This is a genomic window from Brachybacterium sp. EE-P12, from assembly GCF_003711805.1.
Classification (GTDB): Bacteria; Actinomycetota; Actinomycetes; order Actinomycetales; family Dermabacteraceae; genus Brachybacterium.
Window position 1 is genome coordinate 114,629 of the sequence record NZ_QXCP01000005.1, and the last position, 56,837, is coordinate 171,465.

Annotated in this window: 53 protein-coding genes and 1 tRNA gene (2 of these 54 running past the window's edge); 48 read left to right on the forward strand and 6 right to left on the reverse strand. The window is 72.8% G+C overall.

Translation table 11 applies throughout. The features are described from left to right. The 6 genes from D1648_RS08080 to D1648_RS08105 form a co-directional block, all read left to right on the forward strand. A protein-coding gene (locus D1648_RS08080) for a metalloregulator ArsR/SmtB family transcription factor (protein ID WP_122941080.1) crosses the window boundary here: on the forward strand, window positions 1-504 show its 3' portion. Its footprint begins 237 nt before the window's first position; 504 of the gene's 741 nt are visible here — the last part of the coding sequence; the start codon falls outside the window, past its left edge; the stop codon is at window positions 502-504. Beyond that, entirely contained in the window at window positions 501-1,928 is a 1,428-nt protein-coding gene (gene sufB / locus D1648_RS08085; protein WP_122940524.1) for a Fe-S cluster assembly protein SufB, read from the forward strand. Before D1648_RS08080 ends, sufB begins: the two co-directional genes overlap by 4 nt. Beyond that, a complete protein-coding gene (sufD, locus tag D1648_RS08090; RefSeq protein ID WP_122940527.1) occupies window positions 1,928-3,250 on the forward strand; it encodes a Fe-S cluster assembly protein SufD in 1,323 nt (440 codons plus the stop codon). Before sufB ends, sufD begins: the two co-directional genes overlap by 1 nt. Continuing rightward, a complete protein-coding gene (locus D1648_RS08095) occupies window positions 3,250-3,588 on the forward strand; it encodes a non-heme iron oxygenase ferredoxin subunit (RefSeq protein WP_122940529.1) in 339 nt (112 codons plus the stop codon). Before sufD ends, D1648_RS08095 begins: the two co-directional genes overlap by 1 nt. 75 nt (window positions 3,589-3,663) lie before the next feature. Continuing rightward, the gene (sufC, locus tag D1648_RS08100) at window positions 3,664-4,419 is read left to right on the forward strand and encodes a Fe-S cluster assembly ATPase SufC (protein ID WP_122940531.1); all 756 of its coding nucleotides are present in this window, start codon (window positions 3,664-3,666) and stop codon (window positions 4,417-4,419) included. Window positions 4,420-4,511: 92 nt separating this feature from the next. After that, window positions 4,512-4,844, forward strand: a complete 333-nt coding sequence (locus tag D1648_RS08105; protein ID WP_010550637.1) for a metal-sulfur cluster assembly factor — start codon at window positions 4,512-4,514, stop codon at window positions 4,842-4,844. 108 nt (window positions 4,845-4,952) lie between these two features. On the opposite strand, the gene ald is transcribed toward D1648_RS08105, so the two are convergent. Further along, on the reverse strand, window positions 4,953-6,068 hold the full coding sequence (ald, locus tag D1648_RS08110) for an alanine dehydrogenase (protein ID WP_122940533.1): 1,116 nt from the start codon (window positions 6,066-6,068) through the stop codon (window positions 4,953-4,955). Window positions 6,069-6,266: 198 nt separating this feature from the next. On the opposite strand from ald, the gene D1648_RS08115 reads away from it, so the two are divergent. The 28 genes from D1648_RS08115 (at window position 6,267) to pyk (ending at window position 38,128) form a co-directional block, all read left to right on the forward strand. Next, window positions 6,267-7,871 carry an ABC-F family ATP-binding cassette domain-containing protein gene (locus D1648_RS08115; RefSeq protein WP_122940535.1) on the forward strand — a complete coding sequence of 535 codons (1,605 nt, stop codon included), beginning with the start codon at window positions 6,267-6,269 and terminating at the stop codon, window positions 7,869-7,871. A 137-nt stretch (window positions 7,872-8,008) separates the two neighbouring features. Beyond that, window positions 8,009-8,626 carry a helix-turn-helix domain-containing protein gene (locus tag D1648_RS08120; RefSeq protein ID WP_122940537.1) on the forward strand — a complete coding sequence of 206 codons (618 nt, stop codon included), beginning with the start codon at window positions 8,009-8,011 and terminating at the stop codon, window positions 8,624-8,626. 76 nt (window positions 8,627-8,702) lie between these two features. After that, window positions 8,703-9,263, forward strand: coding sequence for an elongation factor P (gene efp / locus D1648_RS08125; RefSeq protein WP_122940539.1), 561 nt, complete (start codon window positions 8,703-8,705; stop codon window positions 9,261-9,263). After that, window positions 9,260-9,802: a transcription antitermination factor NusB gene (gene nusB, locus D1648_RS08130; RefSeq protein WP_122940541.1), complete on the forward strand. Its 543-nt coding sequence runs from the start codon at window positions 9,260-9,262 to the stop codon at window positions 9,800-9,802. The genes efp and nusB overlap by 4 nt, the downstream gene beginning before the upstream one ends. A 163-nt stretch (window positions 9,803-9,965) precedes the next feature. After that, window positions 9,966-10,574: a bifunctional pyr operon transcriptional regulator/uracil phosphoribosyltransferase PyrR gene (gene pyrR, locus D1648_RS08135; protein ID WP_122940543.1), complete on the forward strand. Its 609-nt coding sequence runs from the start codon at window positions 9,966-9,968 to the stop codon at window positions 10,572-10,574. Beyond that, the gene (locus D1648_RS08140; protein WP_122940545.1) at window positions 10,571-11,533 is read left to right on the forward strand and encodes an aspartate carbamoyltransferase catalytic subunit; all 963 of its coding nucleotides are present in this window, start codon (window positions 10,571-10,573) and stop codon (window positions 11,531-11,533) included. The genes pyrR and D1648_RS08140 overlap by 4 nt, the downstream gene beginning before the upstream one ends. After that, window positions 11,523-12,860, forward strand: a complete 1,338-nt coding sequence (locus tag D1648_RS08145; protein ID WP_122940547.1) for a dihydroorotase — start codon at window positions 11,523-11,525, stop codon at window positions 12,858-12,860. The genes D1648_RS08140 and D1648_RS08145 overlap by 11 nt, the downstream gene beginning before the upstream one ends. Continuing rightward, window positions 12,857-13,441 (forward strand): hypothetical protein, encoded by a 585-nt coding sequence (locus D1648_RS08150; RefSeq protein WP_206424791.1) that lies wholly within the window; start codon window positions 12,857-12,859, stop codon window positions 13,439-13,441. Before D1648_RS08145 ends, D1648_RS08150 begins: the two co-directional genes overlap by 4 nt. After that, window positions 13,438-14,634, forward strand: coding sequence for a glutamine-hydrolyzing carbamoyl-phosphate synthase small subunit (gene carA, locus D1648_RS08155; protein WP_122940550.1), 1,197 nt, complete (start codon window positions 13,438-13,440; stop codon window positions 14,632-14,634). Before D1648_RS08150 ends, carA begins: the two co-directional genes overlap by 4 nt. Further along, a complete protein-coding gene (gene carB / locus D1648_RS08160) occupies window positions 14,634-17,987 on the forward strand; it encodes a carbamoyl-phosphate synthase large subunit (RefSeq protein WP_122940552.1) in 3,354 nt (1,117 codons plus the stop codon). Before carA ends, carB begins: the two co-directional genes overlap by 1 nt. Then, the gene (gene pyrF / locus D1648_RS08165; RefSeq protein WP_122940554.1) at window positions 17,984-18,829 is read left to right on the forward strand and encodes an orotidine-5'-phosphate decarboxylase; all 846 of its coding nucleotides are present in this window, start codon (window positions 17,984-17,986) and stop codon (window positions 18,827-18,829) included. The genes carB and pyrF overlap by 4 nt, the downstream gene beginning before the upstream one ends. 192 nt (window positions 18,830-19,021) lie before the next feature. Beyond that, window positions 19,022-19,348, forward strand: coding sequence for an integration host factor, actinobacterial type (gene mihF, locus D1648_RS08170; protein ID WP_122940556.1), 327 nt, complete (start codon window positions 19,022-19,024; stop codon window positions 19,346-19,348). Next, window positions 19,345-19,947, forward strand: a complete 603-nt coding sequence (gene gmk / locus D1648_RS08175) for a guanylate kinase (RefSeq protein ID WP_122940558.1) — start codon at window positions 19,345-19,347, stop codon at window positions 19,945-19,947. Before mihF ends, gmk begins: the two co-directional genes overlap by 4 nt. Before the next feature lie 82 nt (window positions 19,948-20,029). Then, window positions 20,030-20,392: a DNA-directed RNA polymerase subunit omega gene (gene rpoZ, locus D1648_RS08180; RefSeq protein ID WP_010550656.1), complete on the forward strand. Its 363-nt coding sequence runs from the start codon at window positions 20,030-20,032 to the stop codon at window positions 20,390-20,392. Window positions 20,393-20,426: 34 nt separating this feature from the next. Beyond that, window positions 20,427-21,692 (forward strand): bifunctional phosphopantothenoylcysteine decarboxylase/phosphopantothenate--cysteine ligase CoaBC, encoded by a 1,266-nt coding sequence (gene coaBC, locus D1648_RS08185; RefSeq protein ID WP_122940560.1) that lies wholly within the window; start codon window positions 20,427-20,429, stop codon window positions 21,690-21,692. Between the two features lie 5 nt (window positions 21,693-21,697). Continuing rightward, window positions 21,698-22,906 (forward strand): methionine adenosyltransferase, encoded by a 1,209-nt coding sequence (metK, locus tag D1648_RS08190; RefSeq protein ID WP_122940562.1) that lies wholly within the window; start codon window positions 21,698-21,700, stop codon window positions 22,904-22,906. Next, the gene (hisI, locus tag D1648_RS08195; RefSeq protein WP_164518648.1) at window positions 22,903-23,310 is read left to right on the forward strand and encodes a phosphoribosyl-AMP cyclohydrolase; all 408 of its coding nucleotides are present in this window, start codon (window positions 22,903-22,905) and stop codon (window positions 23,308-23,310) included. The genes metK and hisI overlap by 4 nt, the downstream gene beginning before the upstream one ends. Continuing rightward, a complete protein-coding gene (locus D1648_RS08200; RefSeq protein WP_241155406.1) occupies window positions 23,307-24,887 on the forward strand; it encodes an anthranilate synthase component I in 1,581 nt (526 codons plus the stop codon). The genes hisI and D1648_RS08200 overlap by 4 nt, the downstream gene beginning before the upstream one ends. Continuing rightward, window positions 24,884-25,660, forward strand: coding sequence for a Trp biosynthesis-associated membrane protein (locus D1648_RS08205; RefSeq protein WP_122940565.1), 777 nt, complete (start codon window positions 24,884-24,886; stop codon window positions 25,658-25,660). The genes D1648_RS08200 and D1648_RS08205 overlap by 4 nt, the downstream gene beginning before the upstream one ends. An 80-nt stretch (window positions 25,661-25,740) precedes the next feature. Continuing rightward, complete coding sequence (locus D1648_RS08210) at window positions 25,741-26,055, forward strand: HGxxPAAW family protein (RefSeq protein WP_122940567.1); 315 nt, start codon at window positions 25,741-25,743, stop codon at window positions 26,053-26,055. 8 nt (window positions 26,056-26,063) lie between these two features. Continuing rightward, window positions 26,064-26,519: a DUF2752 domain-containing protein gene (locus D1648_RS08215; protein ID WP_241155407.1), complete on the forward strand. Its 456-nt coding sequence runs from the start codon at window positions 26,064-26,066 to the stop codon at window positions 26,517-26,519. Between the two features lie 63 nt (window positions 26,520-26,582). Next, window positions 26,583-27,416, forward strand: coding sequence for an indole-3-glycerol phosphate synthase TrpC (gene trpC, locus D1648_RS08220; protein WP_122941087.1), 834 nt, complete (start codon window positions 26,583-26,585; stop codon window positions 27,414-27,416). After that, a complete protein-coding gene (gene trpB / locus D1648_RS08225; RefSeq protein WP_122940570.1) occupies window positions 27,413-28,738 on the forward strand; it encodes a tryptophan synthase subunit beta in 1,326 nt (441 codons plus the stop codon). Before trpC ends, trpB begins: the two co-directional genes overlap by 4 nt. Beyond that, window positions 28,735-29,562, forward strand: coding sequence for a tryptophan synthase subunit alpha (gene trpA / locus D1648_RS08230; protein WP_122940571.1), 828 nt, complete (start codon window positions 28,735-28,737; stop codon window positions 29,560-29,562). Before trpB ends, trpA begins: the two co-directional genes overlap by 4 nt. A 40-nt stretch (window positions 29,563-29,602) precedes the next feature. Beyond that, complete coding sequence (gene lgt, locus D1648_RS08235; RefSeq protein ID WP_122940573.1) at window positions 29,603-30,532, forward strand: prolipoprotein diacylglyceryl transferase; 930 nt, start codon at window positions 29,603-29,605, stop codon at window positions 30,530-30,532. Window positions 30,533-30,648: 116 nt separating this feature from the next. Continuing rightward, window positions 30,649-35,094, forward strand: a complete 4,446-nt coding sequence (gltB, locus tag D1648_RS08240; protein WP_122940575.1) for a glutamate synthase large subunit — start codon at window positions 30,649-30,651, stop codon at window positions 35,092-35,094. Further along, a complete protein-coding gene (locus D1648_RS08245) occupies window positions 35,087-36,565 on the forward strand; it encodes a glutamate synthase subunit beta (RefSeq protein ID WP_122940578.1) in 1,479 nt (492 codons plus the stop codon). The genes gltB and D1648_RS08245 overlap by 8 nt, the downstream gene beginning before the upstream one ends. Window positions 36,566-36,664: 99 nt before the next feature. Beyond that, complete coding sequence (pyk, locus tag D1648_RS08250) at window positions 36,665-38,128, forward strand: pyruvate kinase (protein WP_122940580.1); 1,464 nt, start codon at window positions 36,665-36,667, stop codon at window positions 38,126-38,128. Window positions 38,129-38,219: 91 nt separating this feature from the next. On the opposite strand, the gene D1648_RS08255 is transcribed toward pyk, so the two are convergent. Next, window positions 38,220-38,302: transfer RNA gene (locus D1648_RS08255), tRNA-Leu, on the reverse strand. A 107-nt stretch (window positions 38,303-38,409) separates the two neighbouring features. Here D1648_RS08255 and D1648_RS08260 point away from each other — a divergent pair. Beyond that, on the forward strand, window positions 38,410-39,057 hold the full coding sequence (locus D1648_RS08260) for an ANTAR domain-containing response regulator (protein ID WP_122940582.1): 648 nt from the start codon (window positions 38,410-38,412) through the stop codon (window positions 39,055-39,057). 70 nt (window positions 39,058-39,127) lie between these two features. Further along, window positions 39,128-40,501, forward strand: a complete 1,374-nt coding sequence (locus tag D1648_RS08265) for an ABC transporter substrate-binding protein (RefSeq protein ID WP_122940585.1) — start codon at window positions 39,128-39,130, stop codon at window positions 40,499-40,501. Window positions 40,502-40,522: 21 nt separating this feature from the next. Here D1648_RS08265 and D1648_RS08270 read toward each other — a convergent pair whose 3' ends face one another. Then, window positions 40,523-41,011 (reverse strand): hotdog fold thioesterase, encoded by a 489-nt coding sequence (locus D1648_RS08270; protein ID WP_122940587.1) that lies wholly within the window; start codon window positions 41,009-41,011, stop codon window positions 40,523-40,525. Window positions 41,012-41,075: 64 nt separating this feature from the next. Between D1648_RS08270 and polA the strand changes: the two genes are divergently transcribed. The 8 genes from polA (at window position 41,076) to aroD (ending at window position 51,333) form a co-directional block, all read left to right on the forward strand. Then, entirely contained in the window at window positions 41,076-43,787 is a 2,712-nt protein-coding gene (polA, locus tag D1648_RS08275) for a DNA polymerase I (protein WP_122940589.1), read from the forward strand. A gap of 229 nt (window positions 43,788-44,016) precedes the next feature. Then, window positions 44,017-45,495 carry a 30S ribosomal protein S1 gene (gene rpsA, locus D1648_RS08280; RefSeq protein ID WP_122940591.1) on the forward strand — a complete coding sequence of 493 codons (1,479 nt, stop codon included), beginning with the start codon at window positions 44,017-44,019 and terminating at the stop codon, window positions 45,493-45,495. Window positions 45,496-45,651: 156 nt separating this feature from the next. Further along, window positions 45,652-46,482, forward strand: a complete 831-nt coding sequence (locus D1648_RS08285; RefSeq protein ID WP_122940593.1) for an HAD-IIA family hydrolase — start codon at window positions 45,652-45,654, stop codon at window positions 46,480-46,482. Between the two features lie 213 nt (window positions 46,483-46,695). Further along, complete coding sequence (locus D1648_RS08290) at window positions 46,696-47,499, forward strand: hypothetical protein (protein ID WP_122940595.1); 804 nt, start codon at window positions 46,696-46,698, stop codon at window positions 47,497-47,499. A gap of 115 nt (window positions 47,500-47,614) precedes the next feature. Beyond that, window positions 47,615-48,868, forward strand: a complete 1,254-nt coding sequence (gene aroC / locus D1648_RS08295; protein ID WP_122941089.1) for a chorismate synthase — start codon at window positions 47,615-47,617, stop codon at window positions 48,866-48,868. After that, entirely contained in the window at window positions 48,865-49,407 is a 543-nt protein-coding gene (locus tag D1648_RS08300; RefSeq protein WP_122940598.1) for a shikimate kinase, read from the forward strand. Before aroC ends, D1648_RS08300 begins: the two co-directional genes overlap by 4 nt. Further along, window positions 49,404-50,486 (forward strand): 3-dehydroquinate synthase, encoded by a 1,083-nt coding sequence (gene aroB, locus D1648_RS08305; RefSeq protein ID WP_122940600.1) that lies wholly within the window; start codon window positions 49,404-49,406, stop codon window positions 50,484-50,486. The genes D1648_RS08300 and aroB overlap by 4 nt, the downstream gene beginning before the upstream one ends. A 25-nt stretch (window positions 50,487-50,511) precedes the next feature. After that, window positions 50,512-51,333 (forward strand): type I 3-dehydroquinate dehydratase, encoded by an 822-nt coding sequence (gene aroD / locus D1648_RS08310; RefSeq protein WP_164518649.1) that lies wholly within the window; start codon window positions 50,512-50,514, stop codon window positions 51,331-51,333. A gap of 10 nt (window positions 51,334-51,343) precedes the next feature. On the opposite strand, the gene D1648_RS08315 is transcribed toward aroD, so the two are convergent. After that, entirely contained in the window at window positions 51,344-52,231 is an 888-nt protein-coding gene (locus tag D1648_RS08315; protein ID WP_122940603.1) for a trimeric intracellular cation channel family protein, read from the reverse strand. A 73-nt stretch (window positions 52,232-52,304) separates the two neighbouring features. Here D1648_RS08315 and coaE point away from each other — a divergent pair, with 73 nt between their 5' ends. The 3 genes from coaE (at window position 52,305) to D1648_RS08330 (ending at window position 55,710) form a co-directional block, all read left to right on the forward strand. Further along, window positions 52,305-52,934, forward strand: coding sequence for a dephospho-CoA kinase (gene coaE, locus D1648_RS08320; protein WP_122940605.1), 630 nt, complete (start codon window positions 52,305-52,307; stop codon window positions 52,932-52,934). A gap of 126 nt (window positions 52,935-53,060) precedes the next feature. Next, window positions 53,061-55,163: an excinuclease ABC subunit UvrB gene (gene uvrB / locus D1648_RS08325; RefSeq protein ID WP_122940607.1), complete on the forward strand. Its 2,103-nt coding sequence runs from the start codon at window positions 53,061-53,063 to the stop codon at window positions 55,161-55,163. 4 nt (window positions 55,164-55,167) lie between these two features. Then, window positions 55,168-55,710, forward strand: coding sequence for an NUDIX domain-containing protein (locus D1648_RS08330; protein WP_122940610.1), 543 nt, complete (start codon window positions 55,168-55,170; stop codon window positions 55,708-55,710). Window positions 55,711-55,743: 33 nt separating this feature from the next. On the opposite strand, the gene D1648_RS08335 is transcribed toward D1648_RS08330, so the two are convergent. Further along, entirely contained in the window at window positions 55,744-55,959 is a 216-nt protein-coding gene (locus tag D1648_RS08335) for a helix-turn-helix domain-containing protein (protein WP_241155408.1), read from the reverse strand. A gap of 116 nt (window positions 55,960-56,075) precedes the next feature. Further along, window positions 56,076-56,555 carry a pyrimidine dimer DNA glycosylase/endonuclease V gene (locus D1648_RS08340; RefSeq protein WP_122940612.1) on the reverse strand — a complete coding sequence of 160 codons (480 nt, stop codon included), beginning with the start codon at window positions 56,553-56,555 and terminating at the stop codon, window positions 56,076-56,078. A 154-nt stretch (window positions 56,556-56,709) separates the two neighbouring features. Between D1648_RS08340 and D1648_RS08345 the strand changes: the two genes are divergently transcribed. Then, window positions 56,710-56,837, forward strand: partial view of a hypothetical protein gene (locus D1648_RS08345; protein ID WP_122940614.1) — the start only. 574 nt of this gene lie beyond the right edge of the window; 128 of the gene's 702 nt are visible here — the first part of the coding sequence; its start codon is at window positions 56,710-56,712; its stop codon lies off the right edge, out of view.

A 56,837-nucleotide genomic window follows, 5' to 3' on the forward strand; every position in this document is an offset into this window, starting at 1 on the left:
CCGTCGGCGCACGAGGAGCTCGCCGGCGGCTACGACGAGCTCGCGGTGCTGGCCGTCGACGAGCTCGCCCGCCGCGGCGGGGACGAGGCGGTCACGGCGCTCGCCGAGCGCCGGATCGCCGACTGGGAGCGGAAGCTCGCCGAGCGCGTCGCCGAGACCGAGGCGCGCACGGGGGAGGGCGTGACCGCCGCAGGCCGGCTCGAGCTGCTCGCGCAGCTGCTGACCGAACGCGGCTACGCCACCACGGTCCGGCCCCTGCACGTGCCCCTGCCGGCCACGCGCAGGGACGGGTCGCCCGGCCCCCGCAGCCTCGTCACCGCACAGCTGTGCCACGGCCGCTGCCCCGTCCTGGACGTCGCGGCGGACCACTCGGAGCTGTGCGAGGCCGAGACCCGCGTCATCTCCCGCATCATCGGGGCCCCCGTCCAGCGCCTGGCGACCCTGGCGCAGGGGGCTCATGCCTGCACGACCCACATTCCGCTCACCGAGGGAAGGACACCATGACGAGCGCACCCGAGAAGCTCTCACAGGACGAGATCATCGATTCGATCGGCAACTACGCCTTCGGATGGCACGACGAGGACTCGGCCGGTGCCAGCGCGCGCCGCGGCCTGTCCGAGGACGTCGTGCGGGACATCTCCGCACGCAAGGACGAGCCGGAGTGGATGCTCGAGCGTCGCCTCAAGGCGCTGAGGCTCTTCGAGAAGAAGCCGCTGCCCACCTGGGGCCCGGACCTCTCCGGAATCGCCTTCGACGACATCAAGTACTTCGTCCGCTCCACCGAGAAGCAGGTCACCGACTGGAACGACCTGCCCGAGGACATCAAGGAGACCTACGACCGCCTCGGCATCCCCGAGGCCGAGAAGCAGCGTCTCGTCGCCGGCGTCGCGGCGCAGTACGAGTCCGAGGTCGTCTACCACCAGATCCGCGAGGACCTGGAGGAGCAGGGCGTCGTCTTCCTGGACACCGACACCGCGCTCAAGGAGCACCCGGAGCTGTTCAAGGAGTACTTCGGCACCGTCATCCCCTCGGGGGACAACAAGTTCTCCGCGCTGAACACCGCCGTGTGGTCCGGCGGCTCCTTCGTCTACGTCCCCAAGGGCGTGCACGTCGAGATCCCGCTGCAGGCCTACTTCCGGATCAACACCGAGAACATGGGCCAGTTCGAGCGCACGCTGATCATCGCGGACGAGGGCTCCTACGTGCACTACGTCGAGGGCTGCACCGCGCCGATCTACCAGTCCGACTCGCTGCACAGCGCCGTCGTCGAGATCATCGTGAAGAAGGACGCCCGCGTCCGCTACACGACCATCCAGAACTGGTCGAACAACGTCTACAACCTGGTCACCAAGCGCACCACCGTCGAGCAGGGCGGCGTCATGGAGTGGGTCGACGGCAACATCGGCTCCAAGGTCACCATGAAGTACCCGGCCGTGTGGCTGATGGGCGAGCACGCCCGCGGGGAGACGCTCTCCGTCGCCTTCGCCGGCGAGGGCCAGAACCAGGACACCGGCTCGAAGATGGTGCACATGGCGCCGCACACCTCGAGCTCGATCGTCTCGAAGTCGGTCTCGCGCAGCGGCGGCCGCAGCTCCTACCGGGGCCTGGTCCAGGTCATGCCCGGTGCGGAGCACTCCGGCTCGACCGTGCTGTGCGACGCGCTGCTGGTCGACCAGATCTCGCGCACCGACACCTACCCCTATGTCGACGTGCGCGTCGACGACGTCCAGATGGGCCATGAGGCCACCGTCTCGAAGGTCTCCGAGGAGCAGCTCTTCTACCTGATGAGCCGCGGCATGGAGGAGACCGAGGCGATGGCGATGATCGTGCGCGGCTTCATCGAGCCCATCGCGCGCGAGCTCCCGATGGAGTACGCCCTCGAGCTGAACCGCCTGATCGAGCTGCAGATGGAAGGAGCAGTCGGCTGATGACGACCACTGATGTGAAGGGTGCCGAGAGCGCCGGGGACCCGAGCGCGAACGAGGCGGTGGGCCACGCCGCCGGCGCCGCGCCCGTCGCCGCCGGTGCCGCCCTCGAGGGGGCGGACACCGCTGCCGCGCCGGAGCTGGAGGAGGAGAACCTGAGCCTCCCCGGCCAGGAGGTCTCCGCCGCCCATGCCGCGCTGAACCGCGGTGCGCGCCTGCGCTCCTTCGAGGTCGCCGAGCACGCCGTGCCCAAGAGCGACATCGAGGAATGGCGCTTCACCCCGCTGCGCCGCTTCTCCGCCCTCTTCGAGGACGCCCCGACCGACGACCGCGAGGGCGACCCCGCCGTCGACTACCAGGTCAGCGTGCCCGAGGGGGCCCCGGCGCCGACGACCCTCGCGATCGGCGAGGCTCCCCGCGGCACGGTGCTGGTCCCCGAGGACCTCCCGACCGCGATCGCCTCCGCCCGCACCGAGCAGGCGCTGCACCTGGTGGCGTCGAAGAACACCGACTACGACGCCCCGTTCCGGGTGGACGTCGTCGGGCGCGGTGCGGACCGTCGCGCCAACGCTCACCTCGTGCTCGAGGCGGAGGAGTCCTCCTCGTCCATCGTCGTGCTGAACCACACCGGCTCTGCGCAGTACGCGCAGGACGTCGAGATCATCGTCGGCGACAACGCGCGGATGACGGTCATCACCGTCCACGACTGGGACGACGACGCCGTGCACATCGCCCAGCACCACGCCCGCGTGGGCCGCGACGCACGGCTCAAGCACGTGGCCGTCACGCTCGGCGGCAGCGCCGTGCGGCTGAACGCGATCGGCGAGTACGCCGCCCCCGGCGGCGAGATCGAGAAGCTGGGCCTCTACTTCTCCGACGAGGGCCAGTTCTTCGAGAACCGGCTGTTCATCGACCACAGCGCCCCGAACTGCACCTCCAACGTCGCCTACAAGGGCGCGCTGCAGGGCAAGGGGGCACGCTCCGTGTGGGTCGGCGACGTGCTGATCCGCAAGGAGGCCGAGGGCACCAACACCTACGAGCTCAACCGCAACCTGGTGCTCACCGAGGGTGCTCGCGCCGACTCGGTGCCGAACCTGGAGATCGAGACGGGCGAGATCGAGGGCGCGGGCCATGCGGCGGCGACCGGTCGTTTCGACGACGAGCAGCTGTTCTACCTGCGCGCCCGCGGCATCCCGGAGATCGAGGCCCGACGGCTCGTGGTGCGCGGCTTCTTCGCCGAGATCATCCAGCAGATCGACGTGCCCGAGGTGCGCGAGCGCCTCTCGGCGGCGATCGAGGACGAGCTCGCACGGAGCATGAACTGATGTCGGACGCCTTCGTCCCCGTCGCCGCCCTCGCCGACCTCGACCCCGGCGAGGCGATCGACGTGGTCGCCGGCGGGATCGAGATCGCGCTGGTGCGCGACGAGGACGGCGGCGTCCACGCGCTCGAGGACGTCTGCTCGCACGACGAGATCGCGCTGAGCGACGGCGACGTCGAGGGCTGCACCATCGAGTGCTGGAAGCACGGCAGCCAGTTCGACCTGGTCACCGGTCGTCCCCTGCAGCTCCCGGCCGTCCTGCCCGTGCGGGTCTTCCCCGTGCGCATCGACGAGAGCAGCGGCGAGATCCTCGTGGACCCGACCGCGGCCCCCGCCACCTGACCGCGCGGGCGTCGGTCCCGATGCCCGCCCCGACCCCCATTCATCCACCAGCTTCCTGGTCAAGGAGTACCACCTATGTCGATCCTGGAGATCAAGAACCTCCACGCCACCGTCGAGACCCCTGAGGGCACCAAGGAGATCCTCAAGGGCGTCGACCTCACCATCAAGGGCGGCGAGACCCACGCGATCATGGGCCCCAACGGCTCGGGCAAGTCGACCCTCGCCTACGCCATCGCCGGCCACCCCAAGTACGAGATCACCGGCGGCGAGGTCCTCCTCGACGGCGAGGACGTGCTCGAGATGAGCGTCGACGAGCGCGCCCGCGCCGGCCTCTTCCTCGCGATGCAGTACCCCGTCGAGGTCCCCGGCGTGACCGTCTCGAACTTCCTGCGCACCGCCAAGACCGCGATTGACGGCGAGGCGCCGTCGCTGCGCACCTGGGTCAAGGACGTCAAGGGCGCGATGGACGATCTGAAGATGGATCCCGTCTTCGCCGAGCGCAACGTCAACGAGGGCTTCTCCGGCGGCGAGAAGAAGCGCCACGAGATCCTGCAGATGCAGCTGCTGAAGCCCTCCATCGCGGTGCTCGACGAGACCGACTCCGGCCTCGACGTGGACGCGCTGCGCGTGGTCTCCGAGGGCGTCAACCGCGCCAAGGAGAACACCGAGGTGGGCATCATGCTGATCACCCACTACACCCGCATCCTGCAGTACGTGAAGCCGGACTTCGTCCACGTCTTCGTCAACGGCCGCGTCGCCGAGCAGGGCGGTCCCGAGCTCGCCGAGCGCCTCGAGGCCGAGGGCTACGACCGCTACCTCGTCGGCGCCTGACGCCCGTGGACGCTCCGTCCCGGCCCGTCTGGGACGGAGCGTCCAGCCCCTCACCCGCGGGCTGCGGCCCGCACCCCTTCCGGGAGGACACCATGACCGACCAGCAGACCCCGGCCTCGACCGTGAGCGCCGAGGACGTCACCGAGGCGATGAAGGACGTGATCGATCCCGAGCTCGGGATCAACGTCGTCGACCTCGGCCTCGTCTACGGGGTCACCGTCGAGGACGGCAACGCCGTGATCGACATGACCCTGACCTCCGCCGCCTGCCCGCTCACGGACGTGCTCGAGGAGCAGACCTTCGCGGTGCTGGATCCCATCACCGAGACGCACCGCATCAACTGGGTGTGGATGCCGCCGTGGGGCATGGAGAAGATCACCGAGGACGGCCGCGAACAGCTGCGCGCCATCGGCTTCAACCTCTGATCAGCTGAACGGCCCGGACCGGAGCTCCGTCGCCCGGCCGCACCATGTGCCCACCCGTGCTTCTCGCGCGGGTGGGCACGTGCGCGTCCGAGGGCACGCGCGGGCGGGTCAGCCGATCACGGCGGCGGCGTCGGCGAGCTCGAGCCCGTGGGCCTCGGCGGTGCCCTCGTGGGTGAGCGCGCCCTCGTGGGTGTGCAGCCCCTTCGCGAGCGCCCCGTCAGCGCGCAGGGCATCGCGCCAGCCCGCGGAGGCGAGCTTCAGCACGTAGGGGAGCGTCGCGTTGTTCAGCGCCGCGGTGGCTGTGACCGGGACGGAGCCGGGCATGTTCGCCACGCAGTAGTACACCGCCTCGTGTACGGAGAAGGTCGGGGCGTCGTGCGTCGTCGGGCGCGAGTTCTCGAAGCAGCCTCCCTGGTCGATCGCGACGTCGACGAGCACCGAGCCCGGCTTCATCCGGGCGACCATCTCATCGGTGACGAGCTTCGGCGCACGCCTGCCGGGGATCAGCACGGAGCCGACCACGACGTCGGCCCGCTCGATCTGCGCGGCGAGGTCGAGGGTCGTCGAGTAGCGGGTCAGGATCCCGCCGTGGTGCATCGTCGCGATCTGCCCGAGGCGCGTGACGTCCACGTCCATCACGGTGACGTTCGCATGCAGCCCGTGGGCCATCATCGCCGCCTGCTCGCCGACGACGCCGCCCCCGAGCACCAGCACGTTCGCCTCCGAGGTGCCGGGCACCCCGCCCATCAGCACCCCGGCGCCGCCCAGGGGCGCCATCAGGTGGTAGGCGCCGACCTGTGCGGCGAGACGACCGGCGATCGCGCTCATCGGCGCCAGCAGCGGCAGCGAGCGGTCCGGGAGCTGCACCGTCTCGTAGGCGATCGAGGTGGTGCCCGAGGCGAGCAGCGCCTCGGCGAGCTCCCGGTCCGCGGCCAGGTGCAGGTAGGTGAACAGGATCTGCCCTGCGCGCAGGCGCCCGTGCTCCTCCGGCAGGGGCTCCTTGACCTTCACGATCATCTCGGCCTGTTCCCAGACCTCGTCGGCGGTGGGCAGGATCCTCGCACCGGCTGCGACGTAGTCCTCGTCCGTCACGCGAGACCCGAGGCCGGCCCCGGTCTCGACGACGACCTCGTGGCCCCGCGCCACCAGCTCGTGCACGCCGGCGGCGCCCAGGCCCACCCGGTTCTCGTTGTTCTTGACCTCGCGGGGCACCCCGATGCGCATGTCCAGCCTCTCTGCCGTGCTCGTGTGGCCGCGGTCACGGCCACCTCCCCAGGATGGCACCTCGGCGCCGATGTGCGGGAGGGGCCCGCTGTGGTGCGCGGCACCGTGGCCGGGAATCGGCGGGACCTCGTCCCGCACCCGCCCTAGACTCGATCCGGCCCTCCTCCGGGCCCACCCCGTCGAACAGGAGCATCTCCCGTGATCACCGTGCACGACCTCGCCATCCGTGTCGGCGCGCGGCTGCTCATGGGCGGAGTCTCCTTCCAGGTCACCCCCGGCGACCGGATCGGGCTGGTGGGTCGCAACGGAGCCGGCAAGACCACCCTGACCAAGGTGCTCTCCGGGACCCTGGATCCGAGCGAGGGCAGCGTGGAGGTGACCGGAGAGCTCGGCTACCTCCCGCAGGACACCCACAGCGGCGAGGACACCGAGCCGGTGCTGGCCCGCATCCTCTCGGCCCGCGGTCTGGACGGGATCCTGAGGAAGCTGCGCCGTGCCGAGGAGGAGATGGGGGACATGTCCCTCAGCGAGGCCCGGCGCGAGAAGGCGATGAACCGCTACCCGCGCCTGGAGGCCGAGCTCGACGCCGCCGGCGGCTACGCGGCCGAGGCCGAGGCCAAGCGCATGGCCGCGAACCTGGGACTGCCGAACCGTCTGCTCGAGCAGGAGCTCGGCACCCTCTCCGGCGGCCAGCGCCGCCGCGTCGAGCTCGCCCGGATCCTCTTCTCCCAGGCCTCCACGATGATCCTCGACGAGCCGACGAACCACCTCGACCACGACTCGATCGTGTGGCTGCGCGAGTACCTGATGAGCTACCGCGGCGGCCTGATCGTCATCAGCCACGACGTCGAGCTCGTCGAACAGGTCGTGAACAAGGTCTTCTACCTCGACGCGAACCGGTCCGCCATCGACATCTACAACATGGGCTGGAAGCAGTACCTGCGCCAGCGCGAGGACGACGAGAAGCGCCGCAGGCGCGAGCGCGCGAACGCCGAGAAGAAGGCCGGTCAGCTCACCGCCCAGGCCGAGAAGATGCGCGCGAAGGCCACCAAGGCAGTGGCGGCCCAGAACATGCTGCGTCGCGCCGAGCGGATGCTCGACGGCGTCGAGGGGGAGCGGCAGACCGATCGCGTCGCCTCGCTGCGCTTCCCGAAGCCCGCCCCCTGCGGGAAGACCCCGCTGATGGCCGAGGACCTCTCGAAGTCCTACGGCAGCCTCGAGATCTTCACCGGTGTGGACCTCGCGATCGACCGCGGCTCGCGCGTGGTGATCATCGGCCTGAACGGCGCGGGCAAGACTACCCTGCTGCGCATCCTCGGGGGAGTCGACGAGCCGGACACCGGCCGCATCCTGCCCGGGCACGGGCTGCGGATCGGCTACTACGCCCAGGAGCACGAGACCCTCGACCTCGACCGCACGGTGCTCGAGAACATGATGACCGCGGCCTACGAGCTGCCCGAGGTCGAGGCCCGCAAGATCCTCGGCTCCTTCCTGTTCACGGGCGACGACGTGCACAAGCCCGCGCGTGTCCTCTCCGGCGGGGAGAAGACCCGCCTCGCCCTCGCCGCCCTCGTCGTCTCGAGCGCCAACGTGCTGCTGCTGGACGAGCCGACGAACAACCTCGACCCTGCCAGCCGCGAGGAGATCCTCGGGGCGCTGGCGAACTTCGAGGGCGCGGTCGTGCTGGTCTCCCACGACCCCGGAGCGGTCGCGGCCCTGGACCCCGAGCGGGTGCTCATGATGCCCGACGCCGTCGAGGACCTCTGGAACGCCGAGTACCAGGAGCTCATCGAACTCGCCTGAGGCGGGTCCGGGGCCGCTGGCGCCGCCCGTCCCGCACCGGAGGTCCGCGGGCCGGGCCCGGTGCACGGCCTCCCACCCCTCGGCCTCCGGACGCTGTACCGTCGGCTACAGCGTCCGTCCACTGTGAAGGGGTCTCCGTGTTCGTCGTGTCCTACTCCGGTCGTCCCGGCCACGGCCGCAAGGCCGGCGATCCCGTCCCCGCGCTGCTCGCCGCGCTCGAGGGGATCGACCTGCCGCTGCCGCCGGAGCGCACCGTCGGCCCCCAGGCGCTCGCGATCGCGGACCGGGCCGAGACCGCGCTCGAGCTCGTGCTGCGCGGCGTCGAGGCCGGACCGCTCGCGATCGGTCTCGGGATCGGGGCGCTCGAGCGACCGGTGCCCGCCGGGGTGCGGGAGATCGCGGGCCCTGCGTCGCAGGCCGCCGAGTCCGCCCTCGCCGCGGCCGTCACCACCTCTCAGGTCTCGCTCGCGGTGCGCGCGTCCGATCCGCGCCATGCGGACACCGCCGCTGACGTCGAGGCGGTGCTGCGTCTGATCGGCTGGATGATCCGCGCCCGCAGTCGGGGTCAGTGGCAGGCCGTGCACGAGCTGCGCGCCGACCCGACCGCCACCCAGGCCCGCCTCGCCGAACGTCTCGGCGTGACCCAGCAGACCGTCTCCCGCGCCGTGAAGACCAGCGGGTGGCGCGAGGAGAGCGCCGCCCACCCGCTCGCCGTGCGTCTGCTGAGCATGATCGACCTCACGTCCGCCCGCTGAGTCCCTCCCGGCCCCCGGGCGGGCGGGACGGTGCGCGCTATCCTGGGCCTCGCCCCGACACCGACCGAGGAGACCCATGGCGACGACGAACGACCTCAAGAACGGAATGGTGCTGGTCATCGACCGGCAGCTGTGGAGCGTGGTCGAGTTCCAGCACGTCAAGCCCGGCAAGGGCCCGGCCTTCGTGCGCACCAAGCTGAAGAACGTCATGTCCGGCAAGGGCGTGGACAAGACCTTCAACGCCGGCGTCAAGGTCGAGACCGCCACCGTGGACCGTCGCGACATGCAGTACTCCTACCTCGACGGCGACATGTACGTCTTCATGGACACCTCGAACTGGGAGCAGACCAGCCTCACCGAGGAGGTCGTGGGCGACGCGAAGGACTTCATGGTCGAGGGCCAGGACGTCGTCATCGCCTTCCACGAGGGCAACGCCCTCTTCGTCGAGCTGCCCGCCTCCGTGGTGCTCGAGATCGAGTTCACCGAGCCGGGACTGCAGGGCGACCGCTCCAGCGGCGGCACCAAGCCGGCCCGCCTGACCACCGGCCGCGAGATCCAGGTCCCGCTGTTCCTGAACGAGGGCGACAGCGTCAAGGTCGACACCCGCAGCGGCGACTACCTCGAGCGCGTCAAGTGACCTCAGCTCCCGATGAGCGCGGCGAGGAGCGGCCCGCGCCGCGCCCCACCGGCCTGCCCCTCCCCACCCGGGAGGGGGCCGAGGTCCAGCTCGAACGCACGGTCCCGGCCGCCGCGGACCGCCTCCACGGCCGCACCCGCGAACGCATCCGCGCGCTCGACGTGCTGTTCGAGGCCGATGCCAAGCAGGCCGACGTCCTCGACGTGCTCGCCGAGCGGCTGCGCCGCACGGCCGCGCAGACCCCGCTGCCCGAGCGCTCCCGCGCCCTGGTCGAGCTCTACGCCCCGCACGCCGTCGACATCGACGAGGACCTCGCCACCCACTCCCGCGACTGGCCCCTGCACCGCATGCCCGCCGTGGACCGCGCCATCCTGCGCCTGGGCGCCGCCGAGGTGCTGCACGGGGAGGAGCCCGCCGCCCGCGGCGCGATCATCGGCGAGTACACGAAGATCGCCGAGGTCCTCTCCACCGACGACTCCCCGCGCTTCGTCAACGGGCTGCTGCAGCGGCTCGTGGACGTGCGCGGGCTGCTGGGCTGACCGGGCGCCACGGCCCGCCCCGCGGCGCCGACCCCGCCGTCCCGTCCGAGGGGCGGGCAGGCGGGGGTCGGCGCGCACCCGCCGACTAGACTCGGCATCGCTCGCACGAGCACCTGACCCTTTAACGACACGTCCTGTGAGGCGTGGAAGGGAGAATCCCCGCATGACCAGCAACGACCCTGCCCTGGGGGCCGGAGCCGAGCGCTCCCGGGTCCTCGGCCCCGAGGAGATCCGGCGTGCGCTGACCCGCATCGCCCACGAGATCCTCGAGAGCGACCACGGTGCCGAGGACCTCGTCCTGCTCGGCATCCCGCACCGCGGCGTCCCGCTCGCCCGGCGCCTCGCCGAGCTCATCGCCCGCGCCGAGGGGCGGAACGAGGGCGGTGACCTCGACTCCCTCCACGGTGCGCTGGACATCACGATGTACCGCGACGACCTGCGGCACAATCCCACGCGCGCACCGAGCCCCACCCGCATCCCGCCGGCCGGGATCGACGGCCGCACCGTCGTGCTCGTCGACGACGTGCTGTACTCCGGCCGCACCGTCCGCGCCGCCCTCGACGCGCTCAGCGCCATCGGCCGCCCGGCCGCCGTGCGCCTGGCCGTGCTCGTGGACCGCGGGCACCGGGAGCTGCCGATCCGCGCCGACCACGTCGGCAAGAACCTCCCCACCTCGCGCAGCGAGCGGGTGCACGTCCAGCTCGCCGAGACCGACGGCACGGACGCGGTCGACATCGTCCGCCCCGCCCCGGCCGGGGAGGCGCGCGCATGAGGCACTTCATCTCGATCGCGGACCTGCGCCGCGAGGAGGCCCTCGAGGTCCTCGCCACCGCCGAGCACATGGCCCAGACCCAGTCCCGGGCGATCCGCAAGCTGCCGACCCTCGTCGGCACCACCGTCGTGAACCTCTTCTTCGAGGACTCCACGCGCACCCGGATCAGCTTCGAGGCCGCCGCCAAGCGGCTCTCCGCCGACGTCATCAACTTCTCCGCCAAGGGCTCGAGCATCTCCAAGGGCGAGTCCCTCAAGGACACCGCCCTCACCCTCCAGGCGATGGGCGCCGACGCGGTCGTGGTGCGCTCGGGCTCCGCGGGCGCCGCCCACCTGCTCGCCCACGCCGGCTGGATCGACCAGCCCATCGTCAACGCGGGCGACGGCGCGCACGAGCACCCCACCCAGGCGATGCTCGACGCCTTCACGATGCGGCGCCACCTGCGGCCCGGAGATCCGCACGCGGACCTGGACGGGCTGCACGTGGTGATCGTCGGCGACGTGCTCCACTCGCGCGTGGCCCGGTCCAACGTGCTGCTGCTGACCCTGCTCGGCGCCCGCGTCACCCTCGTCGCCCCGCCCGCGCTCGTGCCCGTCGGCGCGACCGGCTGGCCCTGCGAGATCTCCTACGACCTCGACGAGGCCCTCGCCGCCGGACCCGACGCGGTGATGATGCTGCGGGTCCAGCACGAGCGGATGATCGGGGGCGGCTTCTTCCCGACGGCAGGGGAGTACTCCCGCCGCTACGGGCTGAGCGCCGCGCGCGCCGCCTCGCTGCCCGCGCACACCATCGTCATGCATCCCGGCCCGATGAACCGCGGCTTCGAGATCGCCGGTTCGGTCGCCGACTCCCCGCGCAGCGTCATCGTCGAGCAGGTCGCCTCCGGCGTGTTCGTGCGCATGGCCGTGCTCTACCATCTGCTCGCCACCGACGCCCGGGAGGCCCCCCGTGAGAACTGAGCCCGTCACCTCCGACGCCCGGACAGAGCCCCCCGCCCCGCTGCTGATCCGCGGCGGCCGCCCCTACGGCGAGGGCGTCCAGGACGTCCTCGTCCGGGACGGACGCATCGCCGCGATCGGCGCCGACCTCGAGGCCCCGGCGGACGCCGAGGTCATCGACGCCGAGGGCTGCATCGTCCTGCCCGGCCTCGTCGACCTCCACACCCATCTGCGCGAGCCCGGCGGGGAGGAGGCCGAGACCGTCGAGACCGGCACCCGCGCCGCCGCCCGCGGCGGCTTCACCGCCGTGCACGCGATGGCCAACACGACCCCCGTCGCGGACACCGCCGGCGTGGTCGAGCAGGTGGCGCTGCGCGGCGACAGCGCCGGCTGGTGCGCCGTGCGCCCCGTCGGCGCGGTCACCGTGGGCCTCGCGGGCGAGCGGCTCGCCGAGCTCGACGCGATGGCGAACTCCCGCGCCCGCGTGCGCGTCTTCAGCGACGACGGGAAGTGCGTGCACGACCCCGTGCTGATGCGCCGTGCGCTCGAGTACGTGAAGTCCTTCGACGGCGTCATCGCCCAGCACGCCCAGGACCCGCGCCTCACCGACGGCGCGCAGATGCACGAGGGCCTCGTCTCCGCGGAGCTCGGGCTCGCGGGCTGGCCGGCGGTGGCCGAGGAGTCGATCATCGCGCGCGACGTGCTGCTCGCCCAGCACGTCGGCTCCCGCCTGCACGTGTGCCACCTGTCCACCGCCGGCAGCGTCGACATCGTGCGCTGGGCCAAGCAGCGCGGCATCGCGGTCACCGCGGAGGTCACGCCCCACCACCTGCTGCTGACCGACGAGAACGTGCGCCAGTTCGACGCCGTGTTCAAGGTGAACCCGCCGCTGCGCACCGCCGCGGACGTCGAGGCCGTGCGCGAGGGGCTGGCCGACGGGACGATCGACATCGTCGCCACCGACCACGCCCCCCATCCCGCCGACGCCAAGGACCGCGAGTGGGATCAGGCCGCGATGGGCATGACCGGGCTCGAGACCGCGCTCAGCCTGGTCCAGTCCACGATGGTCGACCCGGGGCGGATCAGCTGGCGGGACGTCGCCCGGGTGCTCTCGGAGGCACCGGCCCGGATCGGGCGCGACGAGGACCAGGGACGCCCGCTCGCCGTGGGGGAGCCCGCCCACCTGCTGGTGTGGGACCCGCGCCCCGTGCGGGTGAGCGACCCCTCCGAGCACGCCTCCCAGGGACGCAACTCGCCCTTCGCGGGCCTCGAGCTGCCCGGCGCGAACCGCCTCACGCTGCTCGCGGGCCGAGCCACCGTGCGCGACGGCGCGGTGGTGGAGAGGTGAGCGACCGGCTCGTCCCCGTCCTGCTCCTGGTCCTGCTGTTCCTGCTCGCCCTCGGCGCCATGGCCTGGGGCTGGCGACGCCGCGGCCGTCGCCAGCAGGACCTGCCCGAGCTGCCGCAGCCGATCGCCGGCGGCAAGGCCCTCGAGATCTCCGCCGATCCGCTGCGCGCCCGCGGCGTCTACGTCTCGACCACGCTCGCCGAGCAGCCGCTCGAGCGCGTCGTCGCCCGCGGGCTCGGCGCCCGCAGCCGGGCCTGGATCACCGAGGCCGCGGACGCGGGCCGTCCCGTGCTGCTCGTGGATCGCGAGGGAGCGCCCTCGTTCCTGATCCCCCTGGCCGACGTGCGCTCCCTCCACACCGCCCCCGGCATGGCCGGGAAGTGGGTCGGCGGCGACGGCCTGCTCGTCGTCCGCTGGCGGCTGGGGGAGACCCTGCTGGACTCCGGGTTCCGACTCGACCGGGCGGAGGACCAGGCCCGCTTCCTCGACCTCCCGCCGTGCGCCCCGCCCCGCACCGGCCCCGCCCCGACCACCACCCCGCCCGACTCCACGGCCCCCGAGGCCCGGAAGGAGCATCCATGACCGCCCCCGCCACCCCCCGGCCCTCGGCCCGAGCGCGCCGCGAGCGCGCGCTGCTGATCCTCGAGGACGGCACCGTGCTGCGCGGCTCCGCCTACGGCGCCCGCGGCGCCCGCTTCGGCGAGGTCGTCTTCACCACCGGCATGACCGGCTACCAGGAGACCCTCTCGGACCCCTCCTACGCCGGGCAGATCGTCGTGCAGACCGCCCCGCACATCGGCAACACCGGCGCGAACGACGAGGACATGGAGTCCCGCCGCGTGTGGGTGCGCGGCTATGCCGTGCGCGACGCGAGCCGCATCGCCTCCTCGTACCGTGCCGAGCAGTCCCTCGACGACCTGCTGATCAGCAGCGACGTCGTCGGGATCAGCGACATCGACACGCGCATGCTCACCCGTCGGCTGCGCGAGAACGGCTCCGCCCGCGGCGGCGTCTTCTCCGGCGAGGCCCTCGAGGCCTCGGAGGAGGAGCTGCTCGCCCAGGTCCGCTCGCAGCCGGAGATGACCGGCGCGAGCTTCGTCGAGGAGGTCACGATCGCCCAGCCGGTCGTCCTCGAGCCGGAGGGAGAGGCCGTGGCGACCGTCGCCGCCGTCGACCTCGGCATCAAGGGCGCCTCCCCGCGCAGCATGCTCGCCCGCGGCCTGCGCGTGCACCTCCTGCCCGCGACGACCTCCCTCGAGGACCTCCTCGCGATCGGGCCCGACGCCGTGTTCTTCTCCAACGGGCCCGGCGACCCCGCCGCCGCGACCGCGCAGATCGAGCTGCTGCGCGGCGTGCTCGACGCCGGCATCCCCTTCTTCGGGATCTGCTTCGGCAACCAGCTGCTGGGCCGCGCCCTCGGCTTCGACACCTACAAGCTGAAGTTCGGCCACCGCGGCATCAACCAGCCCGTCCAGGACCGCGAGACGGGCCAGGTCGCGATCACCGCCCACAACCACGGCTTCGCCGTGGACGTGCCGCTCGAGGGCGAGCACATCGCCCCGCACGACGGCGGCCGCTACGGCCGCGTCGTCGTCTCCCACGTCGGCCTGAACGACGACGTGGTCGAGGGGCTGCGCTGCCTGGACCGCCCCGCCTACTCCGTCCAGTACCACCCCGAGGCGGCCGGCGGCCCCCACGACGCCTCGCCCCTCTTCGACCGACTGGTGGAGCTCGCCGTCGCGCACCGCGCCGGCTCCGCCGACAAGGAGTCCTGATGCCTCGCCGTACCGATATCTCCTCCGTCCTGGTCATCGGCTCCGGGCCGATCGTCATCGGCCAGGCCGCCGAGTTCGACTACTCCGGCACCCAGGCCTGCCGCGTCCTGCGCGAGGAGGGCCTGCGCGTCATCCTCGTGAACTCGAACCCGGCCACGATCATGACCGACCCCGAGATCGCCGACGCGACCTACATCGAGCCCATCGACCCGGACATCATCCGCTCGATCATCGCCGCCGAGCGGCCCGACGCCCTGCTGCCCACCCTCGGCGGGCAGACCGCGCTGAACGCCGCGATCGCCCTGGCCGAGAACGGCACCCTCGAGGAGTTCGGCGTCGAGATGATCGGCGCGAACCTCGAGGCGATCCACAAGGCCGAGGACCGCCAGCAGTTCAAGGACGTGGTCGAGCGCGTGGGCGGCGAGTCCGCCCGCTCCCGCATCTGCCACACCATGGACGAGCTGCTCGAGGCCGCCGACGAGCTCGGCTACCCGATGGTGGTGCGCCCGAGCTTCACCATGGGCGGGCTCGGCTCCGGCATGGCCTACGACGAGGCGGACCTGCGCCGCATCGGCGGGGACGGCCTGCACTACTCGCCGACCTCCGAGGTCCTGCTCGAGGAGTCGATCCTGGGCTGGAAGGAGTTCGAGCTCGAGCTCATGCGCGACGGCGCCGACAACTGCGTCGTGATCTGCTCGATCGAGAACGTCGACCCCGTCGGCGTGCACACCGGCGACTCCGTCACCGTCGCCCCCGCCCTCACCCTCACCGACGTCGAGCTGCAGAAGATGCGCGACCTCGGCATCGCGATCATCCGCGAGGTCGGCGTCGACACCGGCGGCTGCAACGTCCAGTTCGCCACCCACCCCGAGACCGGCCGGATCGTCGTGATCGAGATGAACCCGCGCGTCTCCCGCTCCTCGGCCCTGGCATCGAAGGCCACCGGCTTCCCGATCGCGAAGATCGCCGCGCGCGTCGCGATCGGCTACACCCTCGACGAGATCCGCAACGACATCACCGGCACCACCCCGGCGAGCTTCGAGCCGGCGCTGGACTACGTCGTGGTGAAGGTGCCCCGCTTCGCCTTCGAGAAGTTCCCGGCCGCGGACCCGACCCTGACCACCACGATGAAGAGCGTCGGCGAGGCGATGGCCCTGGGCCGCAACTTCACCGAGGCCCTCGGCAAGGCGCAGCGCTCGATCGACGCGAAGGGCGCGGCGCTCGACTACCGCGGCACCCCGCCCACCGCCGCCGAGGCCGCCGAGATGCTCGAGGCGGTGCGCGTGCCCACCGCCGAGCGTCTCGTGACGATCGCGAGGATCCTGTGGGCGGCCGCGGAAGGCGTCCTCGACGTCGCCGAGACCCTCGACCGGCTCATCGAGGCCACCGCGATCGACCGCTGGTTCCTCGACCAGATGCTCCTGGTCGCCGAGCTCGCCGCGGAGATCCGCGCGAGCGACGTGCTCGACGCGGAGCTGCTGGGCCTCGCCAAGCGCCACGGCCTCTCCGACGAGCAGATCGGAGCGCTCACCGGGCGCAGCGGCGACGTCGTCAAGGGCGTGCGCGAGGCGCTCGGCATCAACCCCGTGTTCAAGACCGTGGACACCTGCGCGGCAGAGTTCGCCTCCCGCACCCCGTACCACTACTCGACCTACGACCAGGAGACCGAGATCGAGCCCCGCGAGAAGCCCGCGGTGCTGATCCTCGGCTCGGGCCCCAACCGCATCGGCCAGGGCATCGAGTTCGACTACTCCTGCGTCCACGCCGCGCTCGCCCTGGCCGACGCGGAGCTGCCCGGCGGCGGCTACGAGACGATCATGGTCAACTGCAACCCCGAGACCGTCTCGACCGACTACGACATCGCCGACCGGCTCTACTTCGAGCCGCTCACCTTCGAGGACGTCGTCGAGGTGTACGAGGCGGAGAAGGCGGCCGGCCCCGTCGCGGGCGTCATCGTCCAGCTCGGCGGCCAGACCCCGCTCTCCCTCGCGCGGCGGCTCGAGGCGGAGGGGCTGCCGATCATCGGCACCAGCCCCGCCGCGATCGACAACGCCGAGGACCGCGGCCACTTCGGCGCCGTCCTCGCCGAGGCCGATCTGCCGGCCCCGCCCTACGGCACGGCCTGGGCGCTCGGCGACGCGATCGAGGTCGCCGCCGAGGTCGGCTACCCGGTCCTGGTGCGCCCCAGCTACGTCCTCGGCGGGCGCGGCATGGAGATCGTCTTCGACGAGGCGGGCCTGATCGACTACGTCGGCCGCAACCTGCCCGACGGCGGCCGGGCCGACGCCCCGATCCTCATCGACAGCTTCCTGGACACGGCGATCGAGATCGACGTGGACGCCCTGTACGACGGGGAGGAGCTCTACCTCGCCGGCGTCATGGAGCACATCGAGGAGGCCGGGATCCACTCCGGCGACTCCGCCTGCACCCTCCCGCCGGTGACCCTCGGCGCCCCGGTCCTCGAGCGGATCCGCAGCTCGACCCTCGCGATCGCGGAGGGCGTGGGCGTGCGCGGCCTGCTCAACGTCCAGTACGCCCTCTCCCACGGCGTGCTGTACGTGCTCGAGGCCAACCCCCGCGCCTCGCGCACCGTGCCCTTCGTCGCCAAGGCCACGGGCGTGCCGCTCGCCCAGGCGGCGGCGCTGCTCATGGCGGGCACCTCGATCGCGGACCTGCGCCGCGGCGGTGTCCTGCCCACGGCCGGGGACGGCTCCGACCTGCCCGAGGACGGCCCGATCGCGGTGAAGGAGGCGGTGCTGCCCTTCACGCGCTTCCGCACCCACGAGGGTCGCGTCGTGGACTCGGTGCTCGGCCCCGAGATGCGCTCGACGGGCGAGGTGATGGGCATGGACTCGACCTTCCCCCTCGCCTTCGCGAAGTCCCAGCTGGCGATCTCCGGCCAGGGGCTCCCGACCGCCGGCACGGCCTTCGTCTCGGTCTCCGACCGCGACAAGCGCTCCCTGCCGCTGCCGGTCGCGCGCCTGGCCGCGCTCGGCTTCGAGATCCTCACGACCGCCGGCACCGGGAAGGTGCTGGGCCGCTACGGCATCCCCTGCCGCGTGCTGCGCAAGGCCTCCCAGCCGGGGGACGAGCCGAGCGTCATCGAGCTCATCGAGGCCGGCGAGGTCGACCTGGTGCTGAACACGCCCTCGGGCTCGGACGCCCGGGTGGACGGCTACGCGATCCGCGCGGCCGCGACCAGCATCGGCGTCCCGATGATCACGACGCTGCAGGAGTTCCAGGCCGCGGTCCAGGCGATCGAGGCGCGGCCCGTGGAGCCCTTCGAGGTCAGCAGCATCCAGGCCCACACCGCCCGCCTGCGCGCCGAGCGCCTCGCCGGGGCCTCCGCATGAGCACGCCGCCGGTGCCCTTCGGCCGGCGCCTGCGCGAGGAGGTCGCCGCCCGCGGCCGCCTCGTCGCCGGCGTCGACCCGCACGCCGCGCTGCTGGAGTCCTGGGGGCTCGAGGACGGCCCGGAGGGGCTGCGCGCCTTCTCCCGCACCGTGCTCGAGGCGGTCACGGGGCAGGTCGCAGCGATCAAGCCGCAGTCGGCGTTCTTCGAGCGCCACGGGAGCGCGGGGGTGGCGGTGCTCGAGGAGCTGCTGGCCGCCGCCCGCGCCGCCGGCGTCCTCACGATCCTCGACGTCAAGCGGGGCGACATCGGCTCGACGATGACCGCCTACGCACAGGCGCACCTGCTGCCCGGGGCGCCGCTCGAGGCCGACGCGATCACCGTCAGCCCCTATCTCGGCACCGGCTCGCTCGACCCCGCGACCGAGCTCGCGCGACAGCACGGCAAGGGCCTGTTCCTGCTCGCCCTGACCTCCAACCCCGACGGACCGCAGGTCCAGCACGCGCGCACCGCGCGCGACACGCCGGTGGCGCTCGAGATCGCGCGACACGCCGAGAGGGCCGGAGCGGCGGCGCCGGGGGAGTGGTCGAGCATCGGACTCGTCGTCGGGGCGACCGTCGGGGACGCCTACCGCCGCCTCGGCCTGGACGCCGCGGCCCCCTCCGCGCCCCTGCTCGCGCCGGGGGTCGGGGCCCAGGGCGCAGGGCCTGCGGAGATCACCGACGTCTTCGGTGAACGTGCAGGTCAGGTGCTTGTCTCGGTCTCCCGCGGACTGCTCTCGGCAGGTCCCGACCTCGGTGCTCTGCGCGAGGGCGCGAGCGAGCTCGCCGCGGCGCACCGCTGAGCTCCCCGGCCCCCTCCGGAGCGGGGCCCCGGATCGACCCCGACGGGGCGGGTCCGGGGCCCCGAAAGGCATCGGACCTGGGACTTAGCGTGTCAAAAGTGCCCTCTGCCACGAATATGGGGTTACGCTCTTCCCACACCGGGCTCTTCCCGGACCCGCACGTCAACCGCGACAGAACAAGAGGTAAGAACAGTGGCTCTCCCTCCCCTCACCCCTGAGCAGCGGGCCGAGGCCCTGAAGAAGGCCGCCGAGGCTCGTCGCGAGCGCGCGGCCATCAAGGCCCGCCTGAAGGACAGCGCCGGCCACCGCGGCGAGGAGATCAAGAAGGTCCTCGAGGAGGCCGAGACCAACGAGGTCGTCGGCCGCCTGCGCGTCTCCGCCCTGCTCGAGGCCCTGCCGGGCGTCGGCAAGGTCAAGGCCCAGCAGATCATGGAGGAGATCGGCATCTCGCCCTCCCGCAAGATCCGCGGCCTCGGCTCGCACCAGGCGGAGAAGCTCGTCGCCCACTTCTCCGAGTGAGCCCTGATCCCTCCACCGGGGCCGGTGCCGCACAGGCGCCGGCCCCGGTCACGGTCCTGGCAGGTCCCACCGCCGTGGGCAAGGGGACGGTCTCCGCGGCGATCCGCGCCCGCTACCCGCAGATCTGGCTGTCCGTCTCGGCGACCACCCGGGCACCGCGCCCCGGCGAGATCGACGGGGTGCACTACCGCTTCGTGAGCGAGGAGGACTTCTCGCGCCTGGTCGAGGACGGCCAGATGCTCGAGTGGGCCGTGGTCCACGGCCGCAACAAGTACGGCACTCCGCGCGGCCCCGTCGAGGAGAAGGTCGCCGAGGGCCGCCCCGTGCTGCTCGAGATCGACCTCGCCGGCGCCCGCCAGGTGCGCGAGACGCTCCCGGGCGCACGCTTCGTCTTCCTCGCCCCGCCGGACTGGGACACGCTCGTGCACCGCCTGGTGGGACGCGGCACCGAGGACGAGGAGGAGCGCGAGCGACGCCTCGCCACCGCCCGCGTCGAGCTCGCCGCGGAGGGCGAGTTCGACGTCACCATCGTCAACGACTCGGTGGACCGCGCCGCCGACGAGCTCGCCCGCCTGCTCGGCGTGCGCGACCTCACCTGACCCCCTCGCTCCAGCGCTCGCCGCCGCCTGCGGCGTGGCGTATCCTGGAGCGTCGCACGCCGTCACTCAGGAAGGGACATCCGTGGCCGGAACAGTCGCACAGCCCGAAGGCATCACGAACCCCCCGATCGACCGTCTCCTGGAGACCGTCGACTCGAAGTACGCCCTGGTGCTGTACGCCTCCCAGCGGGCCCGCCAGATCAACGCGTACTACTCGCAGCTCTCCGAGGGCCTGCTCGAGTTCGTCGGTCCCCTCGTCGACGTCGAGAACCAGGAGAAGCCGCTCTCGATCGCGCTGCGCGAGATCGACGAGGGCCTCCTGACCGTCCGCGAGATCGACGAGGAGGAGTACGCCGCGCAGAACGAGCCGGACCCCAACGCCCCGGCCCCTCTGCTGCTCGGCGACGACGCCCCCGAGGTCCCGCCGACCGACTTCCCGCTCTGATCCCGGCCCTCGCCGGCCGTCGCACGGAGCACGCATGAGCAACCAGCCGCGAACGCTCGCCGGTGCCCGCGTCCTCGTGGGCGTCGGCGGCGGGATCGCCGCCTACAAGACCGCGCACCTGGTGCGCGGTCTTGTCGGTGAGGGGGCCGAGGTGCGCGTGGTGCCCACGCCCGCCTCGCTCGAGTTCGTGGGGGCCGCGACCTGGGAGGCGCTGAGCCATCACCGGGTGCTCACCTCCGTCTTCGAGGACGTCGACGAGGTCGCCCACGTCCGCCACGGCCAGGAGGCCGATCTCGTGGTCGTCGCGCCCGCGACCGCGGACCTGCTCGCCCGGCTGCGGATCGGCCGCGCCGACGACATGCTCACCGCCTCCGCGCTCGTCACCCGTGCCCCGCTCGTCCTCGCCCCCGCGATGCACACCGAGATGTGGGAGCACCCCTCGACCCGCGAGAACGTCGCCGTGCTGCGTGAGCGCGGCACGACCGTGCTCGACCCCGCCGTCGGCCGCCTGACCGGTCCGGACTCCGGACCGGGCCGGCTGCCCGAGCCCGAGGCGATCCTCGACGCCGCCCGTGCGGCGCTGTCCGCGCCCCGGGACGCTCGCGGAGGAGTGCACCGCGACCTCCTCGGCCGCGAGCTGCTGATCACCGCGGGCGGCACCCGCGAGGACCTCGATCCGGTCCGCTTCCTCGCCAACCACTCCTCGGGCCGTCAGGGCTGGGCACTCGCCCATGCCGCCCTCGTGCGCGGCGCCCGCGTGCGCCTGGCCGCCGCGAACGTCCAGCTCGAGACCCCGCCCGGTGCCCGACGCTCCGACGTCGGCAGCGCTGCGGAGCTCGCCGAGCTCGTCGCCGCCGAGCTCGGCGAGGTCGACGCGCTCGTCATGGCCGCGGCCGTGGCGGACTTCACGGCCGCCGGGCGCTCCGACGCGAAGATCAAGAAGGACGAGGACGACCCCGACTCCGTCCCCGCGCTCGCCCTGCGCCGCACCCGCGACATCCTGCGTCACAGCGTCGAGTCCCGCGGACAGAGCGCCCGCCCGGCGATCGTCGGCTTCGCCGCGGAGACCGGCGGGGAGGGCACGGCCGCGCTCGACCTCGCCCGGGCGAAGGCACGTCGCAAGGGCGCCGACCTGCTGGTCTTCAACGACGTGAGCGGCGGGGTGTTCGGCGCCGCGGACAACGAGGTGCGGATCCTGGACCGTGCGGGCGAGGAGGTCTCCCGCGCCGCGGGCAGCAAGACCCTCGTCGCCCACGCCGTGCTCGACGCGCTCGTCGCCCGTCTGCCGCAAGTACCCTGATCCCCATGACCACGAGCGAGCTGCGCACCTTCACGTCCGAATCGGTCACCGAAGGGCACCCCGACAAGATCTGCGACCAGATCTCCGACGCGATCCTCGACGACCTGCTCGCCCAGGACACCGGCGCGCGGGTCGCGGTCGAGACCATGGTCACCACCGGGCTCGTGCACGTCGCCGGCGAGGTCCGCACCAGCGGGTACAGTGACGTGGCGAACATCGTGCGGGACGTGATCCGCGACATCGGCTACGACTCCTCCGAGAAGGGCTTCGACGCCGACTCCTGCGGCGTGGAGGTCTCCATCGGCGCGCAGTCGCCGGACATCGCCCAGGGCGTGGACACCTCCTTCGAGGCGCGCGGCGACGCCGCCGCCGAGGCCTTCGCCCGGCTCGGCGCCGGGGACCAGGGCCTCATGTTCGGCTACGCCTGCGACGACACCCCCGAGCTGATGCCGCTGCCGATCCACGCCGCGCACCGCCTCACCCAGAACCTCTCCACCGCCCGCCGCGACGGCGTGCTGCCCTACCTCCGCCCCGACGGGAAGACCCAGGTCTCCATCGGCTACGACGAGGACGGCGTGGCCCGCAGCGTCGAGGCGGTCGTGGTCTCCACCCAGCACAGCGAGGACGTCGACCTCGACTCCCAGCTCGCCCCCGCGATCTCCAAGGTCGTCATCGCCCCCGTGCTCGAGGACCTCGCCGCGCAGGGCCTGGACACCTCCGGCGTGGTCACCCACATCAACCCCTCCGGCCGCTTCGTGCTGGGCGGTCCCAAGGGCGATGCGGGGCTGACCGGACGGAAGATCATCGTCGACACCTACGGCGGCATGGCCCGCCACGGCGGCGGCGCGTTCTCCGGCAAGGACCCGAGCAAGGTCGACCGCTCCGGCGCCTACGCCATGCGCTGGGTCGCGAAGAACATCGTCGCCGCCGGTCTCGCCGAGCGCTGCGAGGTGCAGGTCGCCTACGCGATCGGCGTGGCCGAGCCGGTGGGCCTGTACATCGAGACCTTCGGCACCGGGAAGGCGCCCGCGCACCGGATCGCCGCCGCTGTGCGCAAGGTGTTCGACCTGCGTCCGGCCGCGCTCATCGAGGCCCTCGACCTGCTGCGCCCGATCTACTCCCTCACCTCCGTGCACGGCCACTTCGGCCGCGAGCTGCCCGAGTTCACCTGGGAGCGCAGCGACCGCGCCGAGGAGCTGGAGCGCGCCCTGTGACCGCCTCCGACACCCTCGACGCCGCCCCCGGGACGCCCGCCCTGGACCCCGCCCTGGCCGCCCGACTGAAGCACGACGGGGCGGGGCTCCTCACGGCCGTCGTGCAGGACGCGGACGACCGGCGCGTGCTCATGGTCGGCTGGATGGACGACGAGGCGCTGCGCCGCACCCTGACCACCGGACGGGCGACCTACTGGTCCCGCTCCCGCGGCGAGTACTGGCGCAAGGGCGACACCAGCGGACACGTCCAATGGGTCCGCTCCGTCGCCCTGGACTGCGACGGCGACACCCTGCTGGTGCAGGTGGACCAGGTCGGCGCCGCCTGCCATCGCGGCACCGACACCTGCTTCGACGGCGGCGACCTGGGCGCCGTCGTCCTGTCCCAGAAGGAGCGTGAGCAGTGACCGCTGCCGATCCCCGCCCCGAGGCCTATCCCGAGCGGATCGGGGGCCGCGAGGGGAGCGCCCTGGGCGTGATCACCCCGGACCGCGAGACCTTCCGCGAGCTCGCCGCCCGCCAGCGCGTCGTCCCTGTCTCCGTGCGCCTGCTCGCCGACGAGGACACCCCCGTCTCCCTGTACCGCCGGCTCACCGCCGAGGGCGGCACGCGCGGCACCTTCCTCCTGGAGTCCGCGGGGGAGGGCGAGGCCTCGCGCTACTCGATCATCGGCACCCGCGCCCGCGCCGTGCTCACGGAGCAGGACGGCCAGGCGCGCTGGCGCGGCGACGTGCCCGCCGGGGTCCCGACCTCCGGCAGCCCCGTCGAGGCGCTCGAGGCCGTCACGCGCGCCTTCCGCGCCGCCCGCCAGCCGCACCTGCCGCCCTTCTCCGGCGGGCTGGTCGGCTTCGTCGCCTACGACGCGGTGCGCCATTGGGAGAAGCTGCCCGACGTCCCGCCCGACGAGATCGGCCTGCCGGACCTCTCGATGCTCCTCGCGCAGGACGTCGTGGTCCACGACGCCCATGACGCCACCGTCGTGCTCGTCGCCAACGCCCTGAACCTCAACGCCACCGACGACGGCGTCGACGCCGCCTACGACGACGCCCTCGCCCGCCTCGAGACCCTCCGCGAGCGGCTGCGCACCCCGCTCGGCGGCGGACCGGCCGTCTACGACGCGGTCAGCGAGCTCGAGCCGAAGGCGCGCACCGCCCGGCTCGAGTACGAGGCCGCGGTCCAGGAGGCGGTGCGCGACATCGTCGACGGAGAGATCTTCCAGGTCGTGCCCTCCCAGCGGTTCTCCCTGCCGCTGGCCGCGGACCCCCTGGACGTCTACCGGGTGCTGCGCCGCATGAACCCCAGCCCGTACATGTACCTGCTGCGCACCGTGGACGCCTCCGGCGAACCGGTCGACGTGGTCGGCGCGAGCCCCGAGTCGCTCGTGACCGTGCGCGGTCAGACCGCCACGACGCACCCGATCGCGGGCTCCCGGCCCCGGGGCGCGAGCCCCGAGGAGGACGAGAGGCTCGGCGCCGAGCTGCTGGCCGATCCGAAGGAGCGCTCCGAGCACCTCATGCTCGTCGACCTCGCCCGCAACGACCTGCAGAAGTTCTGCGCGCCGGGGACCGTGGTGGTGCGGGACTTCATGCACATCGAGCGCTTCAGCCACATCCAGCACATCGTCTCGACCGTGACCGGCGCTCTGCGCGAGGACGCCTCGGCCTACGACGCCCTGCGCGCCACCTTCCCGGCCGGAACGCTCTCCGGCGCCCCGAAGCCCTCCGCGATGCGGATCATCGACCGGCTCGAGCCGGTGCGCCGCGGCGTCTACGGCGGCACCGTCGGCTACATCGACTTCGCCGGCGACATGGACATGGCGATCGCGATCCGCACCGCCGTGATCAAGGACGGCGCCGCCCACGTCCAGGCCGGCGGGGGAGTGGTCGCCGACTCCGACGCGACGATGGAGCACCGCGAGACCCAGACCAAGGCCGCCGCCGCCCTGCGCGCCGTCGCCTCCGCCGACACCCTCCGCCCGGCATGAGCGAGCAGCACGACCGGCACGACACGCCGGGCACCGGCGATCCCGTCGAGGCCGCTGGTGCCGCGCCCAGCGGGGCGCAGGAGCCGGACGCGCCCTCGGCCGCGGGCGCCCGCCGTCCCCGGCTCGCGCGCCGCACCGTCGTGCTCACGGGTCTCGTCGCGGCCGGTGCGCTGGCCGCCACCACCCGCGCGACCTGGGTGCAGGCCTCCGCCCCGGATCTCGCCGGCACCTCCCAGGACATCGCGGTCAGCGGCGCCGACGCCGCACCCGCCGTGCTCGCCCTCGCCCTCGCCGCCCTCGCCGCCGCGCTCGCGACCTCCCTCTCGAGCCGATGGGTGCGCTTCCTCACGGGGCCGGTGCTGATCGCGGCGGGCCTCGGCGCGGGGCTCTCCGCGCTCGGCCCCGCGCGCGCCCCCGAACAGGCCGCCCGCTCCGCCGTCGCGGAGTCGACCGGGGTGGTCGGCGCCGGAGTCTCGGCCGCCGCGACCGTCTGGCCGCTGCTCTGCCTCGTCCCCGCCCTCGCCGTCGTGCTCACCGGTGTGATCGTGCTGGCCGTAGGCCGCTCCTGGCCTGTCGGCAGCCGCTACCGCAGCGCCGCCGTGACCGCGGCGGCCGACCCCGCGGAGGACCCCGCCGCCGCCTGGGACGCCCTCACCCGCGGCGAGGACCCGAGCCTCGAGGACGCGGACGGGGCAGTGCCGGGGGACGAGTCCGCCGCCGCGCCGGAGACAGGGCCCGACGACGAGCGTCCGGAACCGCCGGCCCCTCGCTGAGCACGCCGCGGACGATGCCCTCCCACGAGGGCATGACGTGGCACAATGTCCCCGACCGGGACCCTGACTGGAGAAGGATCATGCCGAAGACCTACACCGTGCCGCCGCCGCCCCACCACAACGAGGGCAAGACCGCTGCGGCGTGGACGATGAACCTGGGGATCGTCCTCGGCTCCGTCCCCATCGCCGCGGGCCTCATCCTCCCGGACCTCGACATCCTGCTCTGGATCGGCGCGGCGATCGTGCTGCTCGCGATCGTGCTGGGTGTGGTCCTGTCGTCCGCGGGACTGGGACAGCCTCGTCAGTACGGCATGGCGGCCGCCGCACGGACCGCCGAGGGCAGCGCTGATGAGAACGCCCGCTCCGAGCACCCGTCCGGGGCCGACGCCAGGTGATCACGGCGGTGCGGGACGGGCACGGTCGCGCCGCGCCGCGCACCTCCGCCGGCGGCGCGCGCCGGGCGCTGCTGCCGCTCGCGGTCGGCATCGCCGGCCTCTCCGCGGCCGGCGCGGTGCAGCTGGTCTTCGACCCGTTCCGCACCCACCTGCCGCTGTGCCTGCTCCACCAGCTCACCGGCCTCGACTGCCCCGGCTGCGGCGCGATCCGCGCGGTGCACTCGCTGCTCGCCGGCGACCTGCTGATGGCGCTGCGCAGCAATCTGCTGATCACCCTCGCGATCCCCTCGACCGCGATCGGCCTCGGCGTGTGGGCGGTGCGTCGAGCCCGCGGACTGCGCACGCAGCTGCTGCCCTCGCGCACGTCGCTGCTCGTGCTCGCCGGCCTCGCGCTGCTCTTCACGGTGCTGCGGAACCTGCCCGCCTTCTGGTTCCTGGCCCCGATCTCGTACGTCGGCGGCTGAGCCCCGACCCCTCGCCGGACCGTGCCGCGCACGGATCCGCTCGACCCGCCGCAGGAGGACCGCGTGACCACCACCGGAACCGTTCTCGACGACATCGTCGTCGGAGTCCGCGAGGACCTCGCCGCTCGCCGGCGCGCCGTCCCGGAGGCCGAGATGGCCGCCCGGGCGCGCGCCGCCGCCCCCGCCCTCGACGCCCGCCCCCGCCTGCTCGGCGACGGCACCACGATGGGCCTGATCGCGGAGGTCAAGCGGGCCAGCCCCTCCAAGGGCGCCCTCGCCGAGATCCCCGAGCCCGCCGAGCTCGCCACGACCTACGCCGCCTCCGGCGCCTCGGCGATCAGCGTGCTGACCGAGCGGCGTCGCTTCCGCGGCTCCCTGGCGGACCTCGACGCCGTCCGCTCCCGCGTGGACGTGCCCGTGCTGCGCAAGGACTTCGTCGTCGAGCCGTACCAGGTGCACGAGGCGCGCGCCCACGGCGCCGACCTCGTGCTGCTGATCGTCGCGGCGCTCGAGGACGGCCCGCTGCGGGAGCTGCACGACCTCGTCTCCGAGCTCGGGATGCAGGCCCTGGTCGAGACGCACACCGAGGACGAGCTCGAGCGGGCCCTCGCCCTGGATCCGGGGATCATCGGCGTGAACGCCCGCAACCTCAAGGATCTCACCGTGGACCTCGACCGCGCCGCCGGCCTCCTGCGCCGCATCCCCGCCGGCCCCCTCGCGATCGGCGAGTCCGCGGTCTCCTCTCGCGCCGACGTCGAGGCCTACGCCGCTGCTGGGGCGGACGCCGTCCTGGTCGGCGAGGCGCTGGTCACCTCCGGCGACCCCGCCGACGCCGTGGCCTCGTTCCGCAGCGTCCCGCGCCACGGCCGCCCCCTCCCGGAAGGAGCCCAGGCATGAGCACCCCCGACCCCGTCCTGCCCGACCTCGCCCGCCCCTCGACGCCGCTGCGCTCCGAGTCGGGCCCCTACTTCGGCGACTTCGGCGGGCGCTTCCTGCCCGAGGCGCTCGTGCCGGCCCTCGACGAGCTCCGCGAGACCTACGAGAAGGCGATCGTCGACCCGTCCTTCACCGAGGAGCTGCGCCGCCTGGCCGCCGAGTACACCGGCCGGCCCTCCCTGCTGTCCGAGGCGCCCCGCTTCTCCCAGCTCGCCGGCGGCGCGCGCATCCTGCTCAAGCGCGAGGACCTCAACCACACCGGCTCCCACAAGATCAACAACGTCCTCGGCCAGGCGCTGCTGACCCGCCGCATGGGCAAGACGCGCGTGATCGCCGAGACCGGAGCGGGCCAGCACGGCGTCGCGACCGCCACCGCCGCGGCACTGTTCGGGCTGGACTGCACGATCTACATGGGCGCCGAGGACACCGAGCGCCAGGCGCTCAACGTCGCTCGCATGCGCCTGCTCGGCGCGGAGGTGGTCGCCGTGGAGCAGGGCTCCCGCACCCTCAAGGACGCCATCAACGAGGCTTTCCGCGACTGGGTCGCGAACGTGGAGACCACCCACTACCTGCTCGGCACCGTCGCCGGCCCGCATCCCTTCCCCGCGATGGTCCGCGACTTCCACCGCATCATCGGCGAGGAGGCCCGCGCCCAGACCCTCGAGCGCGTCGGCCGGCTGCCCGACGCGGTCGTGGCCTGCGTCGGCGGCGGCTCCAACGCCATGGGCATCTTCCACGCCTTCCTCGACGACACCGACCCGCTCGTGCGGCTGATCGGCTGCGAGGCGGGCGGGGACGGGATCGACAGCGGCCGCCACTCCGCGACGATCACCGGCGGCTCGGCAGGCGTGCTGCACGGCGCCCGCAGCTTCGTCATGCAGGACGAGGACGGACAGACCATCCCCTCCCACTCCGTCTCGGCCGGGCTGGACTACCCCAGCGTCGGCCCCGAGCACGCCTGGCTCGCGGACATCGGCCGTGCCGAGTACCGCGCGATCGACGACGGCCCCGCGATGGAGGCCTTCGCGCTGCTGTCCATGACCGAGGGCGTCATGCCTGCGATCGAGTCCGCCCACGCCCTCGCCGGCGCCCTCGCCCTGGGCCGCGAGCTCGGCGAGGACGCCGTCATCCTGGTGAGCCTCTCGGGCCGCGGGGACAAGGACGTCGACACCGCCTCGCGCTGGTTCGGCCTGGTGGGCGAGGACCCGGCCCGCGCCGACCTCGCCGCGCTGCGCGATCTCGCCCGCACCGCCTCTCCCGTCCCCGAGGAGGAGTCCCGATGACCGCCGTCGACACCGGCCGCCTGCGCGCCGCCGAGGTCCTGGACCGCGCCCGCGCCGAGGAGCGCGCCGCGCTCGTGGGCTACCTCCCCGTCGGCTTCCCCGATCTCGAGCGCTCGATCGAGGCCGCCCGCGTGCTCATCGACCACGGCGCGGACATGATCGAGCTGGGCCTGCCCTACTCCGACCCCGTCATGGACGGCGCCGTGATCCAGCAGGCGGCCTCCACGGCCCTCGCGCGAGGCACCCGCACCCGCCACGTCCTCGAGGCCGTCGAGGCCCTGTCCGGGCGCGGCGCCGCGATCCTGGTGATGAGCTACTGGAACCCGGTCCTCGCCTACGGCCCCGACGCCTTCGCCCGGGACCTCGCCGCCGCAGGCGGCGCGGGGCTCATCACCCCCGATCTGATCCCCGACGAGGGCTCGGACTGGATCGCGGCCTCGGAGCAGCACGGCGTGGACCGTGTGTTCCTCGTCGCACCGAGCTCCCCGCGCGACCGTCTCGAGCACGTGGTCTCGCACACACGCGGATTCGTCTACGCCGCCAGCACCATGGGCGTGACCGGCACCCGGGCCAGCGTCTCCGACGCGACGGAGGGCCTGGTCGAGCGCACCCGCGCCGCGGGCGCCCGGAACGTCTGCGTGGGCCTCGGCGTCTCGAACGGCGAGCAGGCCGCGCAGGTCGGCGCGTACGCTGATGGAGTGATCGTCGGCTCCGCCTTCGTGCGCGCGCTGCTCGAGCACGAGGGCGAGGACGCGGCGGCCCGCACGGCCCTCGCCGCCGTGGCCGCCGACCTCCGCGCCGGCGTCGAGCGCGCCCGCACCTGATCCCGCCCCGCACGATCCCGCCGAGAGAGGAGAGCAGCAGATGATCCCCAGCCCGAGCATCTCCGCCCTCTCCCTCGGCCCCCTGACGATCCACTTCTACGCCCTGTGCATCCTGACCGGCATCGGTCTGGCCCTGTGGTGGGCCACCAAGCGCTGGGAGGCGCGCGGCGGCGACGGGGACACCCTCTTCGACATCGTCTTCGTCGCCGTGATCGCCGGGATCGTCGGCTCCCGCATCTGGCACGTCCTGACCTCCCCGGAGCCCTTCTTCGGCGAGGGCGGGGACCCCCTGGCGGTGCTGTACATCTGGCAGGGCGGTCTCGCGATCTACGGCGGCGTCGCCGGCGGCGCGCTCGCGGTGTGGATCATGGCCCGGATCAAGCGGGTGTCCTTCACCGCGCTCGCGGACACGATCGCCCCGACCATCATGCTCGCGCAGGTGCTCGGCCGCTTCGGCAACTGGTTCAACCAGGAGCTGTACGGGCCGCGCCTGGACGCCTGGTGGGCCTGGGACGTGACCTGCGAGACCAACGGGAGCACCATCGCCGGGTGCGTGCCCGGCACCTACCACCCCACCTTCCTGTACGAGCAGCTGTGGAACCTCGCCGGCCTCGCCGCGCTCCTGCTGCTCAGCCGCCGCTTCCAGTGGGCCGGCGGGCGCGTGTTCTGGGCCTACGTCGCGATCTACTCCACCGGTCGGGCCTGGATCGACGCGATCCGCTCCGAGCCCGTGCTGATGGTGGGGCCGCTGCGCATCCACACCCTCGTCGCGCTGCTCATGGTGCTCGTCGGCGTGGGGATGTTTGTGCTGCTCACCCTGCGCAGGCAGAAGCGCGGGGGAGAGGTCGTCGCCGCCGACGGCTCCTTCACCCTGCCCGCGCAGACCGAGGGCAACGGCCCTGACGAGGACGAGGTCGAGAAGTCGGGCACGCCGCCCTCCCCGGGCCCCGACCCCTCACCCGGCCCCTAGGGCCCGCCGACCCCGAGCGACGCAGAGCGCGATGACGGGAGGCGCGCCCGGGACCGGGTGCTCGTCGGATCCGACGAGACCGTCCCCGGCCGCCGCTCCTGAAGGGCTCCTGCGTCATGCTCCCCCTCTCCTCCCGTTTCTCGTCCGTGCCCTCCGCCCAGGGCCTCTACCGCCCGGACAGCGAGGTCGACTCCTGCGGCGTCGCGATGATCGCGACGCTCCGCGGGGCGCCTCACCACCGGATCGTCGCGCACGCCCTCGAGGCGCTGCGCAACCTCGACCACCGCGGTGCCGTCGGCGCCGAGGAGGACACCGGCGACGGCACCGGGATCATGGTCCAGCTGCCGGACGCGTTCCTCCGCGCCGTCAGCGGCCTCGACCTCCCTCCGCTCGGGCAGTACGCCGCCGGCACCGCCTTCGTGCCCCGCGACGCCGCCGGCCGCGCCGCCGTGCTCGAGACCCTCGGGCGCATCGCCGCGGAGGAGGGGCTGCGCCTGCTCGGCACCCGTGAGGTGCCCGTGACCGACGGCCTCGTCGGCCCCTCCGCCGAGGCGGTCCGGCCGGACTTCGTGCAGGTCTTCCTCGCCGACGCGAGCGGCGAGCGCGTAGGCCTCGACCTCGAGCGGGCCGTCTTCGCGACCCGTCGCCGCGTCGAGCACGCCACGGAGGGCTACTTCCCCTCCCTCTCGACCCGCGTGATGGTCTACAAGGGAATGCTCACCCCGATGCAGCTCGACGAGTTCTATCCCGACCTGCGAGATCCGCGCTTCGCCTCGCAGTTGGCGATCGTCCACTCCCGCTTCTCCACCAACACCTTCCCGGCCTGGCCGCTCGCGCACCCCTTCCGCACCCTCGCCCACAACGGCGAGATCAACACGGTGATCGGCAACCGCAACCGTGTGCGCGCCGCAGAGGGCTCCATGGCGACCGACGCCTTCGGCGAGGACTTCTCCCGGCTGCTGCCGGTGACGACCCCCGGCGGCTCGGACTCCGCCGGGCTCGACGAGGTCGCCGAGCTGCTGCACCTCTCGGGCCGCTCCCTGCCCCACGCCCTGATGATGCTCGTGCCCGAGCCGTGGGAGAACGACGAGTCGATGGACCCCGACCTGCGGGCCTTCTACGAGTTCCACGCGGCGCTCCAGGAGCCCTGGGACGGGCCCGCGGCGGTCGTCTTCACCGACGGCAGCCAGGTCGGCGCGCGTCTGGACCGCAACGGCCTGCGGCCGCTGCGCTACTGGGTGATGGAGGACGACCTGGTCATCCTCGGTTCCGAGACGGGGCTCGTGGACGTGCCGCGCACTGCGGTCGCGCGCACCGGCCGCATCGCGCCGGGGGAGATCTTCCTGCTCGACCTCGACGCCGGAGAGATCGTCCCCAGCGACCGCCTCAAGCACGAGATCGCCACCGCCCGCCCCTACGCCGCCTGGGTGCAGGAGCAGAAGGTCGCGCTCGGCGCGATGGGCACAGACACCCCGATCGCGGTGCTCTCGGACCGGCCGCGGCTCCTGTTCGACTACTTCACGCAGATGTTCGCGCAGGTCACCAACCCGCCGCTGGACTCCCTGCGCGAGGAGATCGTCACCTCGCTCGGGGTGAGCATCGGCCGGGCGCGGAACCTCCTGGACGCGACGCCGCAGCATGCCCGCCAGCTGTCCCTGGACGCCCCGATCCTCGACGGGGACCAGCTCGCCCAGCTCCTCGCCGTCGACGCGCATCCCGCCACCGCGGACTTCCGCACGGTGCGGCTGCGCGGCCTGTACCCGGTCGCCGGGGGCACCGCGGCGCTGCGCGCCCGCCTCGAGGAGATCTGCGAGGAGGCCGTCGCCGCGATCGACGAGGGCGCGACCTTCCTGGTCCTCTCCGACCGCGACACCGACCAGGTGCTCGCCCCGATCCCGTCGCTGCTGCTGACCAGCGCCGTCCAGCACCACCTCGTGCGCACCGGACGGCGCACCTCGGCCGCGCTCGTGGTCGAGGCCGGGGACGTGCGCGAGGTGCACCATGCGGCGCTCCTGATCGGCTACGGCGCGAGCGCGGTCACCCCCTATCTCGCCATGGAGAGCGTCGAGGAGCTGGTCCGGCGCGGCGTGGTCAGCGATCTCACCCCCGAGCAGGCGGTGGCGAACCTCGCGGGGGCCCTGTCCAAGGGCGTCCTGAAGATCATGTCCAAGATGGGCATCTCGACGGTCGCCTCCTACCGAGGCGCGCAGATCTTCGAGGCCGTGGGCCTGTCCCAGGAGCTGGTGGACACCTGGTTCCCCGGCACCACCAGCCGCATCGGCGGGATCGACCTGGACGTCATCGCCGCGGAGGTCGCCGCGCGCCACGCCCTCGCGCACCCGGTCGACGGGGTGCACCCGCCGCATCGGGGCCTGCCGGTGGGCGGGGAGTACCAGTGGCGCCGCGAGGGCGAGCCGCACCTGTTCACCCCCGAGTCGGTGTTCCGCCTGCAGCACTCCACGCGGGCGCGGAAGTACGACGAGTTCCGCACCTACACCGATGCGGTCGACGAGCAGCACGAGCGGCTGCTGACGGTGCGCGGCCTGCTGCGCCTGCGCACCGACGCCGCGCAGACGATCCCGCTGGCGGAGGTCGAGCCGGTCGAGGAGATCACGCGGCGCTTCATGACCGGCGCGATGAGCTACGGCTCCATCTCGCAGGAGGCCCACGAGACCCTCGCCATCGCCATGAACCGCCTGGGCGGCATGTCCAACAGCGGTGAGGGAGGAGAGGACCCCGAGCGCCTCCACGACCCCGAGCGGCGCAGCGCGATCAAGCAGATCGCCTCCGGACGCTTCGGCGTGACCAGCGAGTACCTGACCTTCGCCCGCGACATCCAGATCAAGATGGCGCAGGGGGCGAAGCCCGGCGAGGGAGGTCAGCTCCCGCCCGAGAAGGTCTACCCCTGGATCGCGCGGACCCGCCACTCGACCCCGGGCATCGGGCTCATCTCCCCGCCGCCGCACCACGACATCTACTCGATCGAGGACCTCGCCCAGCTGATCCACGACGCGAAGTCCGCGAACCCCGCCGCGCGCGTCCACGTCAAGCTGGTCTCCCGCTTCGGGGTGGGCACGGTCGCGACGGGCGTGTCCAAGGCCCACGCCGACGTCGTGCTGATCTCCGGGCACGACGGCGGCACCGGCGCGAGCCCGCTGAACTCCCTCAAGCACGCCGGCACCCCCTGGGAGCTCGGCCTCGCCGAGACGCAGCAGACCCTGCTGCTGAACGGCCTGCGGGATCGGATCACGGTCCAGGTCGACGGGCAGATGAAGACGGGCCGGGACGTCGTGATCGCGGCGCTGCTGGGCGCCGAGGAGTACGGATTCGCCTCCGCCCCGCTGGTCGTCACCGGCTGCGTGATGATGCGGGTCTGCCACCTGGACACCTGCCCCGTCGGCGTCGCGACGCAGAACCCCGAGCTGCGGGCCCGCTACGCGGGACGCGCAGAGCACGTGGTGACCTTCTTCCAGTTCGTCGCCGAGCAGGTGCGCGAGCACCTCGCCGCGCTCGGGCTGCGCTCCCTGGACGAGGCGATCGGCCGCACCGACCTGCTCGGCCTGCGCGAGGACCAGCAGGCGCTCACCGCCCTCGGCGAGGCCAAGCGCGAGGGCCTCGACCTCGCCGCGGTGCTCGCCGCCCCGAGCATCCACGAGGGCGACTTCCCGCGCCGCCGTCGCGGCCAGGAGCACGGCCTCGAGAAGGCCCCGGACCATCCCTGGATCGCCGCGGCCGAGGAGGTGATCGAGCGCCGCGAGGGCACGGTGCGGGTGCTCGGCGAGGTGCGCAACACCGACCGCAGCGCCGGCACCCTGCTCGGCCACGAGGTGACCCGTCGGACCGACGGCGCGGGCCTCGACGAGGACGCGATCGTGCTCGAGCTGACCGGCACCGGCGGGCAGTCCTTCGGGGCGTTCCTGCCGCGCGGCATCAGCATGCACCTGAGGGGCGATGCCAACGACTACGTCGGCAAGGGCCTCTCCGGCGGCGTGCTCGCCGTCGGCCACGGCGCCGGCACCGCGCCCTCGATGATCTCCGCCCCGATCGCGGGCAACACCTGCGCCTACGGCGCGACGAGCGGGCGCCTGCTGCTCGCGGGCGCCGCGGGGGAGCGGTTCGGGGTGCGCAACTCCGGGGCGACCCTCGTGGTCGAGGGGATCGGCGACCACGGCGCGGAGTACATGACCGGCGGCGCCATGATCGTGCTCGGGCCGACGGGCCGCAACCTCGGCGCCGGCATGAGCGGCGGGACCCTGTTCGTCCTGGACCTGGATCCCTCCCGCCTGAATCCCGCCGACGCCGAGCGCTTCGCCATCACGCCCGTGCGCGAGGAGCACCGCGAGTTCGTGCTCGAGGCGCTGCGCGACCATCTCGCCCGCACCGGCTCCGACCGGGCGGCCGCGCTGCTGGCCGACGAGGAGGAGCTGCTGGGCCGTCTCACGGAGATCGCCCCGCGGGCCTTCCTCACCATCACCGCGATCCGGGACGACGCGGTGGCCCGGGGCGAGGACCCCGATGCGAACGATGTCTGGAACGAGATCATGGAGGCCACCCATGGCTGATCCCCGAGGATTCCTGCGCCACCGCGACCGCGAGCTGCCCGCCCGTCGCCCGGTCCCGGTGCGACTGATGGACTGGCGCGAGGTCTACGAGGCCCGCGAGAAGGGGGACCTCTCGGTCGTCTCGCGCCAGGCCGGACGCTGCATGAACTGCGGCATCCCCTTCTGCCACCAGGGCTGCCCGCTGGGGAACCTCATCCCCGGGTGGAACGACCTCGTCTACCGCGACGACTGGCAGGAGGCCGCCGAGCGGCTCCACGCGACCAACAACTTCCCGGAGTTCACCGGCCGCGCCTGCCCCGCCCCCTGCGAGTCCAGCTGCGTGCTGGGCATCAACCAGCCTCCCGTGACGATCAAGAACGTCGAGGTCTCGATCATCGACCGCGCCTTCGAGGAGGGCTGGGTGCGCCCGGTCCCCTCGACCCGCCAGACCGGCCGCTCCGTGGCCGTGGTCGGCTCCGGTCCCGCAGGGCTCGCGGCCGCCCAGCAGCTCACCCGCGCCGGCCACGCCGTGGTCGTGCACGAGAAGGACGACCGCCTGGGCGGTCTGCTGCGCTACGGCATCCCCGAATTCAAGCTCGAGAAGCGCCATGTGGACCGCCGCCTCGCGCAGATGCGCGAGGAGGGCACCCGCTTCCGCACCGGCGTCGACGTCGGCGGCCGGGGCGAGGGCGCGCTGTCCGTCGAGGAGCTGCGCTCCCGCTTCGACGCCGTCGTGCTCGCGACCGGCGCGAGCGTGCCGCGCGAGCTCCCGGTGCCCGGACGGGAGGCCTCCGGCATCCACCCCGCCATGGACTATCTCACCCAGGCGAACCGCCTCGTGGAGGGTGACCGGCTGAGCGACCGGATCAGCGCCGAGGGCAAGGACGTGGTGATCATCGGCGGCGGCGACACCGGCGCGGACTGCCTCGGCACGGCGCTGCGCCAGGGCGCTCGCTCGGTGACGACGCTGGCGATCGGCACGCAGCCGCCGAGCGAGCGCGACGAGTCCCAGCCCTGGCCCACCCATCCGGTGCTGTTCGAGGTCTCCACCGCCCACGAGGAGGGCGGGGAGCGGTCCTATCTCGCCTCCACCACCGGGTTCGAGGTCGATGCCGACGGCGCCGTCGCCGGACTGCGCGTGGCGCGCACCCAGTTCGTCGACGGTCGCCGCGTCCCCACGCCGGGCACCGACACCGTGCTGCCCGCGACCCTCGTGCTGATCGCGATGGGCTTCACCGGGGCGCGCGAGCAGGGGCTGCTCGAGCAGCTCGGTGTGGAGATGACCTCACGCGGCAGCATCGTGCACGACGGCGCCTGGGCCACGAGCGTGCCGGGGGTGTTCACCGCGGGCGACTGCGCCCGAGGCCAGAGCCTCATCGTGTGGGCGATCGCGGAGGGCCGCTCCTGCGCGGCGGCCGTGGACGAGCACCTGATGGGGACCAGCTCCCTGCCCCGCCCCGTGCGCCCCGGCGAGAAGCCCGTCACAGTGTGAAAGACTGTGCCCAGCACACGCGACGCCGCGGCCCTGTCCTGGCGCTCGCGCGCTGTCCCTCGGGGCCGCGGCCCTCACACGAACTACAGATGGGTTGACATGCGCAAAGCGAAGATCGTCTGCACACTCGGTCCGGCGACCGACACCTACGAGCAGATCCGGACGCTCATCGACGCCGGGATGAACGTGGCGCGGATGAATCTCAGCCACGGCACGCACGAGGACCACGAGAAGGTCTACGCGAACATCCGCAAGGCCGCCGAGGACCTCGGCAAGAACGTCGCCGTGCTCGTCGACCTGCAGGGCCCGAAGATCCGCCTGGGCAGCTTCGCCGACGGGCCGCACCAGCTCGAGGTCGGCGACTCCTTCACGATCACCACCGACGACATCGTCGGCACGAAGGAGCGGGTCTCGACCACCTTCAAGGGCCTGCCGGGCGACTGCCGTCCCGGCGACGTGCTCCTGATCGACGACGGCAAGGTCTCCGTGCGGGTCACCGAGGTCACCGAGACCGAGGTCTCCACCGTCGTCGAGGTCCCCGGGCCGGTCTCGAACCACAAGGGCATCAACCTCCCGGGCGTGGCCGTCTCCGTGCCCGCCATGAGCGAGAAGGACATCGCCGACCTGCGCTGGGGCCTGAACCTCGGCGCGGATCTCATCGCCCTGTCCTTCGTGCGCGACGCCCACGACATGGACGACGTGCTGCGCATCATGCAGGAGGAGGGGCGGCGCGTCCCCGTCATCGCGAAGATCGAGAAGCCGCAGGCCGTGCGCGCCCTGCGCTCGATCGTCGGCGCCTTCGACGGCATCATGGTCGCCCGCGGCGACCTCGGCGTGGAGCTCCCGCTCGAGCAGGTCCCGCTCGTGCAGAAGCGCGCGATCGAGCTCGCCCGCCGCAACGCGAAGCCGGTCATCGTCGCGACCCAGGTGCTCGAGTCGATGATCGAGAGCCCGCGCCCCACCCGTGCGGAGGCGTCGGACTGCGCCAACGCGATCCTCGACGGCGCCGACGCGGTCATGCTCTCGGGCGAGACCAGCGTGGGCAAGTACCCCTTCGAGGCGGTGCGCACCATGGCGCGCATCGTCACCAACACGGAGGAGAACGGTGCCGACCGGATCCTGCCGCTGGGCACCATCCCGCACACCCGCGGCGGCGCGATCACCCGCGCGGCCGCGGAGATCGGCGACCAGCTCTCCGCGCAGTACCTGGTGACCTTCACCGAGTCCGGCGACACCGCGCGCAGGCTGTCCCGTCTGCGTCCCACGATCCCGCTGCTGGCGATGACCCCCTATCCGGAGGTCGCCCGTCAGCTGTCGCTGACCTGGGGCGTGGAGGCGCACCTGGTGCCGATGCAGAAGGACTCGGACGAGATGGTGGGCGTCGTCGACGAGCTGCTGCGCGAGCAGAAGGGCCTGCAGAAGAACGACCTGGTCGTCATCGCGGCCGGTTCGCCCCCCGGGGTCCACGGCTCGACCAACACCCTGCGCGTGCACCGCATCGGGGACCTCGACGGGACCGAGTCGGCCCGCATCGAGGCCGACCGCATCGCCGCGGGGCAGTGATCCCCGCGATGTGAGGGACGCGATGCGCGAGACCTCCCTCTCAGCGCGGACGGCGCCCGCGGCCTGATGGCCGCGGGCGCCGTCCCGTGCGTGCCGGGTGCGGGACTCGAACCCGCACGCCCTCGCGGACAGCGCATTTTGAGTGCGCCGCGTCTACCGTTCCGCCAACCCGGCATGCCCCTCAGGTGCCGAGGGCTGGACTAGGATACCGCTGATGACCACCGGCCTCCGCCGTCGGGTGCAGGGCACCCGGGCAGGCCCCGAACGAGACACAGGGCGACATGACTGACGACATCACCGACCTTCCCGACGACGCCCAGGACACCGCTGCCGCGAGCGAGGCGCCCCGCCGCACCGCTGTCGTGGCCGAGGACGAGAGCCTCATCCGCATGGACATCGTCGAGACCCTCACCGAAGCGGGCTTCGACGTGATCGCGGCCGTCGGAGACGGCGAGAGCGCCATCGAGAAGACCCGCGAGCTGCGCCCGGACGTCGTGATCCTCGACGTGAAGATGCCGCAGACCGACGGGGTCACCGCCGCGGAGAAGATCGGCGAGGAGAACCTCGCCCCCGTCGTGATGCTCACCGCGTTCTCGCAGACCGAGCTCGTCGAGCGCGCCCGGGACGCGGGCGCCATGGCGTACGTCGTCAAGCCCTTCACCCCGGCGGACCTGCTGCCGGCCGTGGAGATCGCGATCTCCCGCCATCAGCAGATCGTCCAGCTCGAGTCCGAGATCGCGGACCTGGGCGAGCGCTTCGAGACCCGCAAGCGGGTGGATCGCGCCAAGGGCCTGCTGCAGACGAACATGGGCCTGTCCGAGCCCGAGGCGTTCCGCTGGATCCAGAAGACGTCGATGGATCGCCGTCTGACCATGCGCGAGGTCGCCGACGCGGTCGTCGACCAGCTGGGTGCCCAGGGCAAGGACTGACCCGCAGGCACGCAGGGCAGCGGCCGACGCGCGGGGGCGTGTCGGCGACGAGGAGGGGGACCGCCGGGCCATGACGCTCACCAGGCGCGCGCTCGTGCGCGGACTCGGCACCGGGGTGCTCGGCGCGGGGACGCTCAGCGCCTGCGGCCCGGGAGGCGGCATCCGCCGCGGACGGCCCCGCGCGACGACCACGGCGCCGACCGCCGGAGTCCTCGAGGAGCCGGACCAGCCCCTCGTGATCGGTCAGATCGGTGCGTCCTACGGCCGGATGGGGCGCGTCGAGGAGGCGATCGCCGTCGCGATCGACGAGTCCCGGATCGACGTGAACGCGCGCTGGGACGGCCTGTTCGGCAGGTCGGTCGAGCTCCTGGAGCGCCACGTGATGGAGGCGCCGGGGGAGGACCTCGCCCCCGTGATCGCCGAGATGGCCGATGCCGGGGCGACCTGCGTGATCACCTCGATCGACGAGGAGTCCCTGATCGCCGCGATGCCGGCGCTGGTCGAGGCGCAGCTGGCGGTCCTCGACGTGCTCACCTCGGGCATGGACGTGCGCGCCGCCGAGGTGCAGACCGCGAACCTGCTGGTGCGCCTCGCACCGAACGACCGCGTCCTCGCCGCCCGCTACGCCGAGCAGGCGCTCGGCGGGGGCGGCGACCGGAGCGGACCGGCGGGGACCGTCGCGTATCTCTCGGAGGACACGCTCCAGGGCCGCAGCCTGCTCACCGAGCTCACCCAGGTGCTGAACCCCTCGAGCGGCAGGATCGTCAGCGAGCAGTTCTACGAGGCCGGGAAGATCGGCGACCTCGAGGTCCGGGTGAAGAAGGTCCTCGAGGACCCGCCCGCCCTGCTGGTCGCCAACGGCGGGCCAGAGCTCGCCCCCTTCCTCTCCGCCCTGCACACCGCGACCCTCGACGAGGACGATCGCCCCACCGTGCAGTTCCCCCGCCAGGTCCCGCCGTGGGCGACGATCGACTACTCGAGAGAACCGGTGGCCGAGGACCTCGTGCCCGAGGCGCTCGCCTCGACCACCGGCTACCAGCCGGGCGGCGACCTCTCGGTGGACCACGAGAACCTGATGCTCAACCGCAGCCGGGAGTTCCTCCGACGCGGCTACGCCTACTCCCAGCAGGGCTACGACGCGGTGGTCATGCTGTGCCTCGCGGCGCAGCACGCGCTGTCGGTGACGGGCACGGATCTCGCGGCGGCGCTGCCGGCGATCCTCACCGGCACGGAGGAGTGCACGGACTTCGAGCAGTGCCGCCGGATCATGGCCACCGCTCTCGAGACGGGGCAGCGGGCGACCGTCTCCTACGTCGGGGCGATGGGCGCCCTCGAGCTCGGCGGGCAGTCCGACGCCCGGACGGGCCAGCTGCGCGAGTACGCCTGGTCCGAGGCGAACGAGCTCGAGCAGCCCTCCGCGACCGCCTTCGAGGCGCCGGAGTGAGGCGAGGCCGCGCGGTGCTCCTCAGCGCGGCGGGAGCAGCTGCGTCGAGACGGTGATCGTGCTGAGCAGCCTGCCGGCCTCGTCGTGGACCTCCACGAGATAGCTCGCGACCTGACGCCCCAGGTGGCGCGGGGTGCAGGTCGCCGTGACCCAGCCCTCCCGCGCCGAGCGGTGGTGGAGCGCGGAGACGGAGGTGCCCACCGCCTGGGCGCTCTCGCCGTGCACCTCTCGCGCCCGCAGCACCGCCGCGAGCGAGGCGATCGACTCGGCCAGCGCGATCGTCGCACCGCCGTGCAGCAGCCCCGCGGGCTGGGTGCTGCCCGCGACGGGCATGCGCATCGTCCCGCCGCCGGAGTCCAGGGACAGCACCTCCATCCCGAGGCGCTCCACGAGGGTCCCGGCGAAGGACGCCTCGAGCTGGGCGGCGAGCTCCCCACGCACGGCCGGCGCGGACGGCGCCTCGTCGCCGGCGGCGGGTGAGGGACCGTTGGGGCGGTGGTCTGCGGACATGGCACGAGAGTGCCACAGCCGCGGGGGTGCGCGGAGTCGACGCGGCCATGGGAGACTGCTCCCCATGAGTGCGAGCGACACCGATGACCAGCGCCTGCTTCTGATCGACGGCCACGCCATGGCCTTCCGGGCGTTCTTCGCCCTCCCCGCGGACGGCTTCAGCGACGGCCGCGGGCAGGCCACGAACGCGGTCTACGGCTTCACCCGCATGATCATCAACGTCGTCGCCTCCGAGCGGCCCACCCACCTCGCGGTCGCCTTCGACCTGCCCGGCGGCACGTTCCGCGACCGCATCTACGACCAGTACAAGGGCGGGCGCGAGACGACCCCCGAGGCCTTCCACGGCCAGATCGGGCTCATCCAGCAGGTGCTGGACGCGCTCGGGGTGCGCTGGCTGACCTACGAGGACTACGAGGCCGACGACATCATCGCCACGCTCGCCTCCCGTGCCGAGGCGCAGGGGGACGAGGCGCTGATCGTCTCGAGCGACCGCGACGCGATCCAGCTCGTCGGCGAGAAGGTCACGCTGCTGCAGCCGATCAAGGGCGTCACCGAGATGCGCCGCATGACCCCCGCCGCCGTCCAGGAGAAGTACGGGATCCCGCCCGAGCGCTACCCCGATCTCGCCGCGCTCGTCGGCGAGGCGGCCGACAACCTCCCGGGCGTGCCCGGGGTCGGCCCGAAGACCGCCGCGAAGTGGATCGAGAAGTACGACGGCCTCGAGGGCGTCCTCGAGCACGCCGAGGAGATCACCGGCAAGGCCGGCCAGTCCCTGCGCGACCACCTCGAGGACGTGCGACGCAACCGCCTCATGAACGCCGCGTACACCACCCTCGACCTGCCCGAGGACCCCGGCCACTACGCCCTCGGCGGCGGGGACCGGGCTCGTGTGCTGGAGGTCTTCGACGACCTCGCCTTCGGCGACACGATCCGCCGGGACCTCCCGGCGGCGCTCCTGGGGGAGGACATGGCGGAGCAGGCAGCGCCCGAGCCCGCCGCGGACGTGCTGCGCGTGCGGGACGCCGCCGCCCTCGCGGAGCTGCTGGGGGAGGGGGAGCAGCCCCTCTCCCTCGACCTCGTCGAGGACGTGCGCGGGGGAGCGCTGCTGGGGCTCGCGACCCCCGAGCGCGGCGGCGCGGTGGCGCTCGGGGCGCTGGACTCCGAGGCCGCCGAGGCGCTCGCGGCCGCGCTCGAGGGCACGCGGGAGCTGCGCATCGCGGACGTCCCCGCCGTGCGCGACCGCCTCGCCGAGAACGGCTACCGCCTCGGCGACGGCGTGCGGGACCTCGCCCTGGAGGCCTTCGTGCTGCGCCCCGGCGCCCGCAGCTACGACACCGAGTCCCTGGCCGCCGACCTCGCCGGCGCGAGCTTCGAGCCGAAGCCTCGCAAGCCCGCGGAGTCGACGCTGAGGAAGGAGAGCCCCGAGACCCGCGCCGAGCACATCGCCCGCGCCGAGGACCGCCTCGCCACGGCCGTCGCGGCGCTGCATCCGGCCGCCGAGGAGCTCGCCTCCCGGATCGCGGACTCACCGTGGGCGGGCGGCATCCTGGATGGTCTCGAGCGTCCGCTGCAGCGGGTGCTCGAGACGATGCACTCCCGTGGCATCGCGATCGACCACGGCGCGCTCCAGACCCTCCGCGACGAGTTCGAGGGCTTCGTCGCCCAGGCCAAGCGCGAGGCCGGCGAGATCGTGGGGGAGGAGGTCAACCTCGCCTCCCCCAAGCAGCTCCAGGTGGTGCTCTTCGAGACCCTCTCCCTGCCCACCACCCGAAAGATCTCCTCGGGCCACTCCACCGACGCCGAGTCGCTCACCGACCTGATGGAGACGCTGGACCCGGACTCCGCCGGCCACCGCTTCCTCGCCTGGCTGCTGCGCTTCCGCGAGATGAGCAAGCTGACCGGATACCTGGTGGGCCTGGACAAGGTCATGGACGCCGGCTCCCGCGTGCACACCACCTTCCAGCAGACCGCCGCGGCGACGGGCCGGCTCGCCTCGACCGAGCCGAACCTGCAGAACATCCCCGTGCGCACCGCCGAGGGGCAGAGGATCCGCGACGTCTTCGTCGCCGGTGAGGGCTTCGAGTCCCTCCTGACCGCGGACTACTCCCAGATCGAGATGCGCATCATGGCCCACCTCTCGGAGGACGAGGGGCTCATCGAGGCCTTCCGCTCCGGCGAGGACCTGCACAACTTCGTCGCCTCGCGCGTGTTCGGCGTGAGCCCCGACGAGGTCGACCCGGCCATGCGCTCGAAGACCAAGGCCGTCAGCTACGGTCTCGCCTACGGGCTCTCCGCCTTCGGCCTCTCCCGCCAGCTGCGCATCTCCCGTGCCGAGGCGACCTCGCTGCGCGACGGCTACTTCGAGCGGTTCGGCGGGGTGCGGGACTACCTCCGCCGCAGCGTCGAGAAGGCCCGGGAGACGGGGTACACCGAGACGATCCTCGGCCGGCGCCGGTATCTCCCGGATCTCACGAGCGACAACCGCCAGCGACGGGAGAACGCCGAGCGGGTGGCTCTGAACTCCCCGATCCAGGGCTCTGCCGCGGACCTCATCAAGCTCGCGATGCTCGCCGTGGAGTCGCGGATGCGCGAGGCGGACCTGCGCTCCCGCATGCTGCTGCAGGTCCATGACGAGCTGGTGCTCGAGGTCGCGCCCGGCGAGCTCGAGCAGGTGCGGGAGATCGTCGAGGACGGGATGGACTCGGCCTACGAGCTCTCCGTCCCGCTCGAGGTCGGGATCGGCGTGGGCCGCACCTGGCGCGAGGCGGCCCACTGAGCCGCCCGGCGACGGACCCGTCGGACGGCGGGGCGGACATCACACCGGTGCCGTCCCGCGCACCCCACCGCGCCCTCGCGCCCCGAGGGCGCGGCTGGTAGGCTGTCGAAGGCTTGTGCGCTCCGGTGCACGGCGAACCGCCCATCCGTCGACCCGCAGGGTCGCCGCCTCGGGCGGAGCACGTCCCCCGACCCTACTCATTTCCTGTCCCGACGGAGTCCTTACCTACATGACCGACACCACGACCCCCCAGATCGCCATCAACGACATCGGTGACGCCGACGAGCTGATGGCCGCCATCGATGCCACCATCAAGTACTTCAACGACGGCGACATCGTCGAAGGCACCGTGGTGAAGGTCGATCACGACGAGGTCCTCCTGGACATCGGCTACAAGACCGAGGGCGTCATCCCCTCGCGCGAGCTGTCCATCAAGCACGACGTCGACCCGGCCGACGAGGTCGAGGTCGGCGACGAGATCGAGGCCCTCGTCCTCCAGAAGGAGGACAAGGAGGGTCGCCTGATCCTGTCCAAGAAGCGCGCCCAGTACGAGCGCGCCTGGGGCTCGATCGAGCAGATCAAGGAGGACGAGGGCGTCGTCACAGGTCGCGTCATCGAGGTCGTCAAGGGCGGCCTCATCGTCGACATCGGTCTGCGCGGCTTCCTCCCGGCCTCCCTCGTGGAGATGCGCCGCGTCCGCGACCTGCAGCCCTACGTCGGCCAGGAGATCGAGGCGAAGATCATCGAGCTGGACAAGAACCGCAACAACGTGGTCCTCTCCCGCCGCGCCTACCTGGAGGAGACCCAGTCCGCGGTCCGCTCCGACTTCCTGCAGACCCTCCAGAAGGGCCAGGTCCGCGAGGGTGCGGTGTCCTCGATCGTCAACTTCGGCGCCTTCGTCGACCTCGGCGGCGTCGACGGCCTGGTGCACGTCTCCGAGCTGTCCTGGAAGCACATCGACCACCCCTCCGAGGTCGTCGAGGTGGGCCAGAAGGTCAAGGTCGAGGTCCTGGACGTCGACATGGACCGCGAGCGCGTCTCCCTGTCGCTGAAGGCGACCCAGGAGGACCCGTGGCAGCTGTTCGCCCGCACCCACGCCATCGGCGAGGTCGTGCCGGGCAAGGTCACCAAGCTCGTCCCCTTCGGCGCCTTCGTGCGCGTCGAGGACGGCATCGAGGGCCTCGTGCACATCTCCGAGCTGGCCCAGCGCCACGTGGATCTGCCCGAGCAGGTCGTCACCGTGGACCAGGACGTCTTCGTCAAGGTCATCGACATCGACCTCGAGCGTCGCCGGATCTCGCTCTCCCTCAAGCAGGCGAACGAGGGCGTCGACCCCGAGGGTGACGACACCACCTTCGATCCCGCGCTCTACGGCATGGCCGCGGAGTACGACGCCAATGGCGAGTACAAGTACCCCGAGGGCTTCGACCCGGAGACCAACGAGTGGCTCGAGGGCTTCGAGGCGCAGCGCGAGGAGTGGGAGGCCCAGTACGCGGCCGCCTACGAGCGCTGGACCGCCCACAAGGCCCAGGTCGCCGAGGCCCTCCGCGCCGACGAGGAGTCCGCGAACGCTCCGGCCGCCGCGTCGACCACCTCGGACTCCGCTCCGGCTGCTCAGGCCTCCTACCAGTCGAGCTCCTCGGACGAGGGCACCCTCGCCTCCGACGAGGCCCTGGCCGCCCTGCGCGCCAAGCTCACCGGCAACTGATCCTCGGATCACCGGCCGACGGCCCGGTCCCCGCGATGCGGGGGCCGGGCCGTCTCTCGTCCTCTCGTCCCGGGGCCACGGCGCCGGCGCAGTGCCGCCCGCCCGGCTCCCGGGCGGCTGCGGCGGACACCGGTCGCGACAGGGCACACTGGTGCCATGACCACTGCTCTCGAGGCCCATCCGATCCATTCCTGGCTCACCGACATGGACGGCGTGCTCGTCCACGAGGAGGCGGCGCTGCCCGGCGCGCCCGAGTTCATCGCCGCCCTGCAGCAGTTCGGGCGGCCGTTCCTGGTGCTCACCAACAACTCGATCTTCACCCCGAGGGATCTCCGCGCGCGCCTGGCTCGCAGCGGGATCGACCTCCCCGAGAGCGCGATCTGGACCAGCGCGCTCGCGACGGCGCGCTTCCTCGCCGAGCAGCAGCCCGGCTCGGCCGCCTATGTCATCGGGGAGGCGGGTCTGACCAGCGCCATCCACGAGGAGGGCTTCATCCTCGCCGACAGCGATGTCGACTTCGTGGTGCTGGGGGAGACCCGCACCTACTCCTTCGAGGCGATCACCCGCGCGATCCGCCTCATCCGCGGCGGTGCGAAGTTCATCGCGACGAACCCCGACGTCACCGGCCCCAGCGCCGAGGGGCCGCTCCCGGCCACGGGCTCCGTCGCGGCGATGATCACCGCCGCCACCGGCATCAGCCCCTACTACGTCGGCAAGCCGAACCCGCTCATGATGCGCACGGCGCTGAACCGCATCGGCGGGCACTCGGAGAACTCCGTGATGATCGGCGACCGCATGGACACGGACGTGAAGTCGGGCCTCGAGGCGGGCATGCGCTCGATCCTCGTGCTCAGCGGCTCCACGCAGGTCGAGGAGATCCCGCGGTTCCCGTACCGGCCCACCGCCGTCCTGGACGGCATCGCGGACGTCGTCCCGCTCGTGGAGCGCCTCACGCCGCACGAGGCCGTCGAGCTCGACGAGGACTGAACGCGACCGAGCGTGTGGAGGGTCTGTGACGGCGTCGTGGCACTCCGGCGCGGCGCGGTTGACCCGGGGCCGCCGAGGTGGGAAGGTCATGTCCAGCTCGCCCGAGGGTCAAGGAGAGGCAAAGCCTGCGGTCGTGAGGCCCGCGTCCTCCGCCACCGACCGGACGAGCTCGCGGGGGCATGAGCCTCCGGACCGACTCGGAAGGAGACGACGATGACTCGTCGGCACCAGATCAGGACCCTCGCCGCACTCGGCCTGGGCGCCCCGCTCCTCGTGGGGCTCGGCATCGGCGGCGTCACCCAGGCCATCGCGGAGCCCGCGAACCCTGCGGTGCAGCCGGGCCAGAGCTCCGTCCAGGAGCCCGCCGGCACGAGCGGCGGCGATCCGGCGTCCGGCGGCGAGGAGCAGGACGCTCCGAGCGACGTGTTCACCACCGGGTCCCAGGAGTTCGACGATCCCTCGGACAGCACGCTGACGGCCGACGGTGTCGCGGCGCAGCTCTACGGCTACGCCGCCGATCCGCGTCTCGGCGACGCCGCGCACTGCGCCGACGGTCTCGACATGGACAGCCCCGGCGACGTCACCACCTGCACCGTGACCGGCTGGAGCGGCGAGGAGGAGACGTACTACGCGTACATCGCCCCCGGTGCCGTGCCGGAGGCCGACTACTGGCTGTACTTCTCCGAGGACGCCCCGCTGCCGGACGAGGCCGCAGACACCCTGAACGACGGGATCAACGGCACCGGCGCCTACCCGGTCTGGGGCGAGCAGCAGGACCAGACTGTACAGCTCTCCCCGGAGACGGCCGTGGAGCGCGCGAACTTCGTGCTCGACGGCATCGGCCGGGACGACCTCACCGTCACCTCCGTCGAAGGGGAGGTCGATCTCACCGCGCTGACGCCGGTGCGCGGCACCGCGACCGAGGAGGGCTCCGGCCGTGCCGTCGGCGTGACGCTGCTGCCGATCCCGACCGAGGGCGAGGCGCCCGCGATGCTGGTCAGCATCGACGGTCCCTGAGCCGCCCCCGGCGAGCGAGGCTCCGGCGGCGTCGCCGCCGATTCCCTCCGGGCGGGTGTCCGCGCAGCGCGGACACCCGCCCGTCGCGCGCGACGACCATGAGATGATCCAGGGCATGCTGCGCTGGCTCACGGCCGGGGAATCCCACGGCCCCTCCCTCCTCTCCCTGCTCGACGGCGTCCCTGCCGGGATCGAGCTGACCAGTGACGATCTGAAGGACGCGCTCGCCCGGCGCCGCCTCGGCCACGGCCGCGGCAGCCGCCAGAAGTTCGAGCAGGACGTCCTGACGATCCACGGCGGGCTGCGCCACGGTCGCACCCTCGGCTCCCCGCTCGCGATCGAGATCGCGAACTCCGAATGGCCCAAGTGGGAGAAGGTCATGAGCGCCGACCCCGTCCCGCGCGAGGACCTCCTGATCGACGCCGGCACCGGGGACGAGCGCGAGATCGCCCGCAACCGGCCCCTGTCCCGGCCCCGTCCCGGCCACGCCGACCTCTCCGGCATGCTCAAGTACGGCTTCGACGAGGCACGCCCGGTGCTCGAGCGCGCGAGCGCCCGCGAGACGGCGGCGCGGGTGGTCGCCGGCCGCGTCGCCGCCGCCCTCCTCGAGCAGGCCGCGGGGATCCGCCTGGTCTCCCACACCCTCGCCGTCGGCGCGACGTCCGTGCCCGAGGACGCCCCGCTGCCCACACCCGACCACCTCGCCCAGCTCGACGCCGACCCGCTGCGCTGCTTCCACGAGGGCACCTCGGAGGCGATGGTCGCCGAGGTCGATGCTGCGAAGTCCGACGGCGACACCCTCGGCGGCGTCGTCGAGGTGCTCGCCTACGGCCTGCCCGTCGGCCTCGGCTCCCACACCCAGTGGGATCGCAAGCTCGACGGCCGCCTCGCCCAGGCCATCATGTCGATCCAGGCGATGAAGGGCGTGGAGATCGGCGACGGCTTCGCGACCGCCGCCCGGCGCGGCTCCGTCGCGCACGACGAGATCCTCGTCGCCCCCTCCCCGGCCGAGGGCGCCTCCGCCTACCCGCGCGCGACCAACCGCGCCGGCGGCCTCGAGGGCGGCATGACCAACGGCGAGGTGCTGCGGGTGCGCGGCGCGCTGAAGCCCATCTCGACCGTGCCGCGCGCTCTGCGCACCGTCGACGTCGCCACCGGGGAGCAGACCACCGCCAACCACCAGCGCTCCGACACCTGCGCGGTCGCGCCCGCCGCGGTGATCGCCGAGGCCGTCGTGGCGCTGACCCTGGCCGATGCGCTGCTGGAAAAGACCGGCGGCGACAGCATCGCCGAGATCCGTGCCCACCTCGAGGGCACCCGCGCCCTCCAGGACGAGCTCTCCCGCCGCGGGGAGGCCACGAGCTCGTGACCGGACCCGTGGCCGTCCTGATCGGACCGATGGCCGCCGGGAAGACCAGCGTCGGCAGGGCGCTCGCGGCGCGTCTCGGCGTGCCCTTCGCCGATCTCGACGCCCTGATCGTGCAGGAGACCGGGCGCACGATCCCGGACATCTTCCGGCTCGAGGGCGAGCAGGCCTTCCGCGAGCGGGAGGCCGCCGCCCTGGTGCGCGCCCTCGACCATCAGCGAGGGGTGCTCTCCCTGGGCGGGGGAGCCCCGATGCATCCCCGCGCCGCCCGCACGCTGGAGGGCCGACCTGTCGTGCTGCTCGAGATCGACGAGGACGTCGCCGCACGTCGTCTCTCCCGCGGCGTCGGCCGCCCGATGCTCGAGGGCGACGACCCCATGACCCGCTGGCGCGAGCTCGCCGCCGCTCGCTCGGCGACCTATCGTGGACTGGCGACCCATCGCGTCGACGCCGGCCGCGGCAGCCCCGCCCAGGTGGCGCGCGCCGTCATCGACGCACTGCAGCTTCAGGGGCCCCGGCGCCCCGAGGAGGAGACCGAATGAGCACCACCGCGATCCCTGTCACCACTCCCGGCGGCGGGTACGACGTGCACGTGGGCAGGGGGCTGCTCGAGGAGATCCCCGCCCTCGTGCCCGAGCGGGCCCGCCGCGTGGTCATCGTGCACCAGCCGAGCCTGCGCGAGGTCGCCGAGCAGGTGTGCGCCGGCATCGAGCAGACCGGTCGCGCGGCCTTCGCCGCCGAGGTCCCCGACGGCGAGGAGGCCAAGACCGCCCAGGTCGCGGGCTTCCTCTGGGGCGTGTGCGGTCAGGCGGAGATCAGCCGGCAGGACCTCGTGATCGGCCTGGGCGGCGGCGCCGCGACGGACCTCGCCGGCTTCGTCGCCGCATCCTGGCTGCGCGGCGTGGACGTGCTGCAGGTCCCCACCACGGTCGCCGCGATGGTGGACGCGGCCGTGGGCGGCAAGACCGGGATCAACACCGCCGAGGGCAAGAACCTCGTCGGCGCCTTCCATCCCCCGATCGCCGTGGTCGCCGACCTGGACGTCCTGGCCGGGCTCGGCGCGAACGACGTCGCCGCGGGCCTGGCCGAGGCGGTCAAGGCCGGGTTCATCGAGGACACCGCGATCCTCGACCTCGTCGAGCGCGACCCCGCCGCCGTCCTCGACGTCACCACCGAGGCGTTCCGCGAGGTGATCGAGAGGGCGATCCGGGTCAAGGCCCGCGTGGTCTCCGCGGACCTGCGCGAGAGCGGCGAGCGGGAGATCCTCAACTACGGTCACACCCTCGCCCACGCGATCGAGCGCAACGAGCGCTACCAGTGGCGCCACGGGGCCGCGGTGAGCATCGGGATGATGTTCGTCGCCGAGCTCTCCCACCTCTCCGGGAAGCTCTCCGAGGCGGAGGTGGACCGCCACCGCAGCATCCTCACCTCCCTCGGCCTGCCCACGACCTACCGCGGCCGGCAGTGGCCGAAGCTCGAGGACGCCATGAAGCGGGACAAGAAGACCCGCGCGGGCCTGCTGCGCTTCGTGGTGCTGGACCGCATCGGCACCGTCTCCCGGATCGAGGGACCGGACCCGGCGCTGCTGCTGAGCGCCTACGCCGCGATCACCGCGGACTGACCGCACCCGAGCGAGGAGGAGCACCATGCCCGACCAGCCCAGCAACGTGGACGTGCGGCGACGCACCGCGACCGTGCGCGGGGTCGAGTTCGGCCGGGGCCGGCCCGAGATCATCGTGCCCCTGGTCGGCGACGACCTCGACGCGCTGCTCGCCCAGGCCGAGGCCGCGACCGCGACCCCGGCCCGGGTGATCGAATGGCGCCTGGACCGGTTCCGGCCGGATCTCGAGGACGCCGAGGACCACCGGGAGGTGACCCTCGCCGCGCTCGGCCCGCTGCGTGCCGCGCTCGGTGCCGACCGGGCGCTGCTGGTCACCTTCCGCACCACGGCCGAGGGCGGCCGGCGCCCGTACAGCACCCGAGCCCTCGGCGCGCTGCTGGAGACGCTGATCTCCGGGCGCCGCGCCGGCACGCAGTCGGCGGTGGACCTGGTGGACATCGAGACCGCGCGGGAGGAGGGCGTGGTCGCCTCCGTCGTCGACTCCGCGCGACGGCACGGCATCGCCGTGATCGGCTCCCACCACGACATGGAGGGAACGCCCGACGAGGAGACCATGGTGCGGATCCTGCGCGGGCAGCGGCGGCTCGGTGCGGACATCCCCAAGATCGCGGTCACCCCGCGCAGCGCCCGGGACGTGCTCACGCTGCTCTCGGCGAGCCTGACCGTCGCCGAGGACCTCGCCGGCCCCCACATCGCGGTCTCGATGGGCACCCTCGGGGCGAGCAGCCGGGTGACCGCCGAGACCTTCGGCAGCGCCGCGACCTTCGCGACCGCGGGGGAGGGCTCCGCCCCCGGGCAGCTCGCCGCGGGCGACGTCGCGGGGATGATCGAGCTGCTGCGCCCCTGAGCCGGCGGGGTCAGTCCGCGGAGGTGTCCGCAGGCCCCTCGCGCCGCTCGTGCTCCGCCGTGCCGGGCAGCTCCTCGGCCTCGGGGAAGATGCGCTCCTCGTACTCGTGGGCGTCCGGCTCCTCGGCGGCGAAGTCCTCGGCGAGGTCGTCGTGCTCCGCATCGACCACGGGGATCGCCCCGGTCACGAGAGCGACCCGCTCCCGCTCGTCCTTGCGGGTGCGGCGCACCAGGCGCTTCAGCTGCGTGGCCGACATCGTCACCTGCCACTCCTGGTGCGCGGGCAGCGACCATCGCCGCCAGGCCGCGACCCCGGCCAGCAGCGAGCCGACGGCGACCGCGGCCAGCACCGTGGGGGAGGGCAGGCCGAGGGCGAGCACCAGCCAGGTCAGCACCGCGGTGACCAGGGCTCCGGTCGCGTACAGCGGGCCGCCGCCGAAGATCTGGGGGATCCGGCCCACCAGCACGTCGCGGAGCACGCCGCCGCCGACGGCGCTGGTGACCCCGAGCAGGATCGCGGGCAGCACGTCCAGCCCGTAGCCGAGCGACTTCGCGGTGCCGGTCGCGGCCCAGAGCCCCATCGCCGCGATGTCCAGCACGGTCACCGTCCTACGCCACCAGGGGCCCTCGGTATGGATGAGGAACGAGAGCGTCGCCCCGCCGAGCGCGCAGGCGAGATATCCGGGACCGGCGAAGGCCGCCGGGGTGCCGTAGTCCAGGATCAGGTCGCGCACGAGCCCGCCCCCGAGGCCCGCGACGACGCCGATCACCGCGAAGCCGACCACGTCGAAGTTCAGCCGCGAGGCGATGGCCCCGGCGGCCACGCCCATGACGAAGACCCCCACGAGGTCCAGCACGCGCAGGAGGTCGTTGGTGACGAGCAGCTGAAGCGTGTCCACTCCAGCACCGTAGTCCGCGCGTCGGGGCCCGGGAACTGCGCCGTGACCAGCCCGACCCCTCTACCATCGAGACATGCGTCCCCTCACCGCGCCCCTGCGTCTGGGCCTGACCGGCGGCATCGGCTCAGGGAAGTCGACCGTCGCCGAGCTCTGGCGGGAGCGTGGGCTGCGGGTGATCGACCTCGACGCCCGCTCGCGCGCCGTCCTCGACGTCCCGGGCGAGGGCGTCGAGGAGGCCGTCGCCCGCTTCGGGGAGGAGCTGCGCGACGAATCGGGCACGATCGACCGCGCCGCGATGGCCCGGATCGTCTTCGCCGATGCCGCGGCGCGGGCGGACCTCGAGCGGATCGTGCTGGGCCGGGTGGACCGCGCGGTCGCCGCCGAGGAGGCCGAGGCCGTCGCGGCGGGGGAGCGGGTGATCGTCCACGACAGCCCGCTGCTGCTCGAGCAGCGACGCGAGGACGACTACGACGCGGTGATCGCGGTGCTGGCCCGGCGCGAGGACCGCATCGACCGGGTTGTCCGGGACCGCGGGAAGGAGCGCGCCTACGTCGAGTCGATCATGGCCGCGCAGGTCGGCGATCTCGAGCGGATCCGCCGCGCGGACCGGCTCGTGCTGAACACGGCCGGGCGCGAGGAGCTCGCGGCCCGGGCTGCGCACGCGCTCGAGGCGGTGCTCGGCGAGGACGGCCCCCGCCGGTGACGTCCCGCGGCGGCGCACGTCGCGGGCGCACCGGCCCCGCAGGCTCGTCGGTCGCCGGCTCGGCCCTGAGCGGACACCGCCCCCGTGCCGTGTCGTCCGTCGGCCCCGGGTCGTAGGCTCGTCCCCATGCGTCCCGTCACCGATCTGGTCCGCGCCGAGCATCCCTTCGAGGTCGTCTCCGAGTACTCGCCCTCGGGCGATCAGCCGCAGGCGATCGCCGAGCTCACGAAGAAGATCAACGACGGCGAGCAGGACGTGGTGCTGCTCGGCGCGACCGGCACCGGCAAGTCGGCGACCACTGCCTGGCTGATCGAGCAGGTCCAGCGCCCCACCCTCGTCATGGCGCACAACAAGACCCTCGCCGCGCAGCTCGCCAGCGAGTTCCGCGAGCTGCTGCCGCACAACGCGGTGGAGTACTTCGTCTCCTACTACGACTACTACCAGCCCGAGGCGTACGTCCCGCAGTCGGACACCTACATCGAGAAGGACTCCTCGATCAACGCCGAGGTGGAGCGCCTGCGCCACAGCGCCACGAACTCGCTGCTGACCCGCCGCGACGTGGTCGTGGTCTCCTCCGTCTCCTGCATCTACGGCCTGGGCACCCCGCAGGAGTACGTGGACCGGATGGTGCAGCTGAGCGTCGGCGACCAGCTGGACCGCGACGAGCTGCTGACACGCTTCGTGGACATGCAGTACGACCGCAACGACATCGCCTTCGAGCGCGGCACCTTCCGGGTGCGCGGGGACACGGTCGAGATCATCCCGATGTACGAGGAGCTCGCGATCCGCATCGAGTTCTTCGGCGACGAGATCGATGCGCTCTACACCCTCCACCCGATGACCGGCGAGGTGATCCGGCAGGAGGACCACATCCACATCTTCCCCGCCTCCCACTACGTGGCCGGGCCCGAGCGACTCTCCCGCGCGATCGGCACGATCGAGGAGGAGCTCGCCGAACGGCTCGAGGAGCTCGAGGGGCAGAACAAGCTGCTCGAGGCGCAGCGGCTGCGGATGCGCACCAGCCACGACCTCGAGATGCTGCGGCAGATGGGCTCGACCAACGGGGTCGAGAACTACTCCCGCCACCTCGACGGGCGTGCCCCTGGAACCGCCCCGAACACCCTCATGGACTACTTCCCCGAGGACTTCCTGCTGGTCATCGACGAGTCCCATGTGACGGTCCCGCAGATCGGAGCGATGTACGAGGGGGACCGCTCCCGCAAGCGCACCCTGGTCGACTTCGGCTTCCGCCTCCCCTCCGCTCTGGACAACCGGCCGCTGACCTTCTCGGAGTTCACCGAGCGCACCGGCCAGACCGTCTACCTCTCCGCGACCCCGGCGGAGTACGAGCTGAACCGCGCCCACGGCGTGGTCGAGCAGATCATCCGGCCGACGGGCCTGGTGGACCCCGAGGTGATCGTCAAGCCCGTCAAGGGGCAGATCGACGACCTGCGCGAGGAGATCGACAAGCGCGTCCGCCGCGACGAGCGAGTGCTCGTGACCACGCTGACCAAGCGCATGGCCGAGGACCTCACCGACTTCCTGCTCGAGAACGGGGTGCGCGTCCAGTACCTCCACTCCGACGTGGACACCCTGCGCCGCATCGAGCTGCTGCGCTCCCTGCGCCAGGGCGAGTTCGACGTGCTGGTCGGCATCAACCTGCTGCGCGAGGGCCTGGACCTGCCCGAGGTGTCGCTGGTGGCGATCCTCGACGCGGACAAGGAGGGCTTCCTCCGCTCGCGCACCTCCCTCATCCAGACCATCGGCCGCGCCGCCCGCAACGTCTCCGGCCAGGTGCACATGTACGCCGACACGGTCACCGACTCGATGCAGGACGCGATCGACGAGACCAACCGCCGCCGCGAGAAGCAGATCGCGTACAACACCGAGCACGGCATCGACCCGACCCCGCTGCGCAAGCGCATCGCGGACGTCACCGACATGCTCGCCCGCGAGGACATCGACACCGACACCCTCATGGCCACCGACTACCGCTCCGGCAAGGAGCGGGTGGCCCGGGACCGCGCCCGCGCGAACGCCGTCGACTCGGTGCAGGGCCGCCAGATCGACCTCGGCGACGATCCCGTCGGCGCGCTCACCGGCATGATCGACGAGATGACCGCCCAGATGCACCAGGCCGCGGAGTCGTTGAACTTCGAGGTCGCGGCCCGGCTGCGCGACGAGGTGCAGGAGCTGAAGAAGGAGCTGCGCGCGGTGCAGCGCTCCTGAGCCGATGACGACGAGGCACGGGCGGGCTCTGAGCTCGTTGCTGACCGCAGGACACCGGCTGCGCCGGATCTGGTGGCGGCTGCGCAGGCCGCGCACCTTCGGCGTGAAGGTGCTGCTGCTCCACCCCGAGCAGCCTGAGCGTTTCCTCGCCGTGCGCCACTCCTACGTGGACCAGGACCGGTGGGCGCTGCCCGGCGGGCGCTACCGCCCGGCGCGGGAGACACCCTCCGACGCGGCGCGCCGCGAGGTGCACGAGGAGCTCGGCCTCGGCATCGCGGGCGAGCTCGCGGAGCTGAGGACGCTCGAGGCGAGGACCGAGGGCAAGCGCGACACCCTCACGCTGCTGTCGGGGAGGGCCGACGGGGTGGAGGTGCGCACCTCGCTCGAGCTGCGCGAGGCACGCTGGCTGCGCACCGACCTCGCCGACGTGCCGGCCGGGGACCCCGTCTCGCGCTGGCTCCGCCTCGCGCTCGAGGTCGGCACCGGCCGGGCCGACGAGGGGACACCCCGGCCAGGACGCCGGCCTTGTGGACGTCCGCCCGCGTGACGAAGCGCAGGGTGCCGAGCTCCGGGAGATCGCTCACGGCGTGACCGCCACCTGGAGGCCGAGCACGGTGAGCACGCTCAGCACTGACCGCAGGGCCGGACGGCCCGCGCCGGACTCGATGTCGCGCAGCGTCCGGTCCGACACCCCGGCCAGCTCCCCGAGCTGCTGCGAGGAAGTCTGCCACCGCTGCCCCTGTTTCGGAAGAATGCTGCCGAAGTCCCCGGATGACTGTGCGATGTCCTGCCGCACTGTGCCCGTCAACTCGCACTCGGCAGAATGCTTCCGATTCTCTCCAGGGTGCCCGCGCGGGGGCTCAGCAGTGTCCCGGCATCGACGAGCGCGGCGTTCTCAGTGCGGCTGTGTGCTCAGCGCGGCGGCTGCTCGGCACGCTCCCAGCTCTCGACAGGGCCGGCCACCACCTCGAACAGCGGATGCACCGTCGGCCCCTCGAATGCGTTCGCACGCTCCCAGAGCTCGGGACTGCGCTCTTCGAGCTTGTGGAGCAGATGTCGCCATTCGAGGTCGAGCTGACCGACGGTGACCGGGATCCTCGGCACAGCTGCGTCGCGTCCGTCCCCGCCCTCGACCGCGGGAGCGGGCCGGTGGTCGATGCGCGAGCGGTCGAAGCGGTACCCGCGCGTCGACGCCTCCTCGGCGAGGACCTCGAGATACGCGCCGACCGATACGAGGGGATCGGCCTGCGCGCGGAAGCGCTCGAGCTGGGGATGGGTTCGGTAGCCTCGCGTGCGCCCGGCCAGCACCGCCTGGGCCAGCAGCGACTCGCGCCAGCAGCCCGTGAGGCCCTGGCGGTCGAGATGGCGGGGGTGCAGCGACCACAGACGCATCGGGCCATCTTCCCTCATCCGCCGAGCCGAGGCGAAGGTCGTGCGCCGAGCGCGACGATCGTCTCCCCGCACGCACAGGAACCCCCGATAGCGTCGTGAGCACGCCGCACACCGCGGCGCGCGACGCATCCCGCCGCGACAGAAGGAGGACCCCGTGCCCCAGTCCCAGTGCTCCCGGTTCGTGTCCCTGGCCGTCGGCACCGCCGCCGCGTCGGGCCTCGGGATGATCCCGGTGCACCGCCTCCCGCGCCCGGTGCGCGCCGGCTATGTCGCGTTCCCCGC

Excerpts from the sequence above, each read along its gene's own strand:
- sufB (WP_122940524.1), top strand. The coding sequence starts at position 501 with ATGACGAGCGCACCCGAGAAGCTCTCACAGGACGAGATCATCGATTCG.
- sufD (WP_122940527.1), top strand. The coding sequence starts at position 1,928 with ATGACGACCACTGATGTGAAGGGTGCCGAGAGCGCCGGGGACCCGAGC.
- D1648_RS08095 (WP_122940529.1), top strand. The coding sequence starts at position 3,250 with ATGTCGGACGCCTTCGTCCCCGTCGCCGCCCTCGCCGACCTCGACCCC.
- sufC (WP_122940531.1), top strand. The coding sequence starts at position 3,664 with ATGTCGATCCTGGAGATCAAGAACCTCCACGCCACCGTCGAGACCCCT.
- D1648_RS08105 (WP_010550637.1), top strand. The coding sequence starts at position 4,512 with ATGACCGACCAGCAGACCCCGGCCTCGACCGTGAGCGCCGAGGACGTC.
- ald (WP_122940533.1), bottom strand. The coding sequence starts at position 6,068 with ATGCGCATCGGGGTGCCCCGCGAGGTCAAGAACAACGAGAACCGGGTG.
- efp (WP_122940539.1), top strand. The coding sequence starts at position 8,703 with ATGGCGACGACGAACGACCTCAAGAACGGAATGGTGCTGGTCATCGAC.
- pyrR (WP_122940543.1), top strand. The coding sequence starts at position 9,966 with ATGACCAGCAACGACCCTGCCCTGGGGGCCGGAGCCGAGCGCTCCCGG.
- D1648_RS08140 (WP_122940545.1), top strand. The coding sequence starts at position 10,571 with ATGAGGCACTTCATCTCGATCGCGGACCTGCGCCGCGAGGAGGCCCTC.
- carA (WP_122940550.1), top strand. The coding sequence starts at position 13,438 with ATGACCGCCCCCGCCACCCCCCGGCCCTCGGCCCGAGCGCGCCGCGAG.
- carB (WP_122940552.1), top strand. The coding sequence starts at position 14,634 with ATGCCTCGCCGTACCGATATCTCCTCCGTCCTGGTCATCGGCTCCGGG.
- pyrF (WP_122940554.1), top strand. The coding sequence starts at position 17,984 with ATGAGCACGCCGCCGGTGCCCTTCGGCCGGCGCCTGCGCGAGGAGGTC.
- coaBC (WP_122940560.1), top strand. The coding sequence starts at position 20,427 with ATGAGCAACCAGCCGCGAACGCTCGCCGGTGCCCGCGTCCTCGTGGGC.
- metK (WP_122940562.1), top strand. The coding sequence starts at position 21,698 with ATGACCACGAGCGAGCTGCGCACCTTCACGTCCGAATCGGTCACCGAA.
- D1648_RS08205 (WP_122940565.1), top strand. The coding sequence starts at position 24,884 with ATGAGCGAGCAGCACGACCGGCACGACACGCCGGGCACCGGCGATCCC.
- D1648_RS08210 (WP_122940567.1), top strand. The coding sequence starts at position 25,741 with ATGCCGAAGACCTACACCGTGCCGCCGCCGCCCCACCACAACGAGGGC.
- trpB (WP_122940570.1), top strand. The coding sequence starts at position 27,413 with ATGAGCACCCCCGACCCCGTCCTGCCCGACCTCGCCCGCCCCTCGACG.
- trpA (WP_122940571.1), top strand. The coding sequence starts at position 28,735 with ATGACCGCCGTCGACACCGGCCGCCTGCGCGCCGCCGAGGTCCTGGAC.
- lgt (WP_122940573.1), top strand. The coding sequence starts at position 29,603 with ATGATCCCCAGCCCGAGCATCTCCGCCCTCTCCCTCGGCCCCCTGACG.
- gltB (WP_122940575.1), top strand. The coding sequence starts at position 30,649 with ATGCTCCCCCTCTCCTCCCGTTTCTCGTCCGTGCCCTCCGCCCAGGGC.
- D1648_RS08245 (WP_122940578.1), top strand. The coding sequence starts at position 35,087 with ATGGCTGATCCCCGAGGATTCCTGCGCCACCGCGACCGCGAGCTGCCC.
- pyk (WP_122940580.1), top strand. The coding sequence starts at position 36,665 with ATGCGCAAAGCGAAGATCGTCTGCACACTCGGTCCGGCGACCGACACC.
- D1648_RS08260 (WP_122940582.1), top strand. The coding sequence starts at position 38,410 with ATGACTGACGACATCACCGACCTTCCCGACGACGCCCAGGACACCGCT.
- D1648_RS08265 (WP_122940585.1), top strand. The coding sequence starts at position 39,128 with ATGACGCTCACCAGGCGCGCGCTCGTGCGCGGACTCGGCACCGGGGTG.
- D1648_RS08270 (WP_122940587.1), bottom strand. The coding sequence starts at position 41,011 with ATGTCCGCAGACCACCGCCCCAACGGTCCCTCACCCGCCGCCGGCGAC.
- polA (WP_122940589.1), top strand. The coding sequence starts at position 41,076 with ATGAGTGCGAGCGACACCGATGACCAGCGCCTGCTTCTGATCGACGGC.
- rpsA (WP_122940591.1), top strand. The coding sequence starts at position 44,017 with ATGACCGACACCACGACCCCCCAGATCGCCATCAACGACATCGGTGAC.
- D1648_RS08285 (WP_122940593.1), top strand. The coding sequence starts at position 45,652 with ATGACCACTGCTCTCGAGGCCCATCCGATCCATTCCTGGCTCACCGAC.
- D1648_RS08290 (WP_122940595.1), top strand. The coding sequence starts at position 46,696 with ATGACTCGTCGGCACCAGATCAGGACCCTCGCCGCACTCGGCCTGGGC.
- aroC (WP_122941089.1), top strand. The coding sequence starts at position 47,615 with ATGCTGCGCTGGCTCACGGCCGGGGAATCCCACGGCCCCTCCCTCCTC.
- aroB (WP_122940600.1), top strand. The coding sequence starts at position 49,404 with ATGAGCACCACCGCGATCCCTGTCACCACTCCCGGCGGCGGGTACGAC.
- aroD (WP_164518649.1), top strand. The coding sequence starts at position 50,512 with ATGCCCGACCAGCCCAGCAACGTGGACGTGCGGCGACGCACCGCGACC.
- coaE (WP_122940605.1), top strand. The coding sequence starts at position 52,305 with ATGCGTCCCCTCACCGCGCCCCTGCGTCTGGGCCTGACCGGCGGCATC.
- uvrB (WP_122940607.1), top strand. The coding sequence starts at position 53,061 with ATGCGTCCCGTCACCGATCTGGTCCGCGCCGAGCATCCCTTCGAGGTC.
- D1648_RS08330 (WP_122940610.1), top strand. The coding sequence starts at position 55,168 with ATGACGACGAGGCACGGGCGGGCTCTGAGCTCGTTGCTGACCGCAGGA.
- D1648_RS08340 (WP_122940612.1), bottom strand. The coding sequence starts at position 56,555 with ATGCGTCTGTGGTCGCTGCACCCCCGCCATCTCGACCGCCAGGGCCTC.